At 39.1% G+C, this 57,671-nt stretch carries 42 protein-coding genes and 1 riboswitch (1 of these 43 running past the window's edge); of the genes, 19 read left to right on the forward strand and 23 right to left on the reverse strand.

Translation table 11 applies throughout. From position 1 onward, the window contains the following. On the forward strand, window positions 1-4,012 hold a 4,012-nt coding region (locus HRT50_RS02145; RefSeq protein WP_291610869.1), incomplete at its 5' end, for a two-component regulator propeller domain-containing protein. Window positions 4,013-4,317: 305 nt separating this feature from the next. Here the strand turns inward: HRT50_RS02145 and groL are convergent. The 3 genes from groL to HRT50_RS02160 all read right to left on the reverse strand — a co-directional run bounded on the left by groL (window position 4,318) and on the right by HRT50_RS02160 (window position 7,014). Further along, window positions 4,318-5,964, reverse strand: a complete 1,647-nt coding sequence (groL, locus tag HRT50_RS02150) for a chaperonin GroEL (protein ID WP_291610871.1) — start codon at window positions 5,962-5,964, stop codon at window positions 4,318-4,320. 84 nt (window positions 5,965-6,048) lie between these two features. Beyond that, complete coding sequence (locus HRT50_RS02155; protein WP_291610873.1) at window positions 6,049-6,339, reverse strand: co-chaperone GroES; 291 nt, start codon at window positions 6,337-6,339, stop codon at window positions 6,049-6,051. Between the two features lie 156 nt (window positions 6,340-6,495). Next, entirely contained in the window at window positions 6,496-7,014 is a 519-nt protein-coding gene (locus HRT50_RS02160; protein WP_291610875.1) for an FxsA family protein, read from the reverse strand. A gap of 133 nt (window positions 7,015-7,147) precedes the next feature. Between HRT50_RS02160 and cutA the strand changes: the two genes are divergently transcribed. Next, window positions 7,148-7,459 carry a divalent-cation tolerance protein CutA gene (gene cutA, locus HRT50_RS02165; RefSeq protein WP_291610878.1) on the forward strand — a complete coding sequence of 104 codons (312 nt, stop codon included), beginning with the start codon at window positions 7,148-7,150 and terminating at the stop codon, window positions 7,457-7,459. Between the two features lie 5 nt (window positions 7,460-7,464). After that, complete coding sequence (locus HRT50_RS02170; protein WP_291610879.1) at window positions 7,465-9,342, forward strand: protein-disulfide reductase DsbD; 1,878 nt, start codon at window positions 7,465-7,467, stop codon at window positions 9,340-9,342. A gap of 155 nt (window positions 9,343-9,497) precedes the next feature. Here HRT50_RS02170 and HRT50_RS02175 read toward each other — a convergent pair whose 3' ends face one another. Genes HRT50_RS02175 through HRT50_RS02185 form a run of 3 tightly spaced genes read right to left on the reverse strand, consistent with a single transcriptional unit; the run spans window position 9,498 to window position 13,708 of the window. Then, window positions 9,498-11,969 carry an EAL domain-containing protein gene (locus HRT50_RS02175; protein WP_291610881.1) on the reverse strand — a complete coding sequence of 824 codons (2,472 nt, stop codon included), beginning with the start codon at window positions 11,967-11,969 and terminating at the stop codon, window positions 9,498-9,500. A gap of 13 nt (window positions 11,970-11,982) precedes the next feature. Beyond that, on the reverse strand, window positions 11,983-13,275 hold the full coding sequence (locus HRT50_RS02180; protein ID WP_291610884.1) for a hypothetical protein: 1,293 nt from the start codon (window positions 13,273-13,275) through the stop codon (window positions 11,983-11,985). Beyond that, window positions 13,253-13,708, reverse strand: a complete 456-nt coding sequence (locus tag HRT50_RS02185; RefSeq protein ID WP_291610886.1) for a hypothetical protein — start codon at window positions 13,706-13,708, stop codon at window positions 13,253-13,255. Before HRT50_RS02185 ends, HRT50_RS02180 begins: the two co-directional genes overlap by 23 nt. A gap of 327 nt (window positions 13,709-14,035) precedes the next feature. On the opposite strand from HRT50_RS02185, the gene aroQ reads away from it, so the two are divergent. The 4 genes from aroQ to HRT50_RS02205 all read left to right on the forward strand — a co-directional run bounded on the left by aroQ (window position 14,036) and on the right by HRT50_RS02205 (window position 17,021). Beyond that, window positions 14,036-14,506: a type II 3-dehydroquinate dehydratase gene (aroQ, locus tag HRT50_RS02190; protein ID WP_291610888.1), complete on the forward strand. Its 471-nt coding sequence runs from the start codon at window positions 14,036-14,038 to the stop codon at window positions 14,504-14,506. 79 nt (window positions 14,507-14,585) lie between these two features. Further along, the gene (gene accB / locus HRT50_RS02195; protein ID WP_291610890.1) at window positions 14,586-15,029 is read left to right on the forward strand and encodes an acetyl-CoA carboxylase biotin carboxyl carrier protein; all 444 of its coding nucleotides are present in this window, start codon (window positions 14,586-14,588) and stop codon (window positions 15,027-15,029) included. Window positions 15,030-15,236: 207 nt separating this feature from the next. After that, window positions 15,237-16,583: an acetyl-CoA carboxylase biotin carboxylase subunit gene (gene accC, locus HRT50_RS02200; RefSeq protein WP_291610892.1), complete on the forward strand. Its 1,347-nt coding sequence runs from the start codon at window positions 15,237-15,239 to the stop codon at window positions 16,581-16,583. A 270-nt stretch (window positions 16,584-16,853) separates the two neighbouring features. After that, window positions 16,854-17,021: an oxidoreductase-like domain-containing protein gene (locus HRT50_RS02205; RefSeq protein ID WP_291610894.1), complete on the forward strand. Its 168-nt coding sequence runs from the start codon at window positions 16,854-16,856 to the stop codon at window positions 17,019-17,021. A 112-nt stretch (window positions 17,022-17,133) separates the two neighbouring features. Here HRT50_RS02205 and HRT50_RS02210 read toward each other — a convergent pair whose 3' ends face one another. The 3 genes from HRT50_RS02210 to HRT50_RS02220 form a co-directional block, all read right to left on the reverse strand. After that, entirely contained in the window at window positions 17,134-20,298 is a 3,165-nt protein-coding gene (locus HRT50_RS02210) for an efflux RND transporter permease subunit (RefSeq protein WP_291610896.1), read from the reverse strand. Next, window positions 20,291-23,623 carry an efflux RND transporter permease subunit gene (locus HRT50_RS02215; protein WP_291610898.1) on the reverse strand — a complete coding sequence of 1,111 codons (3,333 nt, stop codon included), beginning with the start codon at window positions 23,621-23,623 and terminating at the stop codon, window positions 20,291-20,293. Before HRT50_RS02215 ends, HRT50_RS02210 begins: the two co-directional genes overlap by 8 nt. Window positions 23,624-23,752: 129 nt before the next feature. Continuing rightward, on the reverse strand, window positions 23,753-24,925 hold the full coding sequence (locus HRT50_RS02220; protein WP_291610900.1) for an efflux RND transporter periplasmic adaptor subunit: 1,173 nt from the start codon (window positions 24,923-24,925) through the stop codon (window positions 23,753-23,755). Window positions 24,926-25,295: 370 nt separating this feature from the next. Here HRT50_RS02220 and HRT50_RS02225 point away from each other — a divergent pair, with 370 nt between their 5' ends. Beyond that, window positions 25,296-25,574 carry a hypothetical protein gene (locus tag HRT50_RS02225; RefSeq protein ID WP_291610902.1) on the forward strand — a complete coding sequence of 93 codons (279 nt, stop codon included), beginning with the start codon at window positions 25,296-25,298 and terminating at the stop codon, window positions 25,572-25,574. Between the two features lie 84 nt (window positions 25,575-25,658). Here HRT50_RS02225 and HRT50_RS02230 read toward each other — a convergent pair whose 3' ends face one another. Both HRT50_RS02230 and HRT50_RS02235 read right to left on the reverse strand, forming a co-directional pair. After that, complete coding sequence (locus tag HRT50_RS02230) at window positions 25,659-26,318, reverse strand: 3-oxoacid CoA-transferase subunit B (RefSeq protein WP_291610904.1); 660 nt, start codon at window positions 26,316-26,318, stop codon at window positions 25,659-25,661. 2 nt (window positions 26,319-26,320) lie between these two features. Beyond that, window positions 26,321-27,028 carry a CoA transferase subunit A gene (locus HRT50_RS02235; protein WP_291610906.1) on the reverse strand — a complete coding sequence of 236 codons (708 nt, stop codon included), beginning with the start codon at window positions 27,026-27,028 and terminating at the stop codon, window positions 26,321-26,323. A 187-nt stretch (window positions 27,029-27,215) separates the two neighbouring features. Here HRT50_RS02235 and HRT50_RS02240 point away from each other — a divergent pair, with 187 nt between their 5' ends. The 6 genes from HRT50_RS02240 to HRT50_RS02265 all read left to right on the forward strand — a co-directional run bounded on the left by HRT50_RS02240 (window position 27,216) and on the right by HRT50_RS02265 (window position 34,636). Then, window positions 27,216-28,124 (forward strand): LysR family transcriptional regulator, encoded by a 909-nt coding sequence (locus HRT50_RS02240; protein ID WP_291610908.1) that lies wholly within the window; start codon window positions 27,216-27,218, stop codon window positions 28,122-28,124. 339 nt (window positions 28,125-28,463) lie between these two features. Then, a complete protein-coding gene (locus HRT50_RS02245; RefSeq protein ID WP_291610910.1) occupies window positions 28,464-29,246 on the forward strand; it encodes a 3-hydroxybutyrate dehydrogenase in 783 nt (260 codons plus the stop codon). 104 nt (window positions 29,247-29,350) lie between these two features. Next, complete coding sequence (locus tag HRT50_RS02250) at window positions 29,351-30,535, forward strand: thiolase family protein (protein ID WP_291610912.1); 1,185 nt, start codon at window positions 29,351-29,353, stop codon at window positions 30,533-30,535. Window positions 30,536-30,567: 32 nt separating this feature from the next. Further along, window positions 30,568-30,948, forward strand: a complete 381-nt coding sequence (locus tag HRT50_RS02255) for a carboxymuconolactone decarboxylase family protein (protein ID WP_291610979.1) — start codon at window positions 30,568-30,570, stop codon at window positions 30,946-30,948. Window positions 30,949-31,328: 380 nt separating this feature from the next. Beyond that, window positions 31,329-33,386, forward strand: a complete 2,058-nt coding sequence (locus HRT50_RS02260) for a PHB depolymerase family esterase (protein WP_291610914.1) — start codon at window positions 31,329-31,331, stop codon at window positions 33,384-33,386. A 458-nt stretch (window positions 33,387-33,844) separates the two neighbouring features. Continuing rightward, a complete protein-coding gene (locus HRT50_RS02265; RefSeq protein WP_291610916.1) occupies window positions 33,845-34,636 on the forward strand; it encodes an ABC transporter substrate-binding protein in 792 nt (263 codons plus the stop codon). Window positions 34,637-34,773: 137 nt separating this feature from the next. Here the strand turns inward: HRT50_RS02265 and HRT50_RS02270 are convergent, their stop codons facing one another. Together HRT50_RS02270 and HRT50_RS02275 are read right to left on the reverse strand one after the other, a co-directional pair. Then, window positions 34,774-35,757, reverse strand: coding sequence for an alpha/beta hydrolase (locus tag HRT50_RS02270; RefSeq protein ID WP_291610917.1), 984 nt, complete (start codon window positions 35,755-35,757; stop codon window positions 34,774-34,776). After that, on the reverse strand, window positions 35,745-36,971 hold the full coding sequence (locus HRT50_RS02275) for a CynX/NimT family MFS transporter (RefSeq protein WP_291610919.1): 1,227 nt from the start codon (window positions 36,969-36,971) through the stop codon (window positions 35,745-35,747). Before HRT50_RS02275 ends, HRT50_RS02270 begins: the two co-directional genes overlap by 13 nt. Window positions 36,972-37,168: 197 nt before the next feature. Between HRT50_RS02275 and HRT50_RS02280 the strand changes: the two genes are divergently transcribed. Both HRT50_RS02280 and HRT50_RS02285 read left to right on the forward strand, forming a co-directional pair. Next, complete coding sequence (locus HRT50_RS02280) at window positions 37,169-40,714, forward strand: PAS domain-containing hybrid sensor histidine kinase/response regulator (RefSeq protein ID WP_291610921.1); 3,546 nt, start codon at window positions 37,169-37,171, stop codon at window positions 40,712-40,714. A gap of 143 nt (window positions 40,715-40,857) precedes the next feature. Further along, window positions 40,858-41,583, forward strand: coding sequence for a transporter substrate-binding domain-containing protein (locus HRT50_RS02285; RefSeq protein WP_291610923.1), 726 nt, complete (start codon window positions 40,858-40,860; stop codon window positions 41,581-41,583). Window positions 41,584-41,689: 106 nt separating this feature from the next. Here HRT50_RS02285 and HRT50_RS02290 read toward each other — a convergent pair whose 3' ends face one another. The 6 genes from HRT50_RS02290 to HRT50_RS02315 all read right to left on the reverse strand — a co-directional run bounded on the left by HRT50_RS02290 (window position 41,690) and on the right by HRT50_RS02315 (window position 49,061). Continuing rightward, a complete protein-coding gene (locus HRT50_RS02290; protein ID WP_291610926.1) occupies window positions 41,690-42,358 on the reverse strand; it encodes a response regulator transcription factor in 669 nt (222 codons plus the stop codon). 128 nt (window positions 42,359-42,486) lie between these two features. After that, window positions 42,487-44,739, reverse strand: a complete 2,253-nt coding sequence (locus HRT50_RS02295; protein ID WP_291610928.1) for a TonB-dependent receptor — start codon at window positions 44,737-44,739, stop codon at window positions 42,487-42,489. A gap of 137 nt (window positions 44,740-44,876) precedes the next feature. Then, window positions 44,877-45,866: a PHB depolymerase family esterase gene (locus tag HRT50_RS02300; protein WP_291610930.1), complete on the reverse strand. Its 990-nt coding sequence runs from the start codon at window positions 45,864-45,866 to the stop codon at window positions 44,877-44,879. A gap of 319 nt (window positions 45,867-46,185) precedes the next feature. Next, complete coding sequence (locus HRT50_RS02305) at window positions 46,186-47,193, reverse strand: adenosine deaminase (RefSeq protein WP_291610932.1); 1,008 nt, start codon at window positions 47,191-47,193, stop codon at window positions 46,186-46,188. A 77-nt stretch (window positions 47,194-47,270) separates the two neighbouring features. Beyond that, window positions 47,271-47,370: riboswitch (purine riboswitch) on the reverse strand. Between the two features lie 300 nt (window positions 47,371-47,670). Further along, on the reverse strand, window positions 47,671-48,348 hold the full coding sequence (gene ssb / locus HRT50_RS02310; RefSeq protein WP_291610934.1) for a single-stranded DNA-binding protein: 678 nt from the start codon (window positions 48,346-48,348) through the stop codon (window positions 47,671-47,673). A 308-nt stretch (window positions 48,349-48,656) separates the two neighbouring features. Beyond that, window positions 48,657-49,061, reverse strand: coding sequence for a thioesterase family protein (locus tag HRT50_RS02315; protein ID WP_291610936.1), 405 nt, complete (start codon window positions 49,059-49,061; stop codon window positions 48,657-48,659). Window positions 49,062-49,184: 123 nt separating this feature from the next. Here HRT50_RS02315 and HRT50_RS02320 point away from each other — a divergent pair, with 123 nt between their 5' ends. Together HRT50_RS02320 and HRT50_RS02325 are read left to right on the forward strand one after the other, a co-directional pair. Then, complete coding sequence (locus HRT50_RS02320) at window positions 49,185-50,801, forward strand: amidohydrolase family protein (protein WP_291610938.1); 1,617 nt, start codon at window positions 49,185-49,187, stop codon at window positions 50,799-50,801. A 362-nt stretch (window positions 50,802-51,163) separates the two neighbouring features. Continuing rightward, complete coding sequence (locus tag HRT50_RS02325) at window positions 51,164-52,990, forward strand: BamA/TamA family outer membrane protein (protein ID WP_291610941.1); 1,827 nt, start codon at window positions 51,164-51,166, stop codon at window positions 52,988-52,990. 72 nt (window positions 52,991-53,062) lie between these two features. On the opposite strand, the gene pssA is transcribed toward HRT50_RS02325, so the two are convergent. Together pssA and HRT50_RS02335 are read right to left on the reverse strand one after the other, a co-directional pair. Beyond that, entirely contained in the window at window positions 53,063-54,391 is a 1,329-nt protein-coding gene (gene pssA / locus HRT50_RS02330; RefSeq protein WP_291610943.1) for a CDP-diacylglycerol--serine O-phosphatidyltransferase, read from the reverse strand. 115 nt (window positions 54,392-54,506) lie between these two features. Then, window positions 54,507-56,549, reverse strand: coding sequence for an FAD-dependent oxidoreductase (locus HRT50_RS02335; RefSeq protein ID WP_291610946.1), 2,043 nt, complete (start codon window positions 56,547-56,549; stop codon window positions 54,507-54,509). 188 nt (window positions 56,550-56,737) lie between these two features. On the opposite strand from HRT50_RS02335, the gene HRT50_RS02340 reads away from it, so the two are divergent. Further along, on the forward strand, window positions 56,738-57,223 hold the full coding sequence (locus HRT50_RS02340) for a hypothetical protein (protein WP_291610948.1): 486 nt from the start codon (window positions 56,738-56,740) through the stop codon (window positions 57,221-57,223). A 34-nt stretch (window positions 57,224-57,257) separates the two neighbouring features. On the opposite strand, the gene HRT50_RS02345 is transcribed toward HRT50_RS02340, so the two are convergent. Together HRT50_RS02345 and HRT50_RS02350 are read right to left on the reverse strand one after the other, a co-directional pair. Continuing rightward, on the reverse strand, window positions 57,258-57,473 hold the full coding sequence (locus HRT50_RS02345; protein ID WP_291610950.1) for a dodecin: 216 nt from the start codon (window positions 57,471-57,473) through the stop codon (window positions 57,258-57,260). 155 nt (window positions 57,474-57,628) lie between these two features. Further along, window positions 57,629-57,671 carry the 3' portion of an MFS transporter gene (locus tag HRT50_RS02350; RefSeq protein ID WP_291610952.1) on the reverse strand. It continues 1,322 nt past the right edge of the window, so the window shows 43 of its 1,365 coding nt (coding positions 1,323-1,365); the start codon falls outside the window, past its right edge — the gene reads right to left on this strand; it ends in the stop codon at window positions 57,629-57,631.

A 57,671-nucleotide genomic window follows, 5' to 3' on the forward strand; every position in this document is an offset into this window, starting at 1 on the left:
CAACGTTGAATTAGGCGAAGTAAACACCATTTCACAAGATAGTAAGGGGTTTTTATGGCTTGGCAGCAACAATGGTTTACATAAATATGATGGCTATGAGCTGAGGAGTTACCAGCATGAAAGAAATAATTTAAATAGCCTTGCCAATAATAGCGTTCTTAAAATCATACCTGATGATAATTATAACTTGTGGCTGGCGACCTTTGGAGGAGGGCTGAATAGACTAAATCTAAATAATGAAAATTTCACCCGCTTTAAGAGCACTACTGATAGTAGTAGTTTAAAAACAAATCGTTTATGGAATATTCATCCGGGTGGTGATAATAAAATATTAATATCTTCACATCGTGGCTTAGACATATTTAATACAAAAACCCTAATAAATCATCGAGTATCACATAAAAGTGAAATTCCGATTAACGTCGCTCAAGCGGGAGTTTGGTCAACATTCAAAGACTCAAATAATAGACTTTGGCTAGCTACATTAGGTCGAGGTGTTTACATCTATAACAATATTGATAAGTCTGTAAAACACATAAAACAGACAACTAATAATTCAGGATTAATTCATAATTTTGTTAGAACCATAACAGAAGACACCATGAACAATATCTGGATTGGTACAGATGATGGTATCAGCGTATATAATTCCCAGAAAAGTATATTTCACCATTACCAACATATTGCAGGTGACACCTCTACAATATCGGGCAATGCTATAAATGTTATTTTTCAAGATAGTTTAGGATTAATTTGGATTGGTACCTATGGCCAAGGGTTAAATATGTATAACCCTGATTCAGGAAAATTTACTCGTTTTAATAAAAGTAACTTCCCCCCTAATATTATTAATGATATTTTTGAAGATAGCAGTGGAAATTTATGGTTTGCAACAGAACAAGGTATCGTTCAATTAACCCCTTCAGCACGAAAATTTAGCCGATTCACCACCAATAAAGCAGATAGTTTAATCGTCTCTGCTATTTTTGAGTCAGCCCAAAAACACATTTGGTTAGGAACTAACTTTGGTGTATACAAGTTGGATATCAACCAAAACAAGTATCAACTTATCTTTCCCGACATCACCGACAGCCTATTTTTTAATGAAGATAAGCAAAAAAACATTTGGATTGCTAGTCAGAGTTCTGGCCTGCATAAAGTTACCCCCGATGGTTCTAGCATTCATACATTCTCAATAGCGTCAGGAGAGTTGCAAAGTGATTCGATCGCAAAAATAATATTTGATACTCAAAACAACTTGTGGGTCGCTCTTATTAAACAGCAAGCAGATAAGGGCGGTTTTGTACTGTTTGATCAACAAGAAGGCACTATAAAGAATTTCTTTGAAAAAGAGAATATAGTAGATATTTTAGAAGTTAACGATGATCATTTATTAGTTGCTACTAATGATTTTGGAGTTGCTCTATTTGATAAGACATCGAATAAATTATTCAAAATCACTAAAACGTCAAACAGTAATGTAAATGGAAACCAATTACAAACTACCGCCTTATTTAAAGATTCAAAGTCAAGAGTTTGGGTTACTACTGATGGTAATGGCTTATGGGAATATATCCAAAAATCCAAAATATTGATTTACCACCCCGAAGTAAAAATTGAATCTATTAGAGGAATAACCGAAAGTGCTGATAACGAGCTATGGCTTACCACTGCTAATAACTTAGTTTCTTATAAACCTGAAAACAATAAAATCAGAATATTTGATATTACTCATGGCTTACACAACACTAGCTTTACCAAGAGAACAGCCCTTATTAGCCATAATAAAAAAATATATTTAGGGACTACCGATGGTTTGATAGCATTTTCACCGAGGGAAATTAAGACTAACAATATTGCACCTAAAACAACAATTACCAGTTTAAAGATTCTTAATGAGCCAGTCATTATTAGCTCTGATAAACCAGGCATATTAAATAAAGCTATAGAAATTACTGACAAAATAGTACTTACACAGGAAGACTATTTATTTTCACTAAAATTCAGCTCTCTTAGTTTTATAGGTCAACACAAAGGGCAATACGCATACAAAATGGTGGGACTAGATAATGACTGGTTAACGACTAATGCAGCAAACCGAATTGCAACTTACACAACACTGCCTCATGGAGATTATGTCTTCAAAGTAAAAAGCAGTAATGCCGATGGCGTTTGGGACAATACTGGAGCATCAATTAAAATAAAAGTTCTCCCTACTTTTTGGCAAACCAAGCAAGCATATATTACTTATCTTTTATTAGTTCTCTTATTTATATACCTATATACACAGCTAAGAGTTAAATCAGTTGAAACTAAGGCTAAAAAATTAGAAGTTGCCATTCAACAAAGAACTTATGAATTAGAAGATAGCAATACTAAGTTAGAGTTGAAGAACAAAGTTATATTCGACTTACTAAACCAAAAAAGAAAAATATTTGCTAATGTTTCCCATGAATTTCGTACACCTTTAACTTTAATTTTAAACCCTATTGAAAACTTATTGTACGGTGAAGAAGATAAACAAAAGCAGAATGACTTTCTAAACATTAAAAGAAATGCTAATCGTCTGCTAAAAATGGTTGATCAATTACTTGATATTGCTTTATTAGAGTCAAATCAACAGCACCAATTGCAACACTACAACCTTGCTTACACCGTTTTATCTATCGTTGAAGCATTCAGATCCCTAGCTAACAAAAACAATATTCAAATAATAATAAAGAACTCCACTAATAAAGAAGTAGGGCTACTTTTACTTTCAGATTCATTAGAAAAGATATTAATGAATTTACTTTCCAATGCGATTAAGTATTCCAAAGACAATGGCGTTATAGAAGTAACCATTAGTACAGTAAATAGATTTGTTAAAATTGATATTTCAGATAACGGCTATGGCATTGCTGAAAAGGAGTTAGAGTATATTTTTGATAACTTTTATAGAGGCGATAATGTTGAGTACAATGGTATAACAGGTGCAGGCATTGGCTTATCCATAGTAAGAGAACTAGTGATACAAAATAATGGAGTAATTGAAGTAAACAGTACTATAAATAGGGGTAGCTCTTTTATTATTTCACTACCTGTAGCTTCTGATATAGAGCTGAAAGTACTTCCTGTAAAAAATATAAAGGATACAGACTACTTAAAGTTAGAAATAGAGTCCTTATCAACAAAGCCTATAATAGAGAAAAATCACTTAAACCATAACTCTCAATTAAGCAAAACTATCTTAATTATTGAAGATAATGTTGAAATGCGCAATTTACTAGTTAATTGCTTCAAAGAGGAGTTTAATTGTATTACAGCCCCACATGGGGCTTTAGGCATAGAGTTAGCAAACAAAGTAATTCCTGACTGTATTATTTGTGATGTAATGATGCCAATCTTAGATGGATATGAAGTTGCTAAAGAACTACGCAACAATGAAAACACAAGTCATATCCCTATCATAATGCTGACAGCTAAGGGTGATAACGAAAGTAGAATGCTGGGCTGGGATCAAAATGTTGATGACTATATAACTAAACCGTTTAGTGAAAAGGAGTTAAAAAAACGAATTAGTAACATTTTAGATATTCGGAATATTTTAAGAAAAAAATTTGGTGGTGCATTATCCTCATCAAGCATCACAGAAACAATCGATAAATTTAATTTCAATGAAAAAGATAAATCCTTTTTGACTAGGTTTGAAAAAATAATTTCAGAAAACTATCAACACTGTGACTTCAATAGAATACAAGCTTCCGAAAAAATGGCTTTGAACGAGCGCCAACTAAATAGAAAACTAGCGGCTCTTGTCGATTATAATTTTTCTGAGTATTTGAGAAAGTTTAGATTGAGACAAGCAATTAATTTATTCGGAAAAGGCTTACAAGTAGCAGAGATTGGTGATCAGATAGGATTCTCGTCAACAGCTTACTTTGGCGCTTGCTTTAAAGCCGAATACAGCAAAACTGTCAGGAAATTTGAACTCGAATTAATTAGTAAGAATATAGAGCCGACGGAGGTTTAGAAACAGTATAATATTTTATATGCTGGATAATTTGTTTAGTATAAGGAGCTTCATGACAACGTTTAGTTGTGTCTTATACGAGCTATAAAGCAACGAAGTTGTTGGCTACTGAATCAATTAAATAATAGCAAAAAAAAGCCCGCCGAAGCGAGCTTTCATTTACTTATTCAAGTATGTGCTATAAACAATAAAATGTTTTATGCGCAGGATAAACTGTTTAGTTCAAGGCGCTTTATGATGACGTTTAGTGTTTCTTAAACGAATCATAAAGCAACGATGAAATTAACAGTTTAGACAAGCATAAATTACATCATACCGCCCATGCCGCCCATACCACCCATGCCGCCCATATCAGGCATAGCAGCAGATGACTCTTGAGGAGCATCAGTAATCATAGCTTCAGTAGTTAGCATTAAACCAGCGATTGAAGCAGCAAACTGTAAGGCACTACGTGTTACTTTAGTTGGGTCCAAAATACCCATCTCGATCATATCACCGTAAGTACTGTTACCCGCATTGTAACCGAAGTTACCTGTACCATTACGTACTTCGTTAAGCACTACTGATGGTTCATCACCACAGTTAGCTACGATTTGACGAAGTGGCGCTTCCATAGCGCGGATAGCAACGTTAATACCGTGAGTTTGGTCTTCGTTAGCACCTTCTAAATCTTTAATCGCTATCGCAGCGCGAACTAAGGCAACACCACCACCGGCAACAACACCTTCTTCGACTGCAGCACGCGTTGCATGCAATGCATCTTCAACACGGAACTTCTTCTCTTTCATTTCCATTTCAGTAGCCGCGCCGATTTTAATTACCGCAACACCGCCAGCTAATTTAGCTAAGCGCTCTTGTAGTTTTTCTTTATCATAATCTGAAGATGAATCTTCAATTTGACCACGAATTTGGCTAACACGTGCTTTAATGTCGGCTTCTTCACCAATACCATCAATAATAATGGTGGTATCTTTAGAGATAACTACACGTTTAGCTTGACCTAAATCTTCTAACGTTGTTTTCTCAAGCTCCATACCGATTTCTTCAGAAATTACCGTACCGCCAGTTAAGGTGGCAACATCTTGCAACATAGCTTTACGACGGTCGCCAAAACCAGGCGCTTTAACCGCAGCAACTTTAACAATACCGCGCATGTTGTTAACTACTAAAGTAGCTAAGGCTTCGCCTTCAACATCTTCAGCAATAATTAATAATGGCTTACCTGATTTAGCAACGCCTTCAAGAGTCGTTAATAATTCACGAATGTTAGATACTTTCTTATCAACTAAAAGAATGAAAGGGTTTTCTAATTCAACACTGCCATTTTCTTGGTTGTTAATGAAATAAGGAGATAAATAACCACGGTCGAATTGCATACCTTCAACAACGTCTAATTCGTCAGTTAAGGCTTGACCTTCTTCAACCGTAATAACACCTTCAGTGCCAACTTTATCCATTGCAGTAGCAATGATTTGACCAACAGTTTCATCAGAGTTAGCAGAAATAGTACCTACTTGCTCAATCGCTTTATTGTCAGTTACTGGCGTAGAGTTGTCTTTCAATGCGGCAACAGCAGCGATAACGGCTTTGTCGATACCACGTTTAAGATCCATTGGATTCATACCGGCAGCAATAGACTTTAAACCTTCGCTAACAATGGCTTGAGCTAAAACAGTTGCAGTAGTTGTACCGTCACCCGCTTCGTCATTAGCTTTAGAAGCAACTTCTTTCAGCATTTGCGCGCCCATGTTCTCAAACTTGTCTTCAAGTTCAATTTCTTTAGCAACGGTAACACCATCTTTAGTGATTGTTGGACCACCGAAAGATTTATCAAGTACAACATTACGGCCTTTAGGACCAAGGGTTACTTTTACCGCGTCTGCCAATATATTTACACCACGTAGCATTTTTGCACGTGCGTCATTACCAAATAATACGTCTTTTGCAGCCATGTTATTTATTCCTATTTATATTACGGGGATGGAGCTAAACGAAGCTCAACATCAAATTAAAATTTAGTACTTAAAAAGAACAGATTATTCTACAATTGCTAAAATGTCGCTTTCTGAAAGGATTAAAACTTCGTCACCATCAATTTTTTCTGTTTTAACGCCGTAACCTTCAGAGAAGATCACTTGGTCACCAACTTTAACGTCTAAAGCACGTACTTCGCCGTTTTCTAATATACGACCATTACCTACAGCAATAACTTCACCACGTGTGGATTTTTCTGCAGCGCTGCCTGTTAATACAATACCGCCAGCTGATTTTGTTTCTGCATCTTTACGTTTTACGATTACACGATCGTGTAGTGGACGAATAGCCATTTGTTTTTCTCCAAAAAATGATTCTGTTGTATAAGGTAGTGATTAAATTAACGAACAAACATTTAACACTAATCGTTGTTGCTAATAGAAATGGGGATAAAAAAAGTCGACACAAGGTCAGCTTTAACTTATTTATACTCTTTGTTTATATTACATTTAGTCTTTACGCTTAAACTCACCTTCTAAAGTCTCACCTTGGTGATGTGAAAGTGGCTCATTGGCTGAAGCTCTCGACGAAGTAAATGCCTCGCTGGTAGTTTCATGCTGATAAATATTACCTTGAGCACTATTATGAAATGCCGCACCTGCGCCAAATTGATTAACCTTAATATGCTTTTGCACTTGATTAGCTATAGCAGTACGTACCGCGGGTACCAATAACGATAAGCCGAAAATATCAGTAACAAAACCGGGAGTGACTAATAAAACACCGGCCACTAATAGCATTAAACCGGTGACTATTTCCTCTGAAGGCATTTCACCTTGTGCCATTCTCGTTTGTACCGACTGTAAAGTTGCTAAGCCTTGTTGACGGACATATTTAGCCCCTAACCAAGCACTTAAAATAACGATAGCAATGGTTGGCCAAATGCCAAGTAAAGCGCCTACTTGCATAATCACCGTTATTTCGATGATAGGTATAATGATAAAAAGCACAAATAATAGTTGAAACATAATAATTCCTTATTTTCTATGAAACTTATATTGGGCTAAACAGGTCTTTTTCAAGGCTAGCTGATAGAACCCTAAGTTTTCCTTAATTCTCAGGGTATACTAGCAACAAGATTGCAGGAATTAGGTAACAAAAGTGTATCAATTAGTATTAACAACGTGCCCAGATGAAATCGTCGCCCAAAAAATTGCTCAACAATTGGTGACAGAGAAACTTGCTGCCTGCGTTAATATTATTCCTAACATCACCTCAGTATATTATTGGCAAGACGAATTACAATGCGATAGTGAAGTGCAATTGCTGATAAAAACAGATGAAAAAACCTTCGCAGCCTTAAATGAGCGAATTAACCAATTACACCCGTATGACGTGGTGGAAGTTATTGCCTTGAATATCCAGCAAGGTGATAAGCATTATTTAAACTGGATCACTAATTCTTTGAAGTAGACTGAATGAAAAATTTACTTTCTCTATGTTTGATTATATTAACAAGCTTTACTTTTCTTCCCGCTGTTGCGCAAGAAAAACAATCGATTTTTGATATATCTAGTACTAGCTTATTTAGCAACGATGATGAATTCTTAAAGGTAGACCAAGCATTCACCTTCAATTTTTATCAACAGAATAACCAATTAGAAGTTAGCTTCGATATTGCCCCTGGCTATTACCTTTACCGTCATCAATTTAAGTTTAAAGGTAACAACATCCTCTTCACTCCGGTTGAGTTACCTATAGGAATAGACCATGAGGATGAATTTTTTGGTATTCAGCAAGTATTTACTGAGCACCTAAGCTTCGTAATAAACCTCGAACAAGTATCAAGTGATGGCAGTATTAAAGTCACTTACCAAGGTTGTGCTGAAAAAGGCCTATGTTATCCACCAACAAGCCAGGTGGTCGAGTTAAGTAAGATAACGTCTGCTGGCAGTGCAGCAGTAAATTCGTCGTTATTTACCACAAATGACAATCGCTCAAATGATAATAACGCGAGTAATAATACTCAGCTAAGCCGAGGTGATGCTCAAAAAAGTGAGCAACATCAGCTTGCTGATATGCTTAAGCAAGAGAGTTTGTTATTAACCCTTATTGCTTTTTTTGTCGGTGGTTTATTGTTGTCATTCACCCCCTGTGTTTTCCCTATGTACCCAATTTTAACGGGGATAATTGTTGGCCAAAGTAAAAATGGCACACCATTAACTACTAAGAAAGCGTTTACCTTATCTTTTGTTTACGTGCAAGGTATGGCTGTTACTTACACCTTGCTCGGTATTGTCGTTGCTTTAGCAGGAGCCAAATTTCAAGCGGTATTTCAACACCCTATTGTACTGATCAGTTTAAGTGTTTTATTTATTTTCTTAGCCCTATCTATGTTTGGACTGTTTAATTTAGCCTTGCCTGCTAGCTGGCAAAACAAGCTCAATGCTATCAGTAACCAGCAAAAAGGTGGCTCATATGCAGGTGTATTAATGATGGGTGTTATCTCAGGGTTAGTCGCCTCACCTTGTACTACCGCACCATTAACAGGGGCATTGTTGTATATATCACAAACTGGCGATGTTGTTTTGGGCGCATCGGCTTTATATGCGTTAAGTTTAGGTATGGGTTTACCCTTGTTAGTACTGGGTAGTTCGGGCGGTAAGCTATTACCGAAAGCGGGCGCTTGGATGAATATAATTAAGAATATCTTTGGCTTACTATTGTTAGCCGTACCTATATTTTTACTCGAACGTTTTATCCCTGAAGTTGCTAGCCAAGCACTATGGGCATTATTGATATTAGCCAGTGCTAGCTATTTCTATGTCGCCAACCAAAACCATGCAGCAATACAAAAGAGTCAACAAGAAAAAGGCTTTTGGTTCGGCTTGCGCTCTTTGGTTATTTTCTTGATGTTATTTTTTGGCGCTAATATGACTTACCAATTAGTATTTCCAAACAGCAGCACTATTGCCAACAGTGCTCAGCATCCGAGTTTTAAACAAGTAACCTCTTTGACGCAACTACAAACCGAAGTGAAAAAGGCTAATGAGCAGGGTAAAACCGTGATGGTAGATTTGTACGCGGATTGGTGTATTGCGTGTAAAGAATTTGAAAAATATACCTTTGTTGATAGCCAAGTACAGCAAGCACTGAGCAATACTGTCTGGTTACAGATTGATATGACTGACTTTGACTCGCCTGATAATGCCGAGCTTGTTCAGCATTATACTATCTTAGGTTTGCCCTCAATTTTGTTTTTTGATTTACAAGGTAATGAATTAACCAAGCTGCGCACCACAGGCTTTGTAGGTGCTAATGAGTTTAGCGCCCATATTCAAACAATATTTAAATAGTTATGGTGGCGTTGCTTAGAGCGGCATATAGCAGAGAATAGAAAATTAACAGCAAGTAGTCAGCCTTAGCTTTGGCTGACTATTTAAAACGGATCACTTAAGACTGGCAGCCTAAGTCTAACTACTCAGAGCTAACATCTCAGAGTTCAGAGTAATTAGGCTGACTTGCCCCTAGATAAATCAATAGGAATTTCTTTAGGTACTTTCCAGAAACCTGCTGTCGTTTGCTTATCTAACATGACGAACAAGTCGGCTTCAGGTATCGGTTTAGAGTAATAGTAGCCTTGAATAATATCGCAATCATTTTCCGTCAAACTACGTAATTGCGCTTTAGTTTCAACCCCTTCAGCCACAACCATTAAGCCTAGGTTTTTCACCATGGCAATAGTTGAGGTAATAATTTGAAAATCAGAGTGATTTTCAAGCATACCAAAGATGAAACTCTTATCTATTTTAATAACATCCACCGGCATTTTCTTTAAGTAGGCTAGTGAAGAATAACCTGTACCGAAGTCGTCAATAGCAAAGCTAAAGCCAATCCTTTTTAAAGACTGCATCATGGCAATAGTATGATCCATATCTTTCACTAACGTTTGCTCGGTTAATTCTAACTCAAAAGTCTGCGCGCTAATGGAAAACTCTAGCAGTAGTTCTTTTAAGAAATGCGGTAAATTACTGTCAATAAACTGCCCCGCAGATAAGTTAATGGCAATGCGCACATCATCTAAACCATGTTTTTTAATGGCTACCGCAATCTCAAAGCAGCGTCGAATAATCCAATAACCGAGCTCAATCATGTGCTGCGAGTTTTCTAGAATAGGGATGAAGTCTTCAGGAGAGATCATACCGCGCTCAGGGTGTTGCCAGCGCAGCAGAGCTTCAAAACCATAGAGTTTTTTCGTTTTAGCACATATTTGTGGTTGCAGACTTAAGCTAAACTGCTGTTTGGCTAGCGCTTGTCTCACTTCACCTTCGAGCATAACTCGATGAGCAACACGTTGAAACATTTCTTGATGATAAACATGATATTGTCCGCCACCATTATCTTTTGCTTCATACATAGCGATATCGGCATGACTGATCAAATCATCCGACTTCTCAGTAGCCGATTCCGTATATGCTATGCCGATACTGGTCGATACATAAAAAATATTTGAGCCTAACTTAATCGGTTCTTTAAACTGCAGCAGTACCTTCTCAGCAACTTCAATGGCCTCATCAACATTTTTAAGGTGACTCAATACAATAACAAATTCATCACCACCAAAGCGAGTGGCTAGGTCTATATCACCAACACTAACACGAACACGCTCAGCCGCTTGAATAAGGAGTTTATCGCCAATATTGTGACCATTACTATCATTTACCTTTTTAAAGTCATCTAAATCGAGAAATAGTACTGCGACACCGCTTTTATGACGAGCAATATTGGCCAGTGATTTACGTAACTGATAGTTCAGCATATTTCTATTTGGCAGGCCGGTAAGTAAGTCATACATGGCGATATTTTCTAACTCTTTGGTCTTTTGCTCAACCACTAAGTTAAGTTGCTCTAGCTCAAAGCTAAGCTCTTGTGATGAGTGCGTTAATATATCCAACTCATCGGCAAACATTCTCGGTCTTTTTAAGTCAACCTGTCGAAATTCATCAAACTTTTTTTGCGCTAATAAAGGTAAGGCATTAGAGAGCAATAATAGTCGCTTGGTAAACGGGCTAGAGATAAAATAAACAAAGGCTGCTAACAAACTAAAGATAAGGCTTAGCGACAAAATAAAGCGTAGCTGATAAGCATCATTCTTAGCTTTAAATGCCGAAACATCATCAATTAACACGAGATAAAAGCCCTGATCTTCCTGTATTACTAGTTCGAGTAAATTAAGTAAGTAACTATTATTATCAATCTCAAGGTGCAAGCCCTGCTCTAGGATAGTATTTAAGGTTGAGTCGGACTTACCTAAGGTAAGCAGGGATTCCGTTAGGGTCATATTCGACGCTGAAATAACTTTTGCATTGGCAGTATTAATTTCATTATTAGCCGGATTAGCTATACGAATAACAGCCACATCTCTATCTAAAGTGGTTTTAAGAGCAAACAGCATATCCACTAATGAAGTGCTCATAGTGACAACAACCATATCACCATTTTTATTCAGTAAAGGTAAACTCAATAATAATTGACAGCTTTGAGGGCAATAAATTCTATGTTTAGGCTCTTGCTGTTTGAACACTTGGGCAATGTTATCCTGCACAGCTTGAGGGAAGTCTTTAGTTGAAAACAAGATATTTTGATTGTCATCAACCAGCCAAATATCCTCTACGTTGAGGTGCAATTGTAATGCGTCATATTGCTTTTCAAGCTGCTTGGTTAGGTTGGAGAAGTCATCATGCTCTGATAATTGGATTAGATCGGTAAAGGATTCTAACCAAACCGTTAATTTGGTACGTAATATATTATTGTGCAAATTGACTTGCAGCTGACCTTGCACGGTATTATTTTGCTGAAACTCTTGGTAGTCTTGCTGTAAACGCCAATATGACAGCGAAGAAAAACCCACCGCTAAAAAGAGTAAGGTTGATACAATCAGTATCATCAGTTTGGTTGGAACACCGATAAATTTTTTATTCATTAAAGTACTACTTCTAGAACCAATACATCAATTGTACGGCCCACATTTGCCAATCTTCGGAATTATTAATTTCAGGGTTAGGAGCTACAACAGGAGTTAACCTACCAGCACCTCTTACCCAATGATATTCAGCCCGAATACTAAAGTTACTGGTAAAATCATAATTAACACCTAAGGTGATATCTTTATGAAAACCAAAATAATATGGAATAGCTCCTCCTGTACTTTCTTCCAATTCTTTGCCGTCTTTATCATCTTTATCTAGATAGAAGTCTTCATATCTCGCTAAGAAAGTTAATTTTTGCGTTAACTTATAGCGTGATTGTAAATAAAAACCTTGGCCAATATTATCGAGTTTAAAAGCCGGAAAATAAAAACCATCGATGGTAAATCGCTGTTGATATATCTCACCACTGAACTCCCATTTTTCACCTTCATAGATGGCATTCATGGTATAAAACTGAAAGGTAAAGCCACTATCATAAAAAAAGTCACCCTTAGCTGGACCGGCACTGTCATAGGTAAAGCCTGCATCAAGCAGTGACACACCAAAACGCCACGGAGAAAACGCCGGTTGCCAATATAAACTTGCTTGGCTATCGTAATCTTGCTCGGCACTACCTTGAGCATACTCACTCAATATATTCTTGGTCTGCTCATCGGAAATAGGCGATGAACCATAGCTAAGTTGAAAATCAAAATTACCATATTCATCGGTACTGTGACTTAATTTCGCCGCGATACCATCACTTCCCACGGCAATATCTCTAAAGCCATCAAAATAAACAGATTGCGGCAGAATAATACTGGGTCTAGCAAAGGGGATATCTCTAGAACTTGAATAAAGCCAATGATTATTTTTAAAGCGGCCTAAATAAATATTGGCTTGCCAATGTTCATCAGTAAACGCTGACCAGTCTAACAGTGCATAATCTACTCGGGCACCTTGTGCATAACGATTACCACCGTCTAAATAAACCACCTGACCAGCCAAACGAAACTTATTTGTTAATTGATATGAGACATTGAGGCCAATTTCGGTTAATTCCGTCGAAAGTTCACCGTCATCATTAACAAAATCACTGCCGTTTACGTCAATAATGCCCTGTGAAATAAAGCCATGCAGTTGAAAGTCTTGCGAGTTAGTATAAGTTTTCCCCTCCTCTGCTTGTGCTTTAGTGGCAATACATGCGACCAATAAAAAAGTGCACAACAGTGTTCGGGAAAAAAAGCTTCGAGAACAATACAAAATATTAACTCTGCTAGCTATTGCTACTGCAGCATTAGTCTTTAATTTTGACAACATTTACTACTCCTTGACTGCTAACCTTCGACTCTTCATCCATATGAAGTGGCTCTTGACTCCGAGAGTCATTATTACTTTGCCTTAATAGCACTAACGTTGCTTCACCTATATATCCAATAGCGCCAGGGGTATTCGTTACTGCTTGGATAAGTTCTTGTTCAGATTTTACAATTGTCGGTGCTACCCCTAAACCTGAATAAGTTAATTTATGCCAGATACGATTGAGTTGATAAGGGAATATTTGCAAACGCTCTTTGGCAAAGCGTTGGTGAAGTTCATGCTGACTTGGTAAAACAAATACGGTAATAGCATGGTTATCACTCCAACGTAATTGACGCATAGTATAAATACGTCGCAGCTGTGATTTAGTTAAGCTACTTTGAGTAACTTGTGGGTGGGTGACTACTTCAATAGCGGCAACTTGTCGGGTCACAAGGCACGCTAGCATAAGCACAATAGCCAGAAAATAGTGTTTAATAAGGAAGCCCTATAATAAAGCTGAAAAAATATAAAAAATACGTTTAAAATCAATACAATAATAACTACAACTAGCTAATGATAGCCCAAATTAGTAGAAAATCAAACACCTAGCTTGCCCCTAAAGAGGTTTGACCAGTACTTTGCTGCTATATTCTGCGAAAACATGGCTATTATCGCCAATAACAAAATAATAGTAAAAAAGCATTTTTTTTAGTTCACAGTACAGCTATTTTGTGTAATTATTAGCACCAATGATTTTTTAATGGTGTTTTAGCAGAAGATGAGCACAAAGTTTACAGTTTTAGTGTTAAATGGCCCCAATTTAAATATGCTGGGCAAGCGAGAGCCTGCTATATACGGTAAGCAAAGCTTATCTGACATTATTGCTGAGCTCAGCTTGCAAGCTGCTGACAAGCATATTGAGTTAAAGCATCTACAAAGTAATGCTGAGCACAAATTAATCGATGCGATTCAACAAGGCTTTCAACAGGTAGATTTTATCATCATCAACCCTGCTGCATACACTCATACCAGTGTCGCTATAAGAGATGCTCTACTTGCTGTTGCCATACCTTTTATCGAAGTACATTTATCAAATGTGCATGCCCGTGAAGCTTTTAGAAAGCACTCTTATTTATCTGATATCGCCGTAGGCGTTATTTGCGGTTTTGGTGCGCAAGGTTATAGCTTTGCCCTAGAAGCGGCTAATGCTCACTTAAACAAGGCGCAAGCGAGCAATAAGAATCAATAACAAAACGTAACGGTTAATGATTGATTATTAACCTACATTGAAAAATATTAATTTTAGTAACCCAAATTAAGGTGTTCCCATGGATATTCGTAAAATCAAAAAACTTATCGAGCTAGTTGAAGAGTCAGGTATCAACGAACTAGAGATCTCTGAAGGTGAAGAATCAGTACGCATTTGTCGTGGCGCTACTGTCGTTGCTGCAGCCCCTGCTGCAGTTGCAGCCCCTGTTGCTGCCCCACTTGCTGCTGTTGCCGCTGCCCCAGCTGAAGCCGCTGCCCCAGTAATTACGGGTCATATCGTGCGTTCTCCTATGGTTGGTACTTACTACGCATCAGCTTCACCTGATTCGCCAGCATTTGCTGAAGTAGGTAAACATGTAAATGCTGGTGATACTTTATGTATTGTTGAAGCAATGAAAATGATGAACCAAATTGAAGCAGACAAGTCTGGCGTAATTAAAGAAATCTTAGCGCAAAATGAAGATGCTATTGAATTTGACCAACCGCTATTCATCATTGAATAAACCCATTTATCTAATACCTGTTTCATTAATTAAGTGATCTATTTTATACGTAGGAAAAAGTACCAAATACAAGGCTTTTATTTTAATACTAGTTGTTCTAATTATTAAATAAATAACGAAGTAGTTGGTGATTTTAACAAGTATAAATGATCATATAGTTAGTGAGATTGGTATAAAACAAAAGATTTCAAACATAAGGGTTATTCCATGTTAGAGAAAGTTGTTATCGCCAATCGTGGCGAAATTGCCTTAAGAATATTGCGCGCTTGTAAAGAGCTTGGTATCAAAACTGTCGCTGTTCATTCAACGGCTGATAAAAACCTTAAACACGTTTTATTAGCGGATGAAACCATTTGTATTGGTAAAGCACCTGCACCTGATAGCTATCTTAATATACCGGCAATCATTACCGCAGCAGAAGTAACCAATGCTGTTGCTATTCATCCCGGTTATGGCTTTTTAGCAGAAAATGCTGATTTTGCTGAACAAGTTGAAAATTCTGGTTTTGCCTTTATCGGTCCAAAAGCAGAAAGCATCCGTATCATGGGTGATAAAGTTCAAGCTATCAAAGCAATGAAAATTGCCGGTGTGCCCTGTGTACCTGGCTCTGACGGTCCATTGACTGAAGATGAAGCAGCAAACAAAGCCCATGCTAAACGTATCGGTTACCCAGTAATCATTAAAGCAGCTGGTGGTGGTGGTGGTCGCGGTATGCGCGTAGTGCGCAGTGAAGAAGAATTGGTTGAGTCTATTGCCTTAACCAAAAAAGAAGCCGGTACTATTTTCAAAAATGACATGGTTTACATGGAAAAATTCCTTGAAAATCCACGTCATGTTGAAATTCAAATAATGGCTGACGGCAAAGGCGCTGCAATTCATTTAGGTGAACGTGATTGTTCAATGCAACGTCGTCATCAAAAAGTAGTAGAGGAAGCTCCTGCACCAGGTATTACCCCTGAAATGCGCGCTAAAATCGGTGAGCGTTGTTGTAAAGCTTGTATTGACATTAACTACCGCGGCGCGGGTACTTTTGAATTCTTGTATGAAAATGGTGAATTCTACTTCATTGAAATGAATACACGTATTCAGGTTGAGCATCCTGTTACTGAAATGATCACCGGTGTAGATTTGATCAAAGAGCAACTACGTGTTGCTGCTGGACAACCGTTATCATATACCCAAGACGATATTAAAATTTCAGGTCACTCAATTGAGTGTCGTATTAATGCTGAAGACCCTCGTACTTTTATCCCATCTCCGGGTAAAATCACCCGTTTCCACCCACCAGGTGGTTTAGGTGTACGTTGGGATTCTCATATTTATGCCGGTTATTCTGTGCCGCCACATTACGACTCTATGATTGGTAAGCTGATCACTTGGGGTGATAACCGTGATGTTGCAATTGCACGTATGCGTAATGCCTTAGCAGAATTAGTGATTGATGGCATAAAAACCAACATTACTTTACATCAAGATATTTTAAGTGATCAAGGTTTTGTCAATGGTGGTGCTAACATTCATTACTTAGAGCACAAGTTAGCTGAGCTAGATTAGTTTTTGTTAGCAACTAACATTGCTCACTCCTAGACATCATGTCTGTGTGAGCTAGCAGAATACGGCTTTGCTCACTCCTAGACTCCTTGTCTTTGTGAGCTAACAGAATACGGCTTTGCTCACTCCTAGACTCCATGTCTTTTTGAGCTACCGTACATCCTGTACATAATTTTAAAAGCCCTGCAATTGCAGGGCTTTTTTGTTATTCTAGCCTTAATAATCTAAGTACATTTTAGAAAATATTTCATTTATTTTGAGTTAAAAAAGCTTATGTCCAATTCCCATGAAAAACCCCTAGCGCCTGCCGATGACGATTGTTGTGGTGGCGGCGCCTGTAATCCCTGTGTATGGGATGGCTATTACCTTGAATTACAAACGTGGCGTATAGAAGAAGCAAAACGCAGGGAACAAGCTGAAGCAGAGAAAAACTCAGAATAAGTCATTATTAAAAATCAATAAAAAAGCCAGTAATGCTTTAGCTTTACTGGCTTTTTATTATGCTAAATTAGAATACTGAATACTTACCCTAGAAGGTATTTATAATTATTCATTACACCTTGGCAATACGCTTAGCAAAGCTATTGGCATTATTAAAGCCAATACTTGAGTTTCTCGCCAACCGACTAAACATCAAGTAACACCAAGGAACTAGGTATAAACTGGTCACTGTTGAGAAGGTTAAACCGCCAATAATTGCCATAGCCAAAGGCGCGTAAGACGGGCCATCTCCGCCGATTTGTGTTGAGCCTAGGGCAAGTGGCACCATACCTAATACTGTCGTTGCCACCGTCATTAACACTGGGCGCAGTCGAGTAATACAAATATCGGCAATCACTGTTTCCAATTCATCAATTTTTGGCGACATCTGATTTATTTGATCTATGAGCACAATACCATTATTGACCACTATGCCCATTAATATCAAAATGCCAATCATACCCATCACCGACATACTGCTATCGGTAAGCAGGAAGAACCAGAAGACACCGACAATTGAATATAAAATAGAGCTAATAATAGCCGCTGGTAATAATAACGACTCAAATAAAGCTGCCATCACGATGTAAATCATAGCTAAAGCTAACAGCATATTCACCAGCATAATATTTTCCTCTTGTTGCTGACGATTAAAACCACGCCCCAACTTCCAGGTGTAACCCACAGGTAAATTCAAGGTATCCATGGCCTGTTCAATACGCTCTTGTGCTTGCTCCATGGTGATGTCATTCAAGTTTGCCCCTATGGTCAATGCAGTTTGTCGCTCTTCACGATAAATTGCCGATAGCCTTGGCTGAACCTTAAATTGAGCAACACTTTCTAAACTAATAGTTTGGCCATCAATTTCGGTAATAGGCAATTTTTTCAATTCATTTAACGAGTACTTAAGGCGTTCATCATAAAGTAGACGAATATTTACTTCGCCATTGGGATCATGACGAAAACTACGCAGTTCAAGTCCGCGCAATGCTGTACCTACTATTTGCGCCACTTGCCGAGAATCAAGCCCCAATTGATTCGCTTTAAATCGGTCTATTACCACCACCATTTCTTTTTGATGTTGTGAGACATCACTTTTTACATCCGTTAAACCGTCAACATGGGCAAGTACCGGTACGATTTGCTCAGAAAGTTTCATCAACATTTCAGTTGAGGCACCCAACAAGGTAACGCTGACACCACCAGCTTTAGCACTCTGCCAACCAAAATCGGGTTTAGCCTCAGAAAATACCGGCATATTTTTTCGGATACGCTCTTTCAATTCATTCATTGAAATATCGCGACTTTCTTTCAACAATAAAGTCGAAGAGGCACGTTCACCACTGTAATAACTGTAAACAGACTCAATATAGAACTCTTCTTTATGTTTATATAAATATTCTTCCATGCGATTTACCATAGCTTCGACATGCTCAAGTGGAAACTGACCTTCGACGTGGTAGCGCATAAACAAACGAGTACCGTCTTGATTGTCATTATTGTCTGAAGTAATCACGCCCATAGGGATTGCCGTACTGGCTAAAATCAACAATGCACAAAAGCCAGTAATTTTAGGATGTGCTAACACCCATGACAGGCTTTTTTTGTAGCGCATACTGCCTTTGTTACCTGCTGCACTGTCCTCTTGATTAGGCAATGAGTTATACGATGGATTAGACGATGTGTTAGTCGATTTATTTGCCAGTTTTTTTATTGTTGCCTTGCTAGGTTTTGCTGCCAGACTTTCTAGTGGCATCTTACTTAACAGCAAGGGTAATAAGGTTTTGGCAATTAATAATGATGCCGCTAATGATATACAGATGGCGATAGCTACATGTTCCAAGAAAACCGTCAACTGTACTTTTTCGCCAATGATATTGGGCAAAAATACTATCATAGTGGTTAGTGTACCCGTCATTACCGCTAACGAGACTTTATCAACACCGCGTAATATATTGTCAATTTTTTCTTGTTTAGTACTTGCTGGATTATTTCGGTGCTCCGCAGCGATAGACTCGGTGATAACCACAGAATTATCAACCAGCATACCGACCGCTAATAATAGCCCCATCATTGATAGAATATTGAGTGTGTAACCTAAAAAGTACATCACAGCTAAGGTTATACAAATTGAAAAAGGCACGGAAGCAACCACTAAAATAGTGGCGGTAGTGTTGCGCAGAAATAGAAATAACACAATAAATGACAATGTGGCGCCAATGCCACCGGCCATCAATAAATCAGACAAAGAATCGGTTACCCCTTTCGCCTGGTCCTCCATCATAAAAATATTGATGCCATTAAACTGAGGGCTATTAGATATTTCATCAACGGCACTCACCACTCGGCCGGCAACATCAACTAAATTAGCGCTAGACTCTTTAAAAATATTAACACCTATAGCGTAACTTCTATCTAAATGTCGACCGTCGATTCTTTCTGGCTGCTCAAATAATACTTGGGCAACATCACCAAGATAAACATTCTTTTTAACCATCAGTTCTCTAATATCATTTAGCTCGGTAAATTCACCTTTAGGGCTAATGCGAATAGTGTTGGTTGCTGACTTTAATGAGCCGGCATTAATAGTAAAGTTATGCGCCTGTAGCACTTTAGTTAACTCGCGCACATCAACATTGTGACTTGCCATACGGTCACTTATTAAGCGAATAGAAATTTGTCGTTGATCTACGCCATAAAGCTCAACTTTTGAAACCCCTGACATGCGCTCAAGTGGCTTTTTCAAATAATTATTAAGCAGTTGAAAGCTATTTTGTAATTCACGTTCACTGGAAATACGTAAGGTTAAAATAGGCATATCTGCGGTAGAAAATTGATAGACAAACACCCGCTGTAAATCTTCCGGTAATAAATGCCGCACCGCATCAATTTTTTCCCGCGCTTCTATCGCTTTGCCCGTTAGGCTACTTTCCCATGCAACTTCAATACTTATTTCTGCGCCATGCTCTGTTGAGCGAGAACTGAGTCGCTGTATTCCTCCCATAGTTGCCAGTGCTTCTTCAAGGGGTTTGGTTACTAAACGCTCTACTTCTGCTGGCGTTGATGCTTGATATGGCGCACTGATCATCATTTCAGGAATGTCTATACCTGGCCATTTCTCCAGCGGCAGTAACTGAGTCGCAGCCATGCCCATCATCAACATAGTGAGACAAAGCATAAAGGTGGTTACTGGCTTCTTAATAGCCAGTGCCGTTAAGTTAAACTTGCTATTAGACATTTTGAGGCTCCACTAATGGGTTTATTCCAGGTGCATTATTACCTGCAACCGTCTCAACGCCTTCAGCAAACTTCTTATTATCGAATAACTGATACAGCACAGGTAAAACCACTAAGGTTAATAACGTTGAGCAAAGTAAACCACTGATAACGGTAATCGCCATTGGGGTTCTAAGTTCAGAGCCCTCCCCCATACCTAAGGCCATAGGAAGCAGACCAAGGGCCGTGGTCAATGTTGTCATTATAATAGGACGTAAGCGAGACTCAGCAGCCTGCTTTATCGAGCTAATTTTATCCAAACCTTGTTCGCGTAGTTGGTTAATCCTATCCAACAAGACAATGGCATTATTAACGACAATACCCGCTAACATGATCAAACCAGTAAAGACGATGACACTGATATTGCTGCCAAAGAAATATAAGCCATAAATAGAGCCAACAGCTGCTAACGGTACACTGAACAAGATTAATAATGGCTGTAATAACGATTCAAACTGAGACGCCATTACCAAGTAAACTAAAAATACTGCCAAAGTTAATGCCATCAGCATAGAGGTAAATGACTGTTGCATTTCTTCACTTTGACCACCAAAAGTTGGTATGACAGTTAGCGGCAGTTTTAGTTTTTTTATTAACTCATTTGCGCGGGCTAAGGCACTATTTTGATCGCCCATAGCAATATTTGCGCTAATAACGGCAACACGTTGTTGATTAATTCGATTAATTTGCGCGGGGCCAACTGTCTCGACAATATTACTGATACTTTCTAGGGTGATAGGGAAATCATCATTCGGGTTAACAACCAGCTCTCTTAAATCACCAATTGAGTCACGTTGCTTTTTATCGCTACGCACTAATATATCTATCTTGCGATCAAGTAAGGTATATTTACTGGCTATATTACCGCCGATTTTAACCGCGACAAGTCTGGCGATATCAGGGGAGTTTAAACCTAGCTGGGCAATTTTCTTCTGGTTAAAATGTATGGCTAACTCAGGCTGACCTTGACGTTGGCTATTCGCTACGTCGACAAACTGTGGGTCTTGCTGCATCAATTTTGTTAAACGTTTGCTGTAGCTTGATAACAAGTCCAGATCATAACTTGCCAATTCAATACTAATTGGTTTACTAAAAGTAAACAGCTCGGGTTGATTTAATTGCGTGGTCGCGCCAACAAGCTTTTGGGTATATTGACGAATATCAGCCATCACTTGCGCTTCATTTTGGCTGTCATGTAGCATAATTTGCAACCTAGCCTGATGTTCTCCACCTTTATCAGCATTACTGGTCATCAAGCTACCGCGCCCGGTTAATGAGTAGGTACTTTTAATACGTTTATCTTGTTGTAATTGTTGAGCTATTTTATTGATGGTGCGGTCGGTTACGGCCAGTGGTGTACCCGGAGCAAGTTCAAGTTCAAGGTAAAATTCTCCTTGTGCCAACGGCGGTAATAATTCCACGCCAATTTTAGGCAAGATGAAAAGTGCAGAGGCAGCAAAGGTCAAGCTTATCAATAATGTAGCAACGCCATGTTTCAAGGCAAACGTTAACGATTTACTATAGAAGGAAGCGAACTTATCAAAGATAAAGTTAAAGCCGGCAGTGAGTGGCTTCATCACCAAGGAAGCAACCTTATTCACGCCATGAAAAGCCAACAGCACAATACGGGTAATCAACATTGGCAACCAAATAAAGACCAGCTTAAGTGGCAAGGTTAAAATAAAGGTGATTTTTTTGTACCAAACCAGCGCTTTAAAACCAGATTTACCGTCATCAATAGCAGTATTAATTGGGGTACTGTTTTTGGCAATATTACCAGCATTGCTACTTGCTTCGCTTTCGTCTAGCTCTTGAGAGGCCTGCCTTGAAGCTAACATAGGAATCAATGTTAAGGCGACAATTAATGAGGCAATTAGGGCAAAGGCAACTGTCATTGCTTGATCGGCAAAGAGTTGCCCGGCAACACCTTCGACAAAAATTAACGGCACAAAAACAGCCAGCGTCGTTAATGTCGAGGCTATAATTGCGCCACTCACTTCTTTAGTACCTTTTCTAGCAGCTTCAACAGCACTCAAACCCTGCTCTTTATAACGGGCAATATTTTCCAGCACCACGATGGCATTATCAACCAATAAGCCCGTTGCTAAGGCAATACCGCCAAGAGACATAATATTAAGACTGATGCCATTGCCGTACATCATGTTAAAGGTAGCAATAACAGAGACCGGGATTGACAGTGAAATAATGAGTGTTGGTATTATCGAGCGTAAAAACAGATATAAGATTAACATAGCCAGCAAGCCACCAATTAACGCCGCTGATTTCACTTCGCTAATGGCATTAGAAATAAAGGTTGATTGATCATAGACCACAGTTAATTGATAACGATCGCCTAATGATTTATTGATAGCGTCGAGTTTATTATTGATTAATTTAGCCACTTGTACCGTATTAGCGTCACCTTCTTTATAGATGGCTAACTCAACCGCTTCAACAGCATTAATACGAGTAACATCGGTACGTTCTTTGTAACCATCAACTATGGTGGCAATATCGTTTAGGGTGATAATTTGTCCATTTTCACGATAAACCACCAACTCACCAATTTGACGGATATCGGTAAATTGATTCAGCGTGCGTACTAGGTATTGGGTATTACCCTCAATTAATTTACCTGCTGAAATATTTATATTCTCGGCATTAATTCTATTAATTATCTCTTGGCTACTTAAGTTAAGCTGCGCCAATTTGTGTTGATCAATAATCACTTGATATTCTTGCTCTAGACCACCACCTAATTTTACCGACGCCACCCCAAGCAGTGACTCTAATTGTCGTTTAACATCATATTCGGCATAGGTTCTTAGCTTGGTTAAGCCAGCCACTGAATTATCTGAGGTTTGTAAACCCAAACGAATAATGGGATCTAAAGACGGGTTAAACTTTAAAATCAGTGGCTTTTGCACATCAAGAGGTAAACTAATAAGGTCGAGTTTTTCTCTGACTTCTAAGCTGGTGATATCCATAGCAACATCCCACTCAAACTCAAGCAATACGTCTGACTGGCCTGCTTTAGAGACTGAACTTATTTTCCGTAAGCCTTTTACCACACCGACAGCTTCTTCAATGGGTTTGGTAATTAACTGCTCAATTTCTGCCGGAGCAGCGCCGGTATAGTTACTTCGCACGGTCAACGTTGGGTATGACAGATCAGGTAATAGATTAACCGCCAGACGAGATAAACCCACTAAACCAAAAAGCATTACCGCAAAAGTAAACATCCACACCGTGACCGGACGTTTTATTGCTACATCAACAATACTCATGATAAGGCTCCAATGGTATTTACACTACTGATCAGTAATGCAGTAAAAATTAAACATAGGGTGGCTATTTGATGTTTAGCAGCCACAAAAAACAGTCTATCAATCAAAATATTCATCCTCTTTGACTCTCTATTTAGTGGTTTTTGCTATAGCAGTATCAGTATCAGTTAGTGCTTCATCCTCGAGAGCATCATCATCACTGGCTTTGGCATTTAAAATTTCCACCAAGGCATTGGCTTTAAGATTATGGTGGCCATTGACAACAACAATGTCACCTTCATCTAACTCGCCGCTTATTTCAGTAAGTTGCTCTTGTACAAAACCTTTATTGATTAACACTTCTACCGCTTTATTATTTTTTACTAAGTAAATTTTACTTATGTTATCAAGGGTAATGATGGCATCTGTTGGAATGGTTAAGGTGTCTTGGTGGGTATCAAAAGTAAGCGCTATTTGTGCAAACATACCAGGCTTTAACTGCAGTTCGTCATTACCTAGGGATAAAATCACTTTGAAGGTACCACTGCGACTGTCGATTACTGGCGAGATTGAACGTACCTGTGCAACAAATTTCTTACCTTGACGGGCACTGAACTGTAATACCGCCTGTTGTCCTAATTGAACATAACTCAGCTTATGCTCAGGTAAATAAACCACTGCTTGCAAGCTTGATTGATCAACTATATGAAATAGCTTTTGGTAACCTTGGGTAAAGTGACCTGTTTTAATAAAGCGTTCAGAGATGTAACCCGAAATTGGTGCAACAACTTGGCTATCCTTTAAGTCTAACGCGGCCAACTCTTTTGCAGCGACAGCTGCGCGATGTTGATATTTCAACTTATCTGATGCTTGTGCACTGACGAGTTGCTTTTCAGCCATTAAAGATAAACGCTTTAATTCCTGCTCAAAACCCGCTAATTCGGCTTCCGCTTTATCGAGTGCTAATTGATAACGTCTGGCATCAACTTTAGCAAGCAGTTGACCTTTTTCGACAAAATCACCTTCTTCAACAGTTAGCTCTTCAATAATGCCAGTAACACGAGTGATAATCTCCGCTTCATTACGTGACTCTAAAGTCGCTGTGGTATGGAAGTTTGATGAAATGTCTTTTCGTTCGATACTTGCCACCATCACTGGTATAGCAAACTCTGCAACTTCCTGCTTATCTTCTTTCGCTTCTGGCTCTGAACAAGCAGTTAAAAAGACAGTGGTAAGTAGCATAGAAGAAAGTAGCAATTTTTTTGAAATTATTGTTTTTGAAGCTAATGTTTTTGCAAATAGTGTTTTAGAAAAAGTAAGCATGGGTATTTCCGTATTTTTAATATTGCATTAAAAATAGCACAGGCTATGCCACTTAATCATTTTCCATATGTAACAGTAAGTTACACTTAATTACATAGGTGACTCTGGATAAAACTGGTTAAATTAACTAATAAGTTAGTGTTTTTCATACTTATTTTTGTCAAATTAACTAATTGATAAGTATTTAAGCCCTTAGCCTAAATAAATTAGTAAACATATGAAAAAGGTAACAAATTTTTTATTTATTTTAACTGCACTGATGAGCAAAATAGACTGTACAAAAAACAACATCAGCCCAACAATTCTCAACAGTGTCACCGGTTATAATTGGTTATTATCTCACCACTAGCTAAAGAGTGAGGTAATAATCATGCTAAATAACTTAATACAGAGCAATGAATCAAGGTCTATCAATGCTTTTTTAACCGATAATAGGCAGCAGAGCTACGATCAAGACACCTTATGGGACAAACTTAACCTTAGCCAACAATATGCGGTGTGTAGCTTAGGACAATTTGGTTACCTACTCACCTATGTCCGTACCTATGGTGATACTACTCTGGCAATACTCAAGCAAAATGACAAAATCGCCACTATCAACGAAGCGGGTGTTATCAATATTAATCCAGCTATCGTTTGTCGTCAGTAATACTAATTACTTCATATTTTCTTCGTAAAAGACCAAAATAAAAAGGCGAACACATGTTCGCCTTTTCGCTATAGAAAACGGCTATCAGCTAAATTTCATCTCAGGTATTTCGCCTTCAATCACCAGCTCACCTTGAGTTAACTCGATGATTTCTGCCACCGACACGCCTGGTGCCCGTTCAAGCAAATGAAACTTGCCCGCTTTTATCTCAATAAAGGCTAAATCCGTTAATACTTTTTTGATACAGCCTTTACCTGTTAACGGTAAAGTACAATTACTGAGTAATTTAGACTCACCATGTTTTGAAGCGTGGGTCATAGTGACGATAATATTGTCAGCGCCAGCCACTAAATCCATAGCGCCGCCCATGCCTTTGATGAGCTTTCCTGGGATCATATAAGAAGCAATGTTGCCATTAACATCCACTTCAAAGGCACCTAATACAGTTAAATCAACATGGCCTCCACGTATCATGGCAAATGATTCGGCGGAATCAAAAATTGACGCGCCAGCAGCCATAGTTACCGTTTGTTTACCGGCATTGATTAAATCGGCATCGACTTCGTCCTCTGTTGGAAAAGCGCCCATACCCAATAAACCATTTTCAGATTGCAGCATCACCTCTATGTCTTTAGGAATAAAGTTTGCCACCAATGTTGGTATGCCGATACCTAAGTTTACGTAAAAGCCATCTTGTAATTCTTGTGCGACACGCTGTGCGATTTGATCTCTTGATAAAGCCATGATTACTCTCCTGCTGGTCGTGTAGTACGTTGCTCAATACGCTTTTCAAAAGTACTTTGAATTAAGCGGTTAACATAAATACCCGGCGTGTGAATCTCATCTGGGTCCAGTTGCCCTGGCTCAACTATCTCTTCCACTTCAACCACAGTTATTTTTCCCGCGGTTGCCGCTAAAGGGTTAAAGTTACGCGCTGTTTTTCTAAACACTAGATTGCCGTATCTATCGGCTTTCCACGCTTTCACTATGGCAAAGTCACCCACTATAGCCTCTTCTAAAATATAATCACGACCATTAAACTGGCGTTCATCTTTACCCTCGGCCACAGGTGTACCGACCCCCGTGGCGGTGTAAAATGCAGGAATACCAGCACCACCAGCGCGCATTTTTTCAGCCAGAGTTCCTTGGGGGGTTAACTCAACACTTAGCTCTCCTGACATCATTTGTCGTTCAAACTCAGCGTTCTCACCAACATATGAGGCAATTATTTTACTAATCTGGCGATCAGGTAATAACAAGCCAAGACCAAAACCATCAACACCACAGTTATTAGAAACGAGAGTAAGTCCTCGGGTGCCTTTATGTTTTATCTCACTGATTAAGTTTTCTGGAATACCGCAGAGGCCAAAGCCGCCGGCAATAATAGTCATGTTATCCGTTAACCCTGCCATCGCTTCTTCATAGCTATGCACAACTTTATCAAATCCTGACATCTGTATTACTTTCCACTTTGATGAAAAGCCCTAAGTAAGTTTTAAGTGTTTAGCAGTTTTAACTAATTGCATGTATTTGTTAAATTAATTAATATTAACTATTGATAACTTTTATTTATAAATGATTTCTATAGGTAACAGCTATAAATAGTTTCCTAATAAATTAATACGCCGATGTGAGCATAAAATGAATATCACCTTAAAACAGATCCGCGCATTCCTTGCCATTGCCCAAGTAAAGAGTTTTGCCGAGGCTTGTGAGCTGTTACATATTTCACAACCAGCTTTAAGTGTCACTATCAAAAACTTAGAAGCAACCGTTGGTGGTCAACTTTTTGCTCGCTCAACCAGAGCCCTAGCCTTATCTCCTGAAGGTGAGCTATTTCTACCGGTAGCAAAACGCTTGTTAACTGATTTTGATAATGCCTTGGTCGAACTGCATGAAAGTTTTGCGCTTAAGCGCGGCAATTTATCCTTTGCTGCCATGCCCTCTTTTGCTAGTACTTTATTGCCAAAACAACTGGTGGATTTCAATAGCCAATACCCCGCAGTAAAAGTAAAAGTTCATGATGTCATCGCTGAAGATGCAGTAGCCATGGTCCGTTCAGGAAAAGTAGAGTTCGCCATCAGCTTTGATCCAGGTAACTCTGATGATCTTAATTTTGAGACACTATTTACCGACAAATTTATCGCTGTTTTTCCACAGAGCCACCCGCTAGCTAACACAAAGAACATTCAATGGCAGCAACTTAGTCAATACCCATTCATAACACTGCAAAGACCATCAAGTATCCGCTTATTGCTCGATGACACTTTAGCCAAAGAGGGCATATTTCTCGATATTACTTTTGAAGCAAATCAGCTAGCAACCGTAGTACAAATGGTGGCTAATGACTTAGGGATTAGTGTTATCCCCTCACTTTATCAGCAACAACTCTCAGCGCTGAAGCTTAACTTTTGTCAAATAAATGAACCTGTTATAAGCCGCCGTGTCGGCATTATCAGTAAACGCAGGCATGTTTTTTCTCATGCTGCCACTGAGTTTTTAAGAATTATCCAGCGTAATTTCTCACAAGATATTCCATCAGTTAAGTAGATCGAATAAATCAAACTAGCGACTACCTAAGTCAATCGACTTAGGTTAGTCGATGAAAGCTCATCAAACTAATCCTTCAAAATAAGCCTTAAAACTCCCCCCTTAAAAAAAGTATTTACATAGCTAGATTTATCTAATGTCAGTCATGCCTTGAGTAAATAGTCCTGCTAGCTAATGGCACTAAGGTAGTAAATCAACTCGCCCTTAATTCAGCTAAGGTAAGGCAATAAATTTCCGCATACTGCTCGTGTTAGCTGCAAATAGTTTCACCTCAAAATACGAGCCGTTTATCAGCATAAGGATATGCTGATCTTTTTAATCTTTATCAAAGGAAACACTATGCTACAAGGTAAAACTGCACTTATCACCGGCTCAACCAGTGGTATTGGCTTAGCCAGTGCTCATGTATTAGCTGAACAAGGCATTAATTTAGTGCTACACGGCTTAATGAGCGATAAAGAAGGTGCCAGCCTGGCACGCGAATTTAGCGATAAATATCAAATTAAAACTCTGTTCGATAACGCCAATTTAATGGACTCAGACGCCATTAGTGTTTTTATGACCAAAGCAATCAAGACCATGGGCTCGATTGATATATTGATCAACAATGCCGGCATTCAACATACTGAAGCGGTAGACACTTTTCCTGAGAGCAAATGGAATGCCATCATTGCTATTAATTTAACCGCTGCTTTTCATACTATTCAACACTCTTTAGCTGGTATGAAAGAAAATTCATGGGGCCGAATTATTAATATTGCTTCAGTGCATGGTTTAGTAGCTTCGAAGAATAAAGCCGCTTATTGTGCAGCAAAACATGGCATTGTTGGCTTAACCAAGGTAGTTGCTTTGGAATGTGCCGAGCATGGCATCACTGCCAATGCAATATGTCCTGGCTGGGTAGATACACCACTTATCAACGATCAAATTACTGACATTGCCAATAAAGAAAATAGCAGCTTTAAACAAGCAGAATATCAACTTATTACCGCCAAACAGCCGTTACCTGAAATGATGAACCCACGTCAAATTGGTGAATTTATTCTATTTCTTTGTAGTGATAGCGCGCGCAGCATTACCGGTTCGTCACTGCCTATGGATGGTGGGTGGACGGCTCAGTAATAGCCAAGAGATAAACAATAGATAACCATTATTGAGTAAATAAATTATCTCAAGGCCCATTACTCCCCTACATTAACCGAAATTAAGCTATTGGAAAAATTCATATGAAATCAGAAGAGCCAATTGTTATTGTCGCCGCAAAACGTACACCTATGGGCAGCTTTCAAGGCTGCTTTAAAGATATTTGTGCAACAGATTTAGGTGCAGCAGCCATTGAAAGTGCTCTAGCAAGTACCGCGCTTGAAAGTAGTGATGTTGATGAAGTGATTATGGGCTGTGTTTTACCCGCTGGTCTTGGGCAAGCCCCCGCACGACAAGCAACATTAAAAGCAGGTCTACCTGAAAAAGTTGGCGCTACAACCATTAATAAAGTGTGTGGCTCAGGTATTAAAGCGATGATGTTCGCTCATGACCTCATTAAAGCAGGCTCAATGAATATTGTTATCGCTGGCGGTATGGAGAGCATGACTAATGCGCCTTATATGTTAGCCAATGCCAGAGCTGGCTTTCGTATGGGTCATGGCAATATAAATGATCATATGATGACCGATGGTTTAGAAGATGCTTATGAAAAGAAGGCCATGGGCTGTTTTGCCCAAATTACCGCTGACGAAAAAAAACTAACCCGTGCAGATATGGACAACTTTGCCATCAATTCATTAGCTAAAGCCACACAGGCTATCGAATCAGGTGCCTTTGTTAATGAAATCGCGGCCTTTACCGTAAAAAGTCGACGCGGTAATACCATTGTCGATACCGACGAAGCTCCGGCATTAGTTAATAAAGATAAAATACCTAGCTTACGCGCTGTGTTTGCCAAAGAAGGCACCATCACCGCAGCCAATGCCTCGTCTATTTCAGATGGTGCGGCAGCATTAGTGCTAATGAAAGCATCTACGGCCAGACAAAAAGGCCTAACACCATTAGCGCGCATTGTTGCTCATGCCAGTTATGCGCAAGCGCCAAAGGATTTCACCCTTGCCCCCATTGGTGCTATCAATGCTTTGTTAACCAAAGCACAGTGGCAGCAAGGTGATGTTGATCTATGGGAAATTAACGAAGCCTTTGCCATGGTAACCATGTTGGCAATTAATGAACTTAACCTTGATGCCAGCAAAGTCAATGTAAATGGCGGTGCTTGTGCCTTAGGTCATCCGCTTGGCGCCAGTGGTGCCCGTATAGTCACCACGCTATTACATGCCCTACTTAATAGGAAATTGAGTAAAGGTGTCGCCAGCTTATGTATTGGTGGCGGTGAAGCAGTGGCTATTGCCATTGAGGTACTTTAGTAATGTTAAAAACAAAAGAGGCACAAGAAACTATGTCATATGAAAATAAGGCAGAAATAGCTGCTGGCGAAACTATCAGACGAAAAGTCATGGGTGATGACTTTGTTGATAGCGCCTTAGCTAAAGCGACTGATTTGACTCAACCGATGCAAGAATTCATTAATGATCATGGTTGGGGATCAACGTGGCAAAGGCCTGGGTTAAACTTAAAAACCCGCAGCTTAGTTACTATTGCCATGTTGGCTGCTCTAAAAGCGCCACAAGAATTAAAAGGTCATATTCGCGGCGCACTCAATAATGGCGCCAGCATTGAAGAAATTCAAGAAGTGCTGCTGCATAGTGCCGTCTATTGTGGCGCACCTGCGGCGCAAGAAGCCTTTCGCGCCGCACAAGAAGTATTGATAAACGAATAAACTTTAACGCCAAGTTAACTAAGCCATAAGCGACTTACCTAGTTAATGGCTTAGCTAACTAGGTACTAACTCATGCATGCATGAGTTCTCAAAAAAGCACTTGAAAATTAGCATTCAAAGGTAGTATTAAATTTAAGACCTGCCCTAAAAACAGCTCCTAAAAACAGCTCCTAAAAACAGCTAAAATTAGCAATTATCCCCGCAGAAGTAGTGACAAGCAACGTAAAAAGCCAAAACCAATTATTTTCCCTGTTCACTTTAGCTACTACTAAGGTGCCACTTCTTTTTAGTACAAAATTGCCTAGAGTAGAACTGTGCAAAAAACGCACAAGGATGCTGTTCCAATGGATAATTATAATAAATATAAAATAGGCTTTCTTATGAAAAAATTATTAGCACTGACTTTAAAAGCAAAAATTAACCTAGTAACAAAACTATTAACCTTACTACTGGTGATACCGCTAAGTGCTTATGGCGGAAGTTGGCAGCAAAACGTCACTATCGGCGGTTTTAATAAGGTTCACATCTATACCCCTGATTCAATGTCACCCATTGGCTCGGGTAAATCGCTACTGATAGTGCTTCATGGCTGTGTGCAACCGATAGATAATTTCTTAACGGCTAATTTAGAAGTCGCTGCTGAAATTTATGGCATGGTAATCGCGGTACCTGATGCAATGAATAAGGCTGGTTATAGCTGTTGGTCCTATTGGCAAGGCAGTATATCGAGAACGTCTGGCGATTATCAAAACCTGATCAACTTAGCCAATACCTTATCAAGTGATAGCAACAGAGCTATCGATGCTAAACAAATCTACATAGCTGGTTTATCTTCTGGCGGAGCTATGTCTGCACAAGCTGCTTGTTTAGCTCCCGATATTTTTGCCGGTGTCGCCCCTAGCGCCGGCCCAACCGTAGGTACAAGTTCAAATGGTGCGATAACAAGTTGCGAAACTGTATCCCCAACAACTTTTAAGGCACGTTGTGAAGGGTACGCTGGCTCAGCCAAAACTCACTTTGCTAGCCAAATAGCCGTAATTGGCCACGGCACTGCCGATACCACAGTAAATACCTGCTATAACCAACAAAATGCTAATGGTTTTGCCAATATTTACGGTGTATCCCAATTACCTGGTAGTAAAACTATTACCCAAGGTACAGGACATAGTGCCTCTGAAACACTGTGGACTGATAATCGAATCGCCATGTTATGGTTTGATAACTTAGACCATTATTGGTCAGGTGGCGCAGGTGCAAGTGGTGATTATATAGCGGGCAACAGCATTAACTTTGCCAGCTACCTAGGACAATACTTCGCTGAAAATAATAAACGCGTCGATCGTAATGCTGGCCCGACTATCAGTAATCACAGTGCTGTGGCTCAAAATAATAACTTACACATTAGCGGCAATGCCATTGATAGCGAAGGTAGTGCTAGTAATGTTGCTATAAAAATTTACGCATTAGACTCTGGCTCTGCAGTATTAGTTGAAACACTAAATAGTCAAGCTGCCGTTGCTGATGGTGCTTATAGTGCAACTTCCACTTTGCTAGCAGATGGTTTATATCATGTAAGCGCCATAGCCACCGACAATGAAGAAAAAGCTGGTGATAGTGTATCTGTCACCACTCGAATAGGCCCAGAGCCACCCGCGACCTCGCCAGTATTATCAAAGATTAAAGTTAGCATTGCTGGTCAATGTGCAACAGTGACGGGTAGCGTTATTGATATAAACCAAAATCTAAGCAGTATCGTGGTTAGCTTTATTAATGGTAATGTTAGTGCCACTGTTTCAGCCAATGCTTTTATTGCCGAACAATGTAATCTAGCCGGTGGCCAGCAAAGTCTAACTATTACCGCGACAGATACCAGTGCACTATCAAGTATACAAACAGTAGCGTTCACCATAGATGCTGGTGTCAGTGGCGATTACAATCTACACATTAATGCTGATCATATCACTTGGGGTAACGGTTACTCTGCTTGTTATTTGGCTTTTGGCAGCAATGAGTTCACCATGCGCGAATATCCTGCAGGCACTAATCAATGTCAGTGGATTGCCGACGGTGAGCCAAGCTGTGTTGGCCCTAACCAAAGCTGTGTTGTGAGCAATAATGATGCTGATAGCGATGGCATAATTGATAATATTGATAACTGTCCTAACACCAGCAATACCGACCAGGCTGATAATGATAACGACGGCTTAGGCAATGTTTGTGATGCCACACCTGATGGTGACATCCCTGAGCCTATATTTACCTGTCAGCAGTTTACTAGCAGTAACTATGCGCATGTACAAGCGAATAGAGCAACCACCAATGGCTTTTATACTTATGCTATTGGCTCAGGGGAAACATTGGGGCTTTATAATATCTTTTACTCGGCAACGTTAGCGCAAACAGCAGATAACTTTTTTAGTTTAGGGACGTGTCCGTAACGCTGAGAAGTTGAAAAAAGAGCAGTACTAAAATTTTTTAGTGCTGCTTTTGGTGATTAACCTTTATAAAAGGATTTACAATAACTTTTCTTCATAGGTGATTTAATTCAATATAAACATGACTTGTGCTTTGCAAGCGTATATTGCTTTATTGGCCTACATAATCATAGCAATCTTTTCTCTAGTTAAAACTTACATTAAAACCATCGCTTACTACACTTTAGCTATAGTTAAAAAGGCTTTATTCATGATTGATAAAATTATTAGGGGCAATTAAGCTGATACCTTTGCCTTTGGCACCACCTTAATGCAATAGCTGATATTGTTATGATCTTTAAAACGTAATAAGTACAAGCTGATTTGTGCCAAGGTTTAGCCTTTAATTAACAATAGCTTCTCATTTAAAAGCAGATGATTAGTGTAATACAGTCATTGATAATACTTTCTAGGAAGATAATATGCCGTACTTTAAGCTCTTATTATTATTCATTTGTAGCGCTCTATTCTCAGCTCAAAGTTTCGCTAAAGTAGATGTTAATATTTTAATTGAAGATGGTTATTATCCACTGATAATAAATGCTGAAAAAGAACAGGGTTTAGCTTTTGAATTTGTGAAAATTTTAAATGAGTCGCAGCATGAATTTAACTTCTTTCTTAACACACTGCCCTCAAAAAGGCTTATTAAATCTGTGCAAGAAAAAAAGTTTGATGCTTTATTTTTAATGGCAATTATTTGGCTACCAAAATCAACTCATTCATATCTGACAAAAACAAAATTCTCAGTAACCGTAGCAAATGAATTATATGCATTAAAAGAGAACGCACTAGATCAATCTTATTTTGATAATCTCGATGAGTTAACTAAGGCTGGCGTACTAGGCTACTCGTATAAATTTGCTGGCTATAATACTGATCAGATATTTTTAAGCAATGTGCATAAAATGAGCCTAACAAGAAGTGAAGTCCATGTTGCTAGAATGGTTTTATTTAAACGCGCAGAGATTGGCATTATTGGTAACCTTGCCAGTCAGTACTTTAAAAAGACTAAGACTAATACTATTGATATGAATCTGCTTTATAAGAGTAATACCCCGGATCAAATTTATGACACCGCATTTTTAGTAAACCAACAAAGCTCGACAATAACGGCTAATAAATTTGATGAAGTTTTAAAACTCCCTATGGTAAAAAATAAACTTAATAATTTATTCAAAAAATACGGCATAGATTCGAGCGTAAAACCGTGGTAACCCTGTACTTATATAAGAACATAATTATACAAAATACATCAATATTAAATAGTTATACAAAACAGAAGTATAAAAACAGAGCAATTAAGCTCGGTAAAGATGAGAGATATCAAAGGAAAAATAAGGCTTATTTGTTATCAGGACCCACCATTAACAAATTCATTAATAAGCCGGTAAGTCGCTAAACATTCTTCACTAACCAGTTGATCAAATAACATATAGGCGTGAGTCATACCATCAAATGAATAGTGTTCAACTGCTACACCTACTTCTGTTAATGACTTAGCATAAGCAATGGCCTCATCTCTAAGTGGATCACAACCGGCAGTGATCACTAAAGTGCTTGGCATGTTTACTGAGAACTCACCTAATAGCGGCGAGGCTTTTTTTATTTTTGTCTGATCTAGGCTATTGGCATGAAAGTACTGCTGAAAATACCAATGTATTTTATCTCGTTCTAATAAAAAACCTTGACCATTTTCATCAATAGAAGCGCTACTCATTGTGTAATCAACGCTCGGGTAAATTAGGATTTGCTTAGCTATTTTGACTGGCACTTTAGATGAAGTATGCGCTGAGCTATCACAACAGTTATTCATCACTAAACTAGTACAAAGTGCGCCGCCAGCACTATCGCCAGCAATATAAAGCTGGTCACTATGCTTCATATCAAAAAGTAAGCTTTGATAGTGCATAAGCACTTGTTGACAATCGTCTAGACCTGCAGGATATGGATGCTCTGGTGCTAAGCGGTAATCTACACAAATGACAATCGCCTGCGCCGCAATAGCGAGCTTACGGCTAATAGGGTCATATAAATCAATGCTACCGCACATATGGCCGCCACCATGAAAGTGCAGTAATACCGGTAAATTATCATTAGGTGCTGGGTTATAAATGCGCACGGGAATATTATGGCTAGCCGTGGCTAAGTAACTATTTTTTACTATGCTCATATTAGGCCCTGAGCCAATTAACGGCGCTAAGTTATCCAAACCTTGTCTAACTAAATCGACACTAAAACTCTGCCCTTTTGCTTTGGCTTTAGCTTTTACCTCGGCCATAGCCTTATTAGATTTATCAATAAAACCGACTAACTTAGGAGAGATTATTCCGCGCATAATTTGTCCTCACTTGCTTTGCTTTTATCATCACCTTCATTAGTGATGGCTGCTTTTACCTTTCCTGTTTCAGGCAAGAAAAAACTCCCAATAAAAAAGGTACTACTGACTATTGAAATGAGAATAAATGAGACGGTGTAATCACCTTGATTGATATCCACTAACTTGCCAAATAACCATAAGATAACCGTAGAAATTAAGTAGCTGATTGAGTAGAACAAACTAAATACCACGGTAATACGTTGCCCGGTCATTTTGGGTAATTCATGGGGAATAGAAACCAAAGCAGTGATAGGGAAGAAAATGAAAAAACCTAATACTATGGCTGATAAAGTTTGTAACCACTCACTGCTACTAAAGGATACACCAATAATGGTTATCACCATGACAGCACCAGACCAGCGAATAACAGGTAGGCGCAGTGCCATTTTTTTACTGTAAATAATACCTGCTAATGTGCCAACAATACCAAAACCAATCACCCACTTACTTTGGCTAATACCGGCTTTAGGATAGAAGGTAAATAAACAAATATAAAAGGCCAATAGCCCTGAGTAAGTTAAACCATAAGCCCAATTAAATTTATCTTTAAGTCCATCAATATAACTGTAATGGGCCACGGCTTTGCCATCTTGGCTTTGCTCAGCACTTTCAGGTTCAAATTTTACCAATAGCCAAGCAAAGCTAAGTAATAAACTGGCAATAGAAAAAGCAATTAGGCTAACCTTCCAATCGCCAGTGAACTGATTAATTTCCGCCATTTTCCACAGCACAATACCAGTACCTATATTAAAAGCCACGGCATTCAGGCCGTTAATCACCGGGCGCTCATCCGCTTTAAACCAGTGCATAACAATAGGGTTAAAATAAACAATCATAAAGGCGCCACCTAAGCCCATAAGAAATCGACTAAGTAGCAATAATTCATAATTAGGCGCTAATGGCGTTAATAAACCAATAACGATAAATAGACTGGCAATAAAAAAAGCATATTTAATACCAAACTTTAGTGCAACCCAGGCAGCACCAAAGGTACCCACAATTTTAGCCAAGGTGACTGCACCACTGATAAAACTAGCTGAGGCTAAACTATCAACATGCATGGTAGCCATGATTTGTTCCATACTTGCTGTGCCACCAACCCAAGCCATAGCAAAGAGTACATAACTAATAAAAACAATGGCTTCAACCAAGTATTTGTTACTGATTTTCATATGTGATAGTTTCTAATAAAGGAGAATATTTATCGTTAGGTTAGCGTATGACGGCTAGCAAATAACTACTACCTTAGTTCACTACCCTGCTACAACTGGCGTGGTAAGCTAGTCATAGCATTATTTACCGATAATTTTTAGTACCTATTACCCCACTCGTTTACCATGCTTTTTGACCACAATAAAAAGGACTGCATTTGTTAGTTTGGCTTTCACTTGATACTTGGCTTATCACCTTTCTTTCCATAGCCTATTTAGCGCTACTCTTTATTGTTGCTCACTGGGGGCAAAATCAAGCCCCTGAAAACTGGATCTGCAAACCTTGGGTGTATAGCTTGTCGCTAGGGGTTAGTTGTAGTTCATGGGCTTTTTACGGCACGGTCGGACAAGCAGCGACCACAGGCGCTTGGCTAGCGCCGATTTATATTGGTTCTATTCTTTGTTTCGTATTGGCTTGGCCAATGTTGCAAAAAATCCTGCTGATTGTTAAGCAGCAAAATTTAACCTCTATTGCCGACTTTATTGCCTTTCGCTACGATCGCTCGCCGAAAGTCGCAGCTCTGGTTACCATTGTCGCGCTACTAGGCATTATCCCTTATATCGCCCTGCAACTTCGCGCCATCAGTACCAGCTTTGATTTATTAACAGGCACTTATCAATCAGGCATTAGCACGGCTTTTGTTGTCACTATCGTACTTATCTTTTTCAGTATTTTATTTGGTACTCGCCAAATAGCTGCCAATAAGCAAAACCAAGGGCTAGTATTGGCTATCGCTTTTAGCTCAATTATTAAATTATTCGCCTTAACTGCGGTAGGTATTTTCGCGACTTTCTTTATTTTTGATGGCTTTAGCGACTTACTTAGCCAAGGTAAAAACATCAGTTCAATTACCGGCACAAACTCAGCCTACCTTGCTGTCGCCCATGCGGTATTGGGGGCAATTACTATCTTTATCTTGCCGCAACAGTTTCATATGATGATGATTGAAAATCACCATCAACAAGAGTTAAAAACAGCCCGTTGGTTGTTCCCTTTATACCTGCTATTAATTAATGTCTTTATTTTACCCATTGCTATTGCTGGCCAGTTAACCTTTCCGGGCGGTAGTGTTGATGCCGATACCTATGTATTAACCATTCCGCTTTTTTATCAACAAGCCTGGTTAGGTATCACTGTTTATATTGGCGGCTTAGCCGCGGCCACTAGCATGGTTATAGTGGCCGCTATTGTGCTTAGTACTATGGTGGCAACCGAAGTATTAACCCCCTTGGTATTGAAATTCCGCTTATTAAATATCAAGGAAAATCAGCAATTATCCGGGCTATTACTTAACTTACGCCGTGGTTCCATCGCCATTATCTTGCTACTAGCATTTATTTTTGAACGTATCATTGCCCAGCAAAACCACCTGGCGACCATAGGCTTATTATCGTTTGCCTTACTCTCTCAATTTGCCCCTGCGACAATCGGCGCACTGTATTGGCGTAAAGCTAATACTAAAGCAGCCTTAACGGGCTTAATAGTTGGTAGTTTTGTTTGGTTCTATACCTTATTGCTGCCAGCCTTAATGCCAACTAGCCAATGGCTTGACACCGGTTTATGGCATATCACTTGGTTAAAACCTACTGCCCTTTTTGGGGTGAACTTTCTAGATAGTACTAGCCATGGCGTTTTTTACAGCTTGCTATTTAACCTTACCTGCTACGTTTTCGTTTCATTGGTAAGCCGACGCAGTGTCGGTGAAAAATTACAAGCCGAGTACTTTGTTAATAAAAGCCAAAATCAGTTTGAGCGAAACTTATCCCAAGAAGACTTATACAGTTTATTAATGCGCTTTATTGATAAAGAAGCAGCAGAAGCCTTGGTTAGCTTTGCTAAAAGTGAGCTAAACACTAATAAGAACAGCAGTAATAAAAACCAGAAGATCATTGAATATACCCGCTTACAGCTTTCCGGAGTACTTGGCTCTGCCTCAACGCGCATGGTAATGAAAGCAGCTTCAACTTCACAAGAAATCCCCTTAGAAGATGTCGTTAGTATTGTTGATGAAGCTAACCAAATATTCCGTTTTAACCGTGAATTATTGCAATCAGGCGTGGAGAATATTGAGCAAGGCATTAGTGTTATCGATGCAGATATGCGCTTAGTCGCGTGGAATCAACGCTATATTCAATTACTTGATTATCCTGAAGGGTTTGTAACCGCAGGAAAGTCTGTGGAAGAATTACTGCGCTATAACATTGCTAAAGGCGTTATTAGTAGCAAAAATACGGGTATAGGCAGCGAAATAAATATTGCTACAGGTACTGAATCGAGTACGCATATCGATAGCTGTACTAGCGTAGAAAGTGAAGCTTTAATTGCTCGACGTATTGAGCATATGCGCATGGGCCATAACCATTACTTTCAGCGCACTATGCCCAATGGCATAGTATTAGAAATCAGAGGCCAATCCATGCCAGGTGGTGGCTTTGTTAGTACCTTTTCTGATATAACCGCTCATATTGAAGCAGAAAAAGCCTTACAAAAAGCCAACGAAAGTTTAGAAAAACGTGTTGAAGAAAGAACCCAAGAACTAAGACACGCCAAAGCTGAAGCAGAAGCTGCCAATAGCAGTAAAACCCGGTTCTTAGCTGCCGCCAGCCATGATTTAATGCAACCTTTTAATGCCTTATCGCTGTTTACCTCTATGCTGAAAAAGAAAGTTGCAACGAAAGAGTTAGCGCAGTTGGCCAATAATATTGATGATTCCCTAAATGTTGTTGAAGCACTGCTATCAGATTTGGTCGAAATCTCTCGCCTTGATAATAACTCTGAGAGCATTGAGAAAAAGCACTTTGCGCTAGATGAGTTATTAATACCGCTAAAAAATGAGTTTACTGTTTTAGCTCAGCAAGATGACATCAACTTTAGCTATCAAGCTAGCTCTACTTGGGTCAATTCAGACAAACGTATGTTACGTAGAATAATACAGAACTTTTTATCAAATGCTGTGCATTATTGTCGTGATAAAACCGGCGATAAAGCAGCCATAGCCAACAAAATAGTATTGGGTGTTCGTCATAACAAAGACATGGTTCGCATCGAAGTTTGGGATAATGGCCCTGGTATAGCCGCTGATAAGCAGCAAACTATTTTTCAAGAGTTCGAGCGTTTAGAGCAAAATCGTGAAATACCTGGCCTTGGTCTCGGTTTAGCCATTGCTGAGCGTATGACTGGCCTGCTTGGTTCTAAAATATCAGTTCAATCTACCGTTGGCAAAGGCACGGGGTTTATGATTGAAGTACCTCGAGTGCAGCCTAGTGCCGTTAATTCAGCCAGTGAAACATCAAGAATTAACGGTAAAAAAACAGACTTTAGCAGCGAAGACTTTGCCAATATACCGGTGTTGGTTATCGATAATGATGCGCTTATGCTAACCGCGATATCTTCACAGTTGACTGAATGGGGCTGTAATGTCTATACCGCTCAAGATCAAGAGTCACTAAGCAAGGTGGTTAAGGGCATGCAACAAGTCCCTCGCTTTATCATTGCTGATTATCACCTCAACAACGACGCCAATGGTGTAGATTTGGTGACAAACTTACTGCACAAAGAGAATTGGCAAAGTCCTTGTGTAATATGCTCTGCCGATCCTTCCGAGCAAGTTAGACAACACACCAGTGACGCCAAGTTTTTATTCTTAAGAAAGCCGGTAAAATCGCTGGCGTTAAAGCGCACGATAAGACAAATGATTGCCTGAAACTGAGTGTTTTCTGGCTTTTATTCTAGGAGAGTTTTCATTTGAAAAGCCCGTCAAATTAATCAGCAGAGCTAACCTTGCTAAACACAAATTAGCCAGTAAACTTTAATAGTAGCATGACTATTTTTTAGGAATTGTTGCCCATGCCCTCTTTAAATACTTACTTTTTAGTTTTGATATCTTTACTCCTTTGCCCAGCTATTCAGGCGGAGCCCTCGTATACGATAAAACTAGGGACCAAGGTGGCATGGCCACCGTATCATATTGACTTAAAATCAGGCGCAGCCGGTGTTGCTGTTGAAGCTGTAGACTGTGTGATGGCGCGTATTAAACAGCCTTATGAAATAAATAAGCTACCTTGGTCTCGCGCGCAAGCATTAACTAAGTCTGGCGTCTTAGATGGTTTTTTCTCAGCCTCTCAAAGTGAAAAAAGAGATGGCTACGCTGAGCTATCAAGGGTTTTCATCCCGCAAATACGTAAGTTCTATTTTTTAAAAAAATACTTTCCCGCAGAAGCGCAGTTATACTCCATTGATTATATAAAGGAAAGTTTTACCGTAGGCGCTAGATTTAGCTCGAACGCGATGAATTTTTTAAAGCTAAATAACTACAACATTGGTGCTGAGCATCTCAGCGAAACCGTATTAATGAGAATGCTCGATGCGGGTCGAATGGATGCGGTATTAGAGAATTCTTTGGTTTTTGCCCTTATGGTCAAAAACCTAGATAGATCTATGGATGAATATTTAAGTGTCGAAGTAGGCAAGAAAAACATGGGTGTATACTTTAGTAAAATATTTTTAGATAAACACCCAAACTTCCTCACTTTATTCAATGAAAATATCCCACCTTGTAGCTTAATAAAATAAAATTATCTGCGGCTATATTCGCAACAACAATAGCTAAAAGTTATTAGCTATTGGTTATGAGCAGTTACTTATGGGTATTTCCTTACGAGAAATAACTTATGATAAATTACTTATAAGAAGTATTTTCCCCTGGCGCTAACATTAATTGCTGATACGCTAGCCCCGCTAAAGTACGGTTATTCACCTCCAACTTTTCTAAAATTGCCGATACATGCTTTTTTACCGTGGTTTCTTTAATATTGAGATCATAAGCGATTTGCTTATTGAGCTGACCGTCGGCTACTTGGGTGAGCACTACATATTGTTGTGGCGTTAATTGCGCAAGTTGCTTAGCTAAGCGCTGGTTGGCAAGCGCGGTTTGCTGATTTTCATTTTTTTCTATTAGTTCAGGTAACCAGATATCACCCGCTAATACCGTATCTATGGCGCTAGCGATAGTAGTTAAATCAGCAGATTTAGGAATAAATGCCGCAGCGCCAAAGTTAATGGCTTTTTGCATAGTTTCATCATTATCATCTGAAGAGACCATAATCACCACTAAATCAGGATAATGATTTTGCAACTGGGTTAAGCCAGTAAAGCCATCATTACCCGGCATATGCAAATCGAGAAAAACAATTTCTAAGCTCGGCGTTGCTTCAATAGCCGTTAACAACTCACTAAAATTGTCTGCTTCTAACGTACCGGCATCATCAATACACTCCACTATGGCGTGTTTAAGCGCACTGCGAAATAATGGATGGTCATCTGCAATAATTACTTTTGCTGGTGACATATAAGCTCCTAGAACAAGATTAACGTTAATTAAGTTAGTATGAAAAAAAGAGCTGACAAGTGCCAGCTCTTTTTAATTTGTTTCTGCTATTTTAACCTAGCCCAGGGCTAAATTAACTATGGCTAAAGTTAGAATTGGTAACCTATCGTGAGTGAGACTGTTGATGGGTCACCGTAATAAGCTATAAGGGTAGTATCACCACCAAAACCTGGTAACCAGTTACCATCATCATCTTGTCCGCCAGTAAAGTCATAGGCACCAACCATGTACTCTTCATCGGTAATGTTTTTCCAATGCAGTGCTGCTGTCCAATCACCATCATTGCTGTACCAATTAATACCAAGGTTTAGTAAACCATAAGCTTCTTGAGTCAATCTGTTATCAAGTTCTACCAAGGCATAATCACCGCGGTAATAATAATTACTATTTACCACGAAAGAGCCGACAGAACTTTCAATATCGTAACTAACACCAAAATTAGCCGTCATATCAGGTGTGTTGGCTACCGTATAAATATCAGAGATATCATCATAACCTTCACCATTCCAGCTCAATACTTCAGTGAATTCACTATCAATGTAACCAAAGGCAAAATTAAAGTTTAGTGACTCTGTCGCTGCATAATGAATTTCAAGCTCTAAACCTATCGCTTCAGATTGACCAATGTTTCCTAAGCGTGAATCTAATACGGTAGGATCTTCATTAGCGACAACACTTTTATATTGGCGATCTTTATGCTTTAACGCAAAAATCGTTGCATTGACACGTAATTGATCAAACCATTCACTTTTTATACCTATTTCAACAGAATCCACTATTTCAGGGTTTACCGCTGGTTCATTAGTGGTAGCACGCGGGTTAAAGGTACCTGATTTGAAACCTTGTGAGTAGCTGGCAAAGACCATCATGTCGTCATCAATTTGATATTCTGCTCCTACTTTCGGAGTGAAACGTGACCATTTTTTATTACCCTTTAATACTTCAGTCTGTACTAAATCACCGCGGGTATAACCTGGAATCCAACCTGACTTCGGATACTCAATAGAGAAACGTAGATCATCATTTACATTCGCTCGTTTCTCTTCTTCAGTAAAACGAGCGCCTAAGGTAAAGGATAACTTGTCTGTTAAGTTATATGAACCTTGCGCATAAGCCGCGTAGCTTTCACTACTATTACAACCACTTTTTTCAGCTGTTAGCGATTGAAATATAATGGCGTCGTAATGCCCACAAGATTCTGAATCAAAATAATATAAACCAGAAACAAATGTTAAATTCTCACCATCGTAATTTAACTGGAATTCTTGTGAAAATTGCTCATCATCATAGACAGCAGGAACATCAAAAATTTGTAATGGCGTATTATCAAAATCAATATTGGTTGGTGAATAATTTTCGCGCGCTGCCGTTACTGATTTCACCGACCAAAAATCATTAATAAAATATTCAGCCGTTAAGCTCCAACCTTCATTTTCAACTAAATTTTCTGTTGGTAAACTTGTATATGAGTCATAAACGCTATCAGGTACCGGCGCATCCGTTAACATACTAGGTAATAAACGGTAACCACCTTTTGCATTCGATTCATCTTTAGTATTGTCGTAGTTAAAACGGAAAAACCAATCATCCGTAGGGGTAAACTCCAATGTAATACGGCCAGCAAAAACATCCTTGTTGTAGTTTTCAGTATCTTGATTAGCTAATGATGTTTCAAGAAATTCACCATAACCATCACGAGATAAGCTAGCTAAAGCAAAACCAACATAAAACTTGTCATCAATAACAGGGATTTTACCGGCCACTTTATAATCTTGGCGGCCGTAGTTACCAAAGGTTGCCGTTAGATCAAACTCCCTATCTCCTGACATTTTTTTGGTAACATATTTAATAGCACCACCTATGGTATTTTTACCGTACAAGCTACCTTGTGGGCCCCGTAAAACTTCAATACGCTCAACATCAATAATATCTAGTACTGCGCCTTGTGGACGGGCAATATAAACATCGTCAACATAAATACCAACACCGGGTTCATAACCCCAAAGAGGATCCTCTTGACCAACACCTCGAATAAATGCCGTTAAGGTAGAGTTAGTGCCACGGCTACTTTGTAAGGTAGTATTTGGCGAGAACTGTTGCACCTCAGTCATCACGCTGATGCCATTTTGTTCGAGCTGCTCTGCGCCAATTGAAGTAACGGCTACGGGAACATTTTGTAGAGTCTCTGTAGTTTTACGTGCGGTAACTTCGATACGCTCTAGACCAGAGTTATTTTCAGCACTTGATGACTCATTAGCCTGTGCTGCAGAGGTTATGTTGGTGCTTATTGGGCTGGGAATAGCTAAAGCGAGGTAACTTAATTTCTTGTTATAGCGTTTCATATTAGTGCCTTATTATAATTATATTGAATCAGCTTTTTTTAGATTATTGTGATGTTTTTTACTGATGTTAAAACTCTATAACAAAATTAGACAAAGTTAATCTGTACTATAGTACCATAGAGCTTAGTTATTGAATATTATTGAGTTTTCCATTTAAAACCCCAGAACTCGACTATATCGAGGGCGCTATCGTGGGAAGATTCAAACAAAAAAGGCGCACTAGTATCCCTATCTTCAAGGGCTGAATTAACCGTTAAGCCGTGACCAATGTCATTAATTTCAACTAATTTCACCTGTGGCTGATGTTCATTATCTTGCCAAAGGGTTAGCTGGTAATCTGCTGCTGATATTTTACTTTTTATCAGCGATGTCCCCGCTAATTTTGACCACTGCACAGCCAATCGCGATGAGTTTTTAGGGTTAACTACTTTGTCGTTACTGCCCGTGATGACAATAAGTCTTGGCCACTTATTAACAGTTTCATTACCTTTTTTTGCTAGCTTAACGAATTCAGTTGCTGATTGTGAAGGACCATTTCGCATACAAGAAATAGCTTTAGCCAGATCATTCGCGCAAGGGTAAGGTAGTCCCGCAATTACAGCGCCTGCAGAAAATAGTTCTGGATAATGAGTTAACAGTGCACTGGTCATAGCGCCGCCAGCGGAAAGGCCAGCAATATAAACCTGCTCTATGCTTGCTTGTGTTTTTACTGCGCTGATCATATTTTTGATCGACAACACTTCACCTTGATCTTGAGCGCTATCTTGCTCTGAGAACCAATTAAAACACGACTTTACATTATTATTTTGGCTTTGCTGTGGCAGTAACAAAATAAAATTGTGTTGCTTAGCAAGAGCTACAAAGCCACTTTGCTCAGCTAGGATTTCGCCATTTTGCACACAACCATGTAAAAGCACCACTAGGGATTTGGCCCGTTTAGATGGTTGTAAATAACTAGCCGTTAATTCACCAGGGTTATCGCCAAAGCTATTTAATGGTTGGAAGTTACCTTCTGGTTGAGTGCCTTCAAGCGGTTGAGAGCCTTCTAGTGACTGAACAGTGGCTAGTGCGGCAGTGCTACTAAGGAGAATAGCAATCCAAGATATGTACTTAATTAGAGGCAACATGAAAGTTAGCTTATTTGGCGGTATTATGTTGCCATCATGGCGTATTGTCCTATTACGCAATATGGTACTTTAGTGCCAACGCCTTGAGTATTACTAGAATTAAGCACTTGCAGTGATTAAACGTATTTAGCCGTTCAGGGGATATTAGTAGGTGGAGAAAGGCTAGTGATAAGACATGATGATAAAAAAACTAAGCCACAAAACAGCCAGGATATAGCTAGAGAAAATAGTCTATAAAAGGCTTCTTTGTTTATGTTTATGTTTATGTTTATGTTTATGTTGGCAATCTAATAAAATATTTTCGTTATTTAATCAAAATCTATTGATGCTGATCTATATAACTTTGTGTTGCTATAGTTAGGCGTTGTTTTTCACTTTGAGAAATAAAACTCGCCTCAATGGCATTTAAAGTAAATTGGCCAATTTCAGTTTTATTCATCGGCAGCGCATTATTTACCGCCAAAAAATTATCTGTCATATAACCACCAAAATAGGCGGGATCGTCAGAATTAATGGTGACACAAACCCCCTTTCGCAGCAGAGACACTATATTGTGCTGCTCCATACGCTCAAATACTTTTAGCTTAATATTAGAGAGTGGACAAACAGTTAGTGGAGTACGTTCGGTGACTAACTGCTTTACTAACTCGTTATCGTCTGTACAACGAACGCCATGATCAATGCGAGTAATTTTTAGTAAATTTAATGCCTCATAGATATTACTTGCCGCCCCCTCTTCACCAGCATGGGCAACCGTTAAAAAACCTTGCTCAAGTGCTTGGTTAAAGACTCGCTCAAATTTACCCGCAGGGTTACCAATCTCGGTTGAATCAAGACCGACAGCAATAATTTTATCTTTATGAGTTTGTGCTTGCGCTAGGGTTTCAAATGCTGACACTTCATCTAAGTGGCGTAAGAAACACATAATTAGTTTACTGCTAATATTTAATTCCGTTGCCGCTTTGACTAACGCCCGATGAATACCGTTAATCACAGTATCAAAGCTAATACCACGTTCGGTATGTGCTTGTGGGTCAAAAAACACTTCGGTATGTAAAACATTATCTTCTTTGCAGCGCAGTAAGTAGGCCCAAGTTAGCTCAAAAAAATCTTGCTCATGGATAAGTACATTGGCTCCTTGAAAGTAAATGTCTAAGAATGACTGCAGGTTATGGAAATTATAAGCATCCCTAACTTCAGTAACTGAATTAAAGGGTATATCAACCTTGTTGCGCTTTGCTAGCTCAAACATAAGCTCAGGCTCAAGTGTACCTTCAATATGAAGATGCAGTTCTACTTTAGGTAAGGATTGAATAAATTCTTTCATGACTTAGTTCCCAATAATTAAAAAGTTCATTCAGTACTTTTCTGTGAATAAAGATTGTTCGTACCAAGAGAAAAGCACTAAAGCGCTAAACTCTTCGTAATCAGGATTTATTGGTTCCTGGTAGAGACCCCCAATCCATATCATTGGGGTTATACGAAGGGAAAGCTGACCATTGCATCTAAAGCAACGACTAGCTTACTATTCGATATTGCCTCGTTTTATTATACAAGTCTAGACTAAAACAATGGCTAGGTAATTTTCCAGTTATGGAGTAATCACCACGGTTGCTCATTAAAAATTATTTGTGCCACAGCAGATGCTAACTCTACTCACCATATAAATACAAAAAGTCTAGACACAAAAAAACCTCTATCAATTTAACATTCAATAGAGGTTTTTTATTTTACTTAGGGTGTTAATTAATAAGGATAGCTTATGCCTTACTCATTAACTGCACACCAATAGTTTTATTTCAAATTAGAACGGAATATCATCATCAAAATCAATTGATGGTTCTTGTGGATTTACTTTTGGAGCTTGCTGCTTTTGCTGCCCTTGATTAGCAAAGCCGCCTTGTTGCGCTGGTGCTTGCTGTTGAGGAGCAAAACCACCTTGTTGCGCTGGTGCTTGCTGTTGAGGAGCAAAACCACCTTGTTGCGCTGGCGCTTGTTGTTGAGGAGCAAAGCCACCTTGTTGTGCTGGCGCTTGTTGTTGAGAGAAACCACCAGACTGTTGTGGAGCTTGTTGCTGGAAGCCACCTTGCTGTTGCTGCCCTTGATTAGAGAAACCACCGCTCTGCCCTTGAGACGATTTACCATCTAACATTTGCATTACGCCGTTGAAACCTTGTAATACGATTTCAGTAGTGTATTGCTCTTGACCTTGTTGATTGGTCCACTTACGTGTTTGTAAAGAGCCTTCAAGGTATACTTTTGAACCTTTTTTAAGGTACTCACCAGCAATTTCAGCTAGTTTGCCAAACATAACTACACGATGCCATTCTGTTTTTTCTTTTTGCTCACCAGTTTGTTTATCTTTCCATGAGTCTGACGTTGCTACAGTAATATTTGCTACTGCGCCGCCATTTGGCATAAAACGTACCTCAGGATCTTTACCTAAGTTACCTACTATGATTACTTTATTTACACCCGCCATGAAAATATCCTATTAATTGAGCTATTAAGACATGTGCTGTTTCTTTATCTATTCACATAGAAAGAAAATCTGTCTTTGAAATTTAGTTTTAGAGGGTAATTCTATAGTGAGCGGCGATCAAATTCGAGTGATTTTTTGTTAAACAGGCTATTTATTTTATTTTATTCTATTTTAGAAAACTCGTAGAAAATAGCTTAGTTATCACAGGGCAAAAACACTGCGCTGATCTTGCCGACTAATTAATTGTTATCACAACGAATTAGCAGCAAAGTAATAAAGTTTGACTACGGAAAGTTGAACATTAGCAATCAAGATACGTTTAGATCTATCAAGTGTTCAGAGAGCTGTGCTCGAATATCATCGGATATTTTTTTCGAACTTTGTGCTTTATAATCAAAATTGACCATGGCGGCCGTACCCGATACACATTTTTCACCGTGTTGCCACAGCTCTTGATAAACATCAAACGAAGCGCCACCAATTCGACTAATGTAGCTTCTTATCTCTATTTCTTGACCATAAAAGAGTTGACCATGATAAGACACTTCTATTTTAGCAATAATAAGTTGCCATTTCTTTGGATCTAAATCAGGCGTAAAAAACTTAAAAATGGGTGCTCGTGCACCTTCAAACCAAATGGGCGGTTTAGTATTATTTATGTGACCTAAAGCGTCGGTATCACTAAAGTGTGGCATCATTTTTTCACTGAACATAATTAACCTTCAACTAATTTTTACTTTACTGTAACTCAATTGATTACAGTGCATATTACTTTTTATATAAGATATAGTATCTTAACCATCTTTAGAAATACCATCAATATTAGAGATAAATAAATGAATAAATCTTTATCCTTACTTGGCTGTTTTTGTGCTTATCTAGCTATCACATTAGTCATCAATCTAGCCACTGCCACTGCTGCATTAGCCGCTGGTGATGCCAAAGCCCCAGAACGTACCACGGGTGAAGGTCCCTATAAGCGACTTATTCTTCGTGGTGGTATTGTTATCAATGGCGAAGGTGCACCTGCACGTGGTCCCATGGATATTGTTATTGAAAATGATCGCATTGTAAAAATCGTTAATGTTGGTAACCCAGGCGTACCTATCGCACCAACACGTCGACCTAAAGCTCGCCCTGGTGATAAAGAAATTAACATTGAGGGTCAATATGTACTGCCTGGCTTTATTGATATGCATGGTCATATTGGCGGCAGTGCCGATAATATTCCAGCTGAGTATGTCTTTAAGCTCTGGCTAGCTCATGGTATTACCACAGTGCGTGAGCCGGGTACTTTTAATGGCATTGATTGGGTGATGGATCATGTAAAGCGCAGTGAAGAAAATACCATTGCCGCGCCACGCATTATGCCTTACTTTGTTTTTGGCTTAGGTTTAGATGAAAGCATAACGACGGTTAAACAAGCAAAAAAATGGGTGAAGTCTATTCCTAAAAAAGGCGCTAAAGGTATTAAGTTTTTTGGCGCCACCCCAGAGATAATGACAGCGGCACTTAACGAAGCTAAAGAACAGAGGCTAGGCAGTATGATGCACCATGCCCAACTTGACGTAACCAATATGAACGTACTTGATTCAGCCCGTTTAGGTCTAACCTCTATGGAACATTGGTATGGTTTGCCTGAAGCATTATTTGAGCATCAGCATATTCAAAATTACTCACCTGATTATAATTATAATAATGAGCAACATAGGTTTGCTGAAGCCGGCCGATTATGGCAACAAGCAGCAAAACAAAACAGCGAAAAATGGTTAAGCGTGCGTGATGAATTACTCAGTTTAGATTTAACCTTAAACCCAACATTTACTATTTATGAGGCAAATCGTGACTTAATGCGTGATATGAATGCCGAATGGCATAAAGAATATACCCTGCCTACCTTATGGGACTTCTTCCAGCCTAGCCGTAATGCTCATGGCTCGTATTGGTTTGATTGGACCACGGATGATGAAATTGCTTGGAAGAAAAACTACCAACAATGGATGAGCTTTGTAAACGATTATAAAAATCATGGTGGTCGAGTAACCGTAGGCTCAGACTCTGGCTATATCTTTAAAATATATGGCTTTAGTTATATTCGAGAATTAGAGTTACTGCGAGAAGCCGGTTTTAATGCCCTCGAAGTTATTCAAGCAGCAACCATTAATGGCGCTGAAGCGCTTGGCATGGCGGATGAAATTGGCTCTATCCGTGTAGGTAAAAAGGCAGACTTAGTGATAGTTGGTGAGAATCCATTACGTAACTTTAAAGTACTTTATGGTACGGGCCACTTTCGCCTAGACGAAAACAATAAATCCATCCGTGCAGGTGGCGTTAATTACACGGTAAAAGACGGTATTGTTTATGATGCCAAGTTACTCCTCAAACAAGTAAAAACAATGGTTGAAGACGCTAAAATAAAGAAAATTGATAGCATTAAGCAAGCGAAAAGCTAAATAAGCTCAGCGAAGGTTAAGCAACTTCATCCAGTAGAGCTATAGTTAAATGAGTGATATATATACCCATGTTACTTCTATGTGCAGAATTCAGCTGGAATTAGAAACGCTTTAGACAAGGTTTTTGTTGAAGATAATGGTTGTTCCCTTATCGAAATTAATAACGCAGTATAAATCGTTTCGAAACCAGTCCGACGGAGATGACTGAGCAAATCACGCTCTTCGGTGCATATTTTTTTAAGGGGGTACCATTAATAAAAAAAGGCACCTTGATCATGAATCGCTCAGGTATCCTGAAACTCGCATATCGAAGTATCATGGGTATCAAAATATTACTCATTTAACCTTAACTCAGGTACGCGATGCAGTTTTTATTAGCAGCTATAAAAAAAATAAAAAAATGTAATGTCATATCGCCAACCCCCATAAAAAACATTTCACTTATTTGGCGAGATAAGACAATAACTAGACTGCCGTCCTTACTAGTGGTCGGCTTACTAGTTGCTACTTTCTGTAGCCTTGACTCTGCCGCCAATCAAACAGTTAAACAAGTAAATACCTCCTCCAGCATTGCTAATCTCACCCATGATGATTCAGCCAGTAAACAAGCTTATAACAAGGTTTCGATTGAACCCTCAAACGAAAATATATTGTGTGATACCAACCAACCCAAAGTGATATTCAAGCCGCAAACTATCTTTGATGAAAGTGAAGAAGGTATAACTTTTTTACATCGCTGGGCCAATGCTATTCACATTGATACAAAAATTTACACCCTAGAAAATGAAGCCAGCTTTTTTGTTAATAAGTGCATAAAAACCTTTGCTGATATGGCCGAGCTTGAGCGCCATTTACGTAGCAGGAAATACTTAAGGGATGCCGAAGTCACTAGTGATGAAAATGTTAAAAATATAACAGTAACCACGTGGGACAACTGGTCACTGATGCCAACGGTAAGTTTCGGTCGTAAAGGTGGTATAAACACTTACAGTTTTGGTATTAAGGAGCGTAATTTACTCGGTTTAGGTATAGACACTGAAATTGAAGCGTACAAAAACACCCAGCGCTCTGGCTACAAGTTACAGGCTACCGTGCCGCTTTTTCAAAAACAAAACACTGAGGTTAAATTACGATTTGCTGATAATGACGATGGCCAACAAACTAGCTTATTTTTACATAAAATGTTTGCCAGTTTTCATACCAAAACGGCTTATAATATCGGCTTTAATGAAGAGTCCCGTAACGATACACTTTTCCAAAACGGTCAAGATCAGAGTATTTATGGTCATGATATTAGTTACCTAGAAGCCAGCTATGCTTGGTTAAACTTTAATAGTGATAGCCGTTTACTGAGATACCGGGTTGGCATAACACAAGATAAAGATACTTTTTCAGCGCTGTCGGATCTGGATAGTAGTGACTTAACCAGCCCGCCACTAACCAATATTCGTCCTACGGATAGGGATTTACTCTACCCCTGGTTTGCTTTTGAATATATTGAAAAGGACTTTAGAGAATTAACCAACGTTCACTTGATCACCCAAATAGAAGACTTTAATCATGGCTGGCAGCTTAACTCTCGTCTAGGTATAGGCAATGGTAATAAAGAAAACGCAGCGTGGACGGTATGGAAAATGCGGGTGAAAAAAGGTTTTAATCTATATAACAATGCCTTGCTATTACTTGACTTTGCACTGGCGAATGATATTTATCAACATAAAGATAGTCGTTTATGGGTAAAGTTAACAGCGGAATATTTTTATCAGCTAAATAAAAGCTGGGGATTTTATTTAAGTAATGCCAATGTTACCAGTAAAAATCAGTACCTAGACCAGCCAGTAACCATGGGCGGAAATACCGGTTTACGTGGCTTTCCTTTACAATATCAACATGGACAAAGTAGTATTAAAGTCACTTCTGAAATCAGATACTATCCACAAGTAAATCTATTCAAACTCTTTGATATAGCCGGTGTTGCTTTTGTTGATGCGGGTCGAACGTATGGAGAGTCGACCGTTAAAAACATAGAACATGGTTGGCTAGGCTCTGCAGGCTTAGGTTTGCGCTTGCACTCCCCTCACTCCGGTGGCAACCACCCTATTATTCATATCGACTTTGCTTTCCCGCAAAGTGATAATCCTGATATTAATAGCTTTGAAATAAGAGTGCAGGCCAAGAAATCTTTTTAAGGGTTTTAACATTCAATAGATTTGTTAGGGCACCTAATTTCTCATTACAGTATTTCACTGTAATCAATAGTACTAAAGGAATCGTTTTAAAACCCTATCAATTTGCGCAACACGTATTTTTTTCAATAATTTCTGCGGTTTTTCCGGGTAGTCATCAACTGATTCAATATCTGAATAATGCACTATTTTAGTGGTATCCACTAAAATACCCAGTAATTCATCATTGGTTTTTTGTAAAAGCTGCTTACCGGCATCATCGACAAGTAAACCATTTTCTAGATCCAGTGCCCAAGCACGCGGGTTTAAATTACTGCCAGTAATTAAATGGTAGCGATCATCAACACGTAAACCTTTAAGGTGAAAACTATTATCTTTATCTTTCCACAAATGAATATTCAATAAGCCTTGGTCGATAAAACTTTGGTAACGCTTAACAAAACGCTTTAATAGCATTTCATAAACGTAAGGAATGATACCGATGGTGCTAAAGTCTTCATCATTACTAATAAAAAAATCATTCGCTGTTTTATCGCCAACAACCACAGTGATTTTAACACCACGTTTTAATGCTTTAATAACATCTCGAGCAAGGGCATGAGGTAGATTAAAATACGGCGTGAAAAGCACTATGTTATTGTCAGCTTGTTGCACTAAATGACGGGTAGCTTGGTTAAGCTGATTTTTACGGCGACCAAAGCCTACTAGCGGAGTAATAAAGGTTTTATCACTGACTAGCTTGGACTGACTATTACTTTGCTGCTGAGCAACAATGTAGTGAGACTTTCTTAATCGGGCTTTTAACGTCGCAAGATTTCTCTTTTGCTCTATGGCATCAGGTAACCATGCTTGATTAAGCAAAGGCGCCAGACCTGAGTCAATAAAGGTATCCGTTAAGTAATGACAAAAACTTTCAGCTAATTCAGGACTATTAATAGTACAGTAACGGTCTAAACGATATCGTTCACCTTGGTGTAAGTAAATATCGTTAATACTTGCACCTGTATAGAAAAGCTTATCATCGAAGACCATGCCTTTCAGGTGTAAAACGCCAAAGACTTCTTTACGCTTAACCGCCACACCATAAATGTTGACCGTTTGTGAGTAGTCTTGCGCTAACTGTAAATACAGAGCACGGTTACCTAAGCTCTCTTTTTCACCTATTAAGCCACGTTGACCACGGTTAAAGTCGACAAAGATATTAATATCTAGCTCGGGGAAGTTTGCTTTAGCTTGGTATAACGCATGGAGGATTTCCCGACCTGCGTCATCATCTTGTAAATACAAAGCAGTAATGAAGATACGCTGACGCGCCCCCTCAATTAATAATAATAACTGCTGCTTATATTCTTTAGGGGTGGTAAGAAATTCAATATCACCGCCATCGACAATTATATTTTGCACTGTGCTCTATCTAAAAAAAATTAATTCGCGACAGTATATCAATAATAAACCGAAGAAATATAGGCTTTTTCTTCGGTTAACTATTGATATCTCGATAGATAGGCTCAAATAACGCCTAAATTTTAACCGCTAATTCGGCAGCTTGGCGTATCGCACGTTTAGCATCAAGTTCGGCCGCAACATTTGCACCGCCAATCAGATGCACAGATAAGCCGCCATCAACTAACGCTTGTTGCAAGTCTCGATTAGACTCTTGGCCTGCGCAAATAATAATATTATCCACTGCCAATAACTGCTCTTTACCATCAACTTCAATCAATAAGCCCTTCTCGGTAATGGCTTTATAACTTGCGCCAGCAACCATAGTAACGCCCTGTTTAACTAAATTAGCTCTATGTACCCAGCCAGAGGTTTTACCTAGCCCTTTACCCACTTTAGTGGTTTTACGTTGTAAAAGGGTAATTTTCCTTTCCGGATTATGTTTAGGTACATCTTGCTTGTTGAGTAATGCCCCGCCTTGCTGATAACTTTTATCAACACCCCAGTTTTTAAGCCAGGCATCAGGCTTATTGGTTAATGATTTTTCAGACAAGTAAGTTGCCACATCAAAGCCAATACCACCGGCGCCGATAATAGCAACATTATTACCTACCTCAACTTTATCACGCAGTACTTGTAAATAAGTCAGTACTTTCTTACTGGCATAACCTTCTTCTAAGCCCTTTATGGTAAGTTTTCTCGGTTTAATACCCGTGGCAAGTACCACTTCATCAAAACCAGCAGCGATTAATTTCTCTGCACTTTGCTCGCTATTAAGGTGAACTTTAATCTTATGCAAGCTAAGTTGTTTGTTAAAATAACGTAGTGTCTCGAAGAATTCTTCTTTACCTGGAATTTGTTTAGCAACATTAAACTGACCGCCAATTTCACTAATTTTATCAAATAGCTCGACTTGATGACCACGTTGAGCAGCATAAACACTGAAGGCTAAACCTGCAGGTCCAGCTCCTATCACCGCTAGTTTTTTAACTTTGTTAGTTTTTTCAATTACCAGCTCAGTTTCATAACATGCCATTGGATTTACCAGACAAGAGGCACGTTTTTGGGCAAAGACATGGTCTAAACAAGCTTGGTTACAGCCAATACAGGTATTAATTTCATCGGCTTTATCATCCGCAGCTTTATTAACAAAGTCGGCATCAGCAAGGAAAGGCCTCGCCATTGACACCATATCAGCTTGTCCTGTCGCTAATACTCGCTCAGCAATATCCGGGGTATTGATGCGGTTAGTGGTAATAAGCGGAATAGAAACTTCTTTTTTCATTTTTTCAGTAACCCAAGTAAATGCAGCTCTAGGTACTGAGGTTACTATGGTAGGTACACGCGCTTCATGCCAACCAATACCAGTATTAATTAACGTCGCCCCTGCCTGCTCGACCGCTTTTGCCATAGTGACAATATCTTGCCAACTGTTGCCACCTTCCACTAAATCCAACATGGATAAACGGAAGATAATGATAAATTTTTCGCCCACTTTGGCGCGTACCGCTTTGATTGTTTCAATGCCTAGGCGCATTCTATTTTCAATGCTACCGCCCCATTCATCATCACGTTTATTCGTTCTCACACAAGTAAACTGGTTAATTAAATAGCCTTCTGAGCCCATAATTTCAACGCCATCGTAGCCCGCTTTAGCGGCCAATTTCGATGCATAAGCAAAATCTTTAATGGTTGACTTAATTTGCCTAACGGACATGGCTTTCGGGGTAAAAGGTGAAATAGGAGATTTAATTTTGCTCGGTGCGACACCAAAAGGGTGATAAGCATATCGACCTGTATGTAATAACTGTAAACAAATTTTAGTGGGATATTTATGTACTGCCTCAGTGACTTGCTTGTGTTTATTTACTTGCCAAAAGTGGCTTAACTCACTGCCAAAAGGCGCGATTCTGCCGCGTAAGTTAGGACTAACACCGCCGGTAACAATCAAGCCAACACCACCTTTTGCCCTAGCTTGATAAAAGGCGGCTAATTTAGCAAAACCGCCGCGCTCTTCCTCTAGGCCAGTGTGCATTGATCCCATAAGGACACGGTTAGCCAATTGGGTAAAGCCAAGGTCTAGTGGCGCTAATAAATGTGGGTAGGCAGTTGTTGTCATAATTTTGCTCTGCTATTGGTCGTACCAGTTAATTTAGATACATAATTTACTGACATTTAGATAAAAACACAAGTTATGGTAAAATATTCGGGTTAACATTACCTAAAAATAGAGCCATGGTAGTTACTCAACTAAGTAGTTATCAGTTACTGACTAAAACATCTAAAATAGCGATAGAATAAAATTTTATGCCCAATAAAAAACAGTTAATTGATCTTATTGTCACGGCATTAGCAAAAGAGCTTAAACAAGCTATTGATGCTGCCAATGAAGCACATGCCGCTGCGGTTGATGACCAAAGTGTCGCAGAAACACAGTATGACACGCTAGCGATAGAAGCGAGTTACTTAGCTGAAGGACTATCTAAGCGAGTGAATGAATTTCAGCATGCCATTGATGCCTATACCGCACTAGAGATCCTTGAGTTCGATGTTGATAGTTATATCGCCCTTGGGGCATTAGTACAGTTATCAGCAGATAAGCAAGCCAAGCATTGGTTTTTTCTTGGCCCTGCCGCAGGTGGCTTTCGCTTTCAGTTAGCTGAGCAAAACATCACGGTAGTTACACCCCAATCCCCTATGGGCATGGCATTACTTGGCAAACAACAAGATGATGATATAACAATGATGCTTGGCGTCAATAAGCTAGAAGATTACATTGCTGCACTCAAATAAGGCTAACTAAATACGCTACTTGAGCAAAGCTAAGTTAGCTTGACGCTATTTTAAAGCCTATTTTCAAAGTGACTTGATAATGGCCAACAGCACCATTAACTATATGACCACGGGTTTCTGTGACCTCAAACCAATCCATATTTTTGATAGTTTTATTACACTCAGCCAAGGCATTTCCTATGGCATCTTCGATACTAGTTTTAGATGAACCAACCATTTCAATTTTTTTGTAAGTGTGATGATTAGACATGTTAGTCACGCGCTAAATAAGGGGTAAGGTAACCCTTAGTTTAGCGCGATTTTTCTAGTTTGCTTTATCCAAAAAAAATCCCTCAACTAAATTTAATAGTGAGGGATTTTTATTACGCATTACACGCTAACTTACAATAAGAGTAGTTTAAGTCTCTACCCTTGTAATAATGCTTTAACAGCTAGTAAATCAACGGTT

It is taken from the genome of Colwellia sp. (genome assembly GCF_013215345.1).
Taxonomy (GTDB): domain Bacteria; phylum Pseudomonadota; class Gammaproteobacteria; order Enterobacterales; family Alteromonadaceae; genus Colwellia.

What these genes read in the sequence shown, in the direction of transcription:
- groL (WP_291610871.1), bottom strand. Translation starts at nt 5,964, where the DNA reads ATGGCTGCAAAAGACGTATTATTTGGTAATGACGCACGTGCAAAAATG.
- HRT50_RS02155 (WP_291610873.1), bottom strand. Translation starts at nt 6,339, where the DNA reads ATGGCTATTCGTCCACTACACGATCGTGTAATCGTAAAACGTAAAGAT.
- HRT50_RS02160 (WP_291610875.1), bottom strand. Translation starts at nt 7,014, where the DNA reads ATGTTTCAACTATTATTTGTGCTTTTTATCATTATACCTATCATCGAA.
- HRT50_RS02170 (WP_291610879.1), top strand. Translation starts at nt 7,465, where the DNA reads ATGAAAAATTTACTTTCTCTATGTTTGATTATATTAACAAGCTTTACT.
- HRT50_RS02175 (WP_291610881.1), bottom strand. Translation starts at nt 11,969, where the DNA reads ATGAATAAAAAATTTATCGGTGTTCCAACCAAACTGATGATACTGATT.
- HRT50_RS02180 (WP_291610884.1), bottom strand. Translation starts at nt 13,275, where the DNA reads ATGTTGTCAAAATTAAAGACTAATGCTGCAGTAGCAATAGCTAGCAGA.
- aroQ (WP_291610888.1), top strand. Translation starts at nt 14,036, where the DNA reads ATGAGCACAAAGTTTACAGTTTTAGTGTTAAATGGCCCCAATTTAAAT.
- accB (WP_291610890.1), top strand. Translation starts at nt 14,586, where the DNA reads ATGGATATTCGTAAAATCAAAAAACTTATCGAGCTAGTTGAAGAGTCA.
- accC (WP_291610892.1), top strand. Translation starts at nt 15,237, where the DNA reads ATGTTAGAGAAAGTTGTTATCGCCAATCGTGGCGAAATTGCCTTAAGA.
- HRT50_RS02205 (WP_291610894.1), top strand. Translation starts at nt 16,854, where the DNA reads ATGTCCAATTCCCATGAAAAACCCCTAGCGCCTGCCGATGACGATTGT.
- HRT50_RS02210 (WP_291610896.1), bottom strand. Translation starts at nt 20,298, where the DNA reads ATGTCTAATAGCAAGTTTAACTTAACGGCACTGGCTATTAAGAAGCCA.
- HRT50_RS02215 (WP_291610898.1), bottom strand. Translation starts at nt 23,623, where the DNA reads ATGAGTATTGTTGATGTAGCAATAAAACGTCCGGTCACGGTGTGGATG.
- HRT50_RS02220 (WP_291610900.1), bottom strand. Translation starts at nt 24,925, where the DNA reads ATGCTTACTTTTTCTAAAACACTATTTGCAAAAACATTAGCTTCAAAA.
- HRT50_RS02225 (WP_291610902.1), top strand. Translation starts at nt 25,296, where the DNA reads ATGCTAAATAACTTAATACAGAGCAATGAATCAAGGTCTATCAATGCT.
- HRT50_RS02230 (WP_291610904.1), bottom strand. Translation starts at nt 26,318, where the DNA reads ATGGCTTTATCAAGAGATCAAATCGCACAGCGTGTCGCACAAGAATTA.
- HRT50_RS02235 (WP_291610906.1), bottom strand. Translation starts at nt 27,028, where the DNA reads ATGTCAGGATTTGATAAAGTTGTGCATAGCTATGAAGAAGCGATGGCA.
- HRT50_RS02240 (WP_291610908.1), top strand. Translation starts at nt 27,216, where the DNA reads ATGAATATCACCTTAAAACAGATCCGCGCATTCCTTGCCATTGCCCAA.
- HRT50_RS02245 (WP_291610910.1), top strand. Translation starts at nt 28,464, where the DNA reads ATGCTACAAGGTAAAACTGCACTTATCACCGGCTCAACCAGTGGTATT.
- HRT50_RS02250 (WP_291610912.1), top strand. Translation starts at nt 29,351, where the DNA reads ATGAAATCAGAAGAGCCAATTGTTATTGTCGCCGCAAAACGTACACCT.
- HRT50_RS02255 (WP_291610979.1), top strand. Translation starts at nt 30,568, where the DNA reads ATGTCATATGAAAATAAGGCAGAAATAGCTGCTGGCGAAACTATCAGA.
- HRT50_RS02260 (WP_291610914.1), top strand. Translation starts at nt 31,329, where the DNA reads ATGAAAAAATTATTAGCACTGACTTTAAAAGCAAAAATTAACCTAGTA.
- HRT50_RS02265 (WP_291610916.1), top strand. Translation starts at nt 33,845, where the DNA reads ATGCCGTACTTTAAGCTCTTATTATTATTCATTTGTAGCGCTCTATTC.
- HRT50_RS02270 (WP_291610917.1), bottom strand. Translation starts at nt 35,757, where the DNA reads ATGCGCGGAATAATCTCTCCTAAGTTAGTCGGTTTTATTGATAAATCT.
- HRT50_RS02275 (WP_291610919.1), bottom strand. Translation starts at nt 36,971, where the DNA reads ATGAAAATCAGTAACAAATACTTGGTTGAAGCCATTGTTTTTATTAGT.
- HRT50_RS02285 (WP_291610923.1), top strand. Translation starts at nt 40,858, where the DNA reads ATGCCCTCTTTAAATACTTACTTTTTAGTTTTGATATCTTTACTCCTT.
- HRT50_RS02290 (WP_291610926.1), bottom strand. Translation starts at nt 42,358, where the DNA reads ATGTCACCAGCAAAAGTAATTATTGCAGATGACCATCCATTATTTCGC.
- HRT50_RS02295 (WP_291610928.1), bottom strand. Translation starts at nt 44,739, where the DNA reads ATGAAACGCTATAACAAGAAATTAAGTTACCTCGCTTTAGCTATTCCC.
- HRT50_RS02300 (WP_291610930.1), bottom strand. Translation starts at nt 45,866, where the DNA reads ATGTTGCCTCTAATTAAGTACATATCTTGGATTGCTATTCTCCTTAGT.
- HRT50_RS02305 (WP_291610932.1), bottom strand. Translation starts at nt 47,193, where the DNA reads ATGAAAGAATTTATTCAATCCTTACCTAAAGTAGAACTGCATCTTCAT.
- ssb (WP_291610934.1), bottom strand. Translation starts at nt 48,348, where the DNA reads ATGGCGGGTGTAAATAAAGTAATCATAGTAGGTAACTTAGGTAAAGAT.
- HRT50_RS02315 (WP_291610936.1), bottom strand. Translation starts at nt 49,061, where the DNA reads ATGTTCAGTGAAAAAATGATGCCACACTTTAGTGATACCGACGCTTTA.
- HRT50_RS02320 (WP_291610938.1), top strand. Translation starts at nt 49,185, where the DNA reads ATGAATAAATCTTTATCCTTACTTGGCTGTTTTTGTGCTTATCTAGCT.
- HRT50_RS02325 (WP_291610941.1), top strand. Translation starts at nt 51,164, where the DNA reads ATGCAGTTTTTATTAGCAGCTATAAAAAAAATAAAAAAATGTAATGTC.
- HRT50_RS02335 (WP_291610946.1), bottom strand. Translation starts at nt 56,549, where the DNA reads ATGACAACAACTGCCTACCCACATTTATTAGCGCCACTAGACCTTGGC.
- HRT50_RS02340 (WP_291610948.1), top strand. Translation starts at nt 56,738, where the DNA reads ATGCCCAATAAAAAACAGTTAATTGATCTTATTGTCACGGCATTAGCA.
- HRT50_RS02345 (WP_291610950.1), bottom strand. Translation starts at nt 57,473, where the DNA reads ATGTCTAATCATCACACTTACAAAAAAATTGAAATGGTTGGTTCATCT.